A 57,671-nucleotide genomic window follows, 5' to 3' on the forward strand; every position below is an offset into this window, starting at 1 on the left:
ACAATATCTGCATCTTGCTCGATAGATCCAGATTCACGAATATCACTTAAAACAGGCCGCTTGTCTTGTCTTTGCTCAACGCCACGAGACAGTTGCGACAATGCAATAACGGGTACTTTTAATTCTTTCGCTAATTTTTTTAACTGACGGGAAATTTCAGAAACCTCTTGTTGGCGGCTTTCTTTCCCACTACCTTCAATCAATTGCAAGTAATCGATTAAAATCAATCCTAGTCCGCCTTTTTCTTGAGCTAAACGACGGCATTTCGCTCTAATTTCAGCAATTCGAATTCCTGGTGTATCATCAATATAAATACTCGCCTTCGATAGGCTCCCCATCGCTACAATTAGACTTTGCCATTCCTCTTCTGAAAGATTCCCTGTTCGTAAATGACTGGCATCAATACTGCCCTCGGCGCATAGCATCCGATTGACTAAAGATTCCGCTCCCATTTCTAGACTAAAAATGGCAACCGTCTCATCTGTCTTTGTTCCAATGTTTTGTGCGATATTTAACGCAAAGGCTGTTTTCCCTACAGCGGGACGTGCTGCCAAAATAATTAATTCTTCTGATTGCAGGCCGGCAGTCATCTGATCCAAAGCTTGATAACCTGTTGGAAGACCTGTAATTTCTTCATCATTTTGATACAACCGATCAATTTCTGCGATTGAACTATTTAACACGTCTGAAATCGCTAAAAAACCGTTGCTATTTCGTCTTTCAGATACTTCGAGAATACTACGTTCAGCCTGATCTAAAATGGCTCCTAGCTCTTCTCCTTCTTCATATCCTTGAGTTACAATATCTGTTGCTGTATGAATTAGTTTTCTTAAAATTGACTTTTGCTCAATAATTTTTGCATAATGTTCCATATTCGCAGCTGTTGGCACAGCAATCGCAAGTTCAGCTAGATAAGGCATTCCACCAACATCTTCCAGCTGATTTTTTGATTCTAAACTATTCATAACCGTAACAACATCAATAGCCTCATTGCGGTCATTTAATTCTAACATTGTTTGAAAAATAATTTGATGGCCACGACGATAAAAATCTTGTGCCTCTAAAAATTCCAATGCGCCTACGACTGTTTCGGGGTCAAGAAAAATAGCACCTAAAACGGCTTGCTCTGCCTCAATACTTTGTGGCGGCAATCGGTCTTGAAAAGCTTCATTCACCAATTTTTATCTTCCTTTCATAAGTAAATTTCTTTTACTTGGAGCGGCTTCTTAATTTGTTTCAGTCTTATTATTTTACCGCAAAAATCAACTTAATACAATGAATAGAAAAAAGGCCAAAACAGTCTTATAAAACTGCTTTGGCCTTTAAATTATTTAGTCTACGCTTCTTGTGAAACATTCACTGTCAGTGTTGCCACAACTTCTGGATGTATTTTAACATCTATTTTTGTTACGCCTAGATTGCGAATAGGAGTTGTTAAATCAATTTTACGTTTGTCTAATTTAATATCATATTGTTTTTTTACTGCATCTGCAATTTGTTTTGAGGTAATTGAACCAAATAAACGACTATCTTCTCCAGCTTTTGCTTTCATCTCAATTACATGTTTATCATCTTCTAATAAACCTTTTAATTGGTTCGCTTCTGCTAAAATTTCTGCGTTGTGTTTGTCTTCAGCTTTCTTTTGTCCTGCTAGTTCACTTAATGTTGATGAATTGGCTTCTTTTGCTAATCCATTTTTGATTAGGTAGTTTTGTGCATACCCATCTGCTACGTTTTTTGTTTCTCCTTTTTTGCCTTTACCTTTAACATCTTCTAAAAAAATGACTTTCATTTATTATTCCTCCTTATTTTGTCCATTAATAACTTGTTCTAATTGTTCTTTAGCTTCAGCTATCGTAACATCGCTAAGTTGCGTGGCAGCATTTGATAAGTGCCCGCCTCCACCAAGTGCTTCCATAATAATTTGAACGTTGATTTCCCCAAGACTTCTCGCACTGATTCCAACACGTCCATCTGCTCGCTTCGTAATCACAAAGGATGCATCTACATCTGCCATCGAAAGCATGGTATCTGCAGCTTGAGCAGCGACTACAGTGTCGTAGGTTTCATCCTCTTCACCAGTTGCAATTGCCAAATTGGATTTCACAAATTCAATTGATTGAATCAAATGACTTCTCAATAAATAGGTATCTACGTTTTCTTTCAGTAATCGTTGAATCATAACCGAATCTGCTCCACAAGAACGTAAATAACTCGCAGCGTCAAAGGTTCTTGAACCTGTTCGAAGAGAAAAACTTCTTGTGTCTACAATAATTCCAGCGAGCATAGCAGTTGCTTCAATTTTATTGATTGGATCTGATTCGTTTGATTGATATTCAAACAATTCAGTAATCAATTCAGCAGCTGACGATGCATATGGTTCAATATAAACCAATACTGGATTTTCTGGAAATTCTTCGCCACGACGATGGTGATCAATTACAACAATTTGGTTCGTTAGGGTTAACAATTCAGGTGCAATTGAAATAGATGGACGATGCATATCAACCATCACCAATAAACTTGTTGCTGTCATTTTTTCAGCAGCTTCTTTTGGAGTAATGATGTACTTACTAATATTTGCATCTTTTTTTACCTCATCCATTAATCTTGAGATATCGTTACTAAATTCATCTGGGTTTACAACAATCCACGCTTCTTTATGGTTCATTTCTGCAATACGGCGAATACCCAAACAAGAACCGATTGCATCCATATCTGGATATTTATGCCCCATCACAAAAATTTGATCTGACTGTTTCATTAATTCTTGTAATGCTTGGCTAATCATCCGAGAACGAACACGTGTTCGTTTTTCCATTGGGTTCGTTTTTCCACCATAAAAGCGAGCATCTTCCTCACTTGATTTTACAACTACTTGATCTCCACCACGACCCAATGCCAAATCTAAATTGCTTTGAGCTAGATTTGCTAAATTGCTTAAATCTTTATCTCCATATGCAAGACCTATGCTGAGGGTTAGTGGGAAGTTTTGTTTAGATGTACGTTCACGAACACGATCGATGATACTAAATTTTTCTTCTTCAATTTTTTGCAATGACTTCAAATACATCAACACAATAAATCGATCTTCAGAAACTCGTTTTAAATAAATGTGATGCTCTTTTGCCCAATTAGATAATTGTGTTGTTACAAAGTTATTTAAATTGGAAGTACTACGATCATTCATTGATTGAACAATTTCATCGTAGTTATCGATAAAGATATTTCCAATAACCAATTGTTCTTCTTCATACTGTTCTTTTATCTTATAATATTGCGTAATATCCATTAAATAAATAACTTTAATATCATCCTGAACAATAATTTGAAATTCTTTATCTCCCCATTTTACATTGCTTAAACCTTTTGTTTTATTATTTTTAATAACGTTGGCCAATTCCAAATCGATCTCATCAATTTTCTTGCCTAATACTTCTTTTTTTCCAAGATAAAGCTGTAAATAAGGATTTGTCCATTGAACTTCATACTTTTCATTATACAGCAAAATACCGATAGGCATTTTAATTAAAGCCTCTTGTTCTCCTCTTTTTATTCGATAAGATAAATCAGCAATATATTTATTTGTTTCTACTGTGATTTTTTTCATTGAATAATAAAGCAATAAAAGAACAATAATAAATAAAACAGATAATGCTAAACCAATATAAAACTTAGCAAAAAATGCTAAAATAACAATTAAAACCAATAATCCACTTAGAACAAATGTTGCAATTCTCAGCTTTTCATCTTTTAAAAAACTCGGGAGTTTTTCATGAGGCAACTTTTTTTCCATATCATACTCCTTCTTTTAGCAAGTGTATTCAATAGGGGATACTCTCTTATTTTACCATAATCTAGGGATTTATTCTAGCTAGCCTCTTATTATGTTTCACGTGAAACATAATTATTTTATAAAAAAAAAGCCGTGATCGAAATCACGGCTTTTTTTATTTATATACTATTCAGCTGTTACGAATGGTAATAATCCCATAATACGAGAACGTTTGATAGCAATTGTTAATTTACGTTGGTGTTTAGCACAAGTACCAGTAACACGACGAGGTAAAATTTTTCCTCTTTCAGAGATAAAACGTTTTAATAGTTCAGTATCTTTGTAATCGATATGGTCAATGTGGTTTGCTGTAAAATAACAAACTTTACGGCGCTTACGTCCGCCTCTGCGTTGTTGAGCCATTATTTAAATCCTCCTTTTCATTTTCCAAACTAATTTTATATTAGAATGGTAAATCATCATCTGAGATATCAATTTGTTGTCCACTTGTTGCAAATGGATCATCATTTCTCTCGAAATTTTGATATTGTTGTTTAGGAGCTGTTGATTGATTATTCGTGCTATTATTAGCTGAATTTTGTTGATAACCACCACTTTGGTATTGGTTGTTGCTACTACTTCCACCAGAATAACTAGTATTTTGATTAGTTGTAGGAGCACTACTATTTCCATCATGACTTTGACGTTGTTCACTAACAGATTTTGACTCTAATAATGAAAACGTATCAACAACAACTTCAGTAACGTATACACGTTGCCCTTGTTGATTATCATAAGAACGCGTTTGAATACGGCCTTCCACACCAACTAAAGAACCTTTTCGGGTAAAATTAGCTAGAGTTTCAGCAGTTTTTCTCCAAGCAACACAGTTGATAAAATCAGCTTCTCTTTCACCGCTTTGGTTCGTAAATTGTCTATTCACCGCAACTGTAAATGAGGCAACCGCTGCGCCATTTGAAGTATATCGCAAATCAGCATCTTTAGTTAATCTTCCAACTAAAACAACTCTATTAATCATCTTTTTAAGCTCCTTTCTTTCTTAAAATGTTTCATGTGAAACAATTCTAAGTTTAAACTTCTTCTCTAATTACCATATGACGAATAATGTCATCGCTAATCTTAGCTAGACGATCAAATTCATTGATAGCCGCTGCATCAGTTGCAGTTAACTTCACGATATGATAAATTCCCTCGCGGAAATCTTTAATTTCGTAAGCTAAACGGCGTTTCGCCCAGTCTTTAGATTCGATCACTTCAGCGCCATTATCTTTTAAGATAGTATCGAAGCGTTCAACAACAGCTGCTTTAGCTGCCTCTTCAATGTTCGGACGGATAATGTACATAATTTCGTATTTTGCTGTTTGACTCATCTGACTGTCACCTCCTTGTGGACTTTGGCTCTTTTTAAAGTAAAAAGAGCAAGGAGAGCATTCTATAAATAGATTACTCACGTCCAATAAGTGTACCATTTTAGAGAATGTGTGTCAATGTTTTTTATCTATCAAACTGAATTAAATACCTTATGTTTTTAATTTCTTCTACTCCTTTTTAGATTTAGATTAAGAGAATGGATTGAAAAATTTTTTCTTCATTAGCAACATTTCTACGAAATCAAGAGATATGTACGCCTATGAACATGCTTTTTCTGATGATGAAGTAACAATTTGGTTAGAATGGAATCTAGCTTCATACAAAAATAATAGTTTTGAATTATAGGCAGATAAAGGATACTAATGAAATAATTGGAGAGTGCGCGAACTAACGGTACAAACAATTGATAATAAAAGTTAGACTGAAATTGGTTATCGTTTACAAAAAACATTGGTATTATAGCTATACCACATTATTTATTTGTTGCTAATAAAACTGTTAAACAAACTGTAGGTAAACAGTTTAAGAACTTATAGTTATCTCTAATTTATATAGTTAAATGTCAATTTTTCCATTTCAATTTAAAAACACTACTTTCCTGAAAATAAAGAACGGTAGTGTTTTTTATTTTAGGGATTATGTAAAGAACCACCCAAAAGCGGTTCTTTTTCGTTATTTTAGTTAAACTTTTAAAACAAAGCTTATTAACAAGCAATTTATTTACATCTAATAAAGCAAATCATTTTTATCCCATACAGATGCCCAAAAAGTACCTTGAGCAGTACTAAATTGACGCCAGTAATAACCATATTGCCATGCACCTGCCCCAGTATCTGTAATTTTACCAGAGTTAAAAGTTAAGGCTTGGCCGAATCCTTTTGTAACTGATGATGGAATACCATTGTCATACCAATTAAAGCCTACAGGAACTAGCTCATTTATTCTCCATTGATAGAATCCATACATTTCTTTATAATCATTGGCTCTGTAAACTTTTAAAGCAGCACGTGTTGCTATTCTATTCGATTGATTTGGTTGTTCTGTGGTTAAATTTTCTAATGGGAAAGGGATATTTTCTGAATTTCCATCTTTAGTAACTATGTTAATAGCCTCCATGTTTGATTCAGCACTTGGTATGAAATTTATATAATTACTATCATACGCAGCTGCTTCAGCCTTAAAATCATTAAATAATAATCCAGTGATACTTAATAATGATAAACCAAAAGTTAAACCTAGTACTCTCCATATTTTTTCCATAATATCTACCTCTTCCTTTTTAAATTCCCATCATTTTATAATGGTATATTAATATTAATGCATTCTTTTTTCAATGTCAACAGATAACCTATGGTTTTTTTATGAATAATTAATTTTTCTAAAATAATGAAAACTTATTTTCTTGATTTTTATAAAATCATCACATACAACTCTATTAAAAACAATAAATATGATCCTACATTTGCTTTAGATTTTAATTTAACTAAAGAATTATTAGTTACTATAACTGAGCTATTTCACAATTCATTTCATAAAATCATCATAAAAACTTACAATAAAAATCAGGCTAATTATCTCCTGTAAAACACAGAAAACAACTAGCCTGATTAAAAAATAATTTATTTATAAATCGTTTGGTTAAGCTTCATCATTTTGAACAGGTTTTTCTTCTGTTGCGGTTTCCTCTTCAATTGGTTCTGCTTCCACTTTTGCCATTGTTGACACGATTGCGTCTTCCCCAACACGAATCAAACGAACACCTAATGTTGCACGACCTGTTTGTGACACTGAGTCTACTTCGAAACGGATAATGACACCTGTGTTTGTTATCAACATGATGTCTTCGTCTCCATTAACAGTTGTCAAGCCTGCTAATTTACCGTTTTTCTCGGTAATGTTAGCTGTCTTGATTCCTTTACCGCCACGACCTTTAATTGGATATTCGCTAGCTTTAGTACGTTTTCCGTAACCATTTTCAGTAATTACTAATACTTCTGAGTCAGCTTTTAAAACGTCCATTCCAACAACATAATCATCTTCACGTAAACGAATTCCACGAACACCACTTGCGCTTCGTCCCATATCACGAACTGTGTTTTCATCGAAACTAACCGCATAGCCTAAATGAGTTCCGATAATCACATTTTGTTCGCCATTGGTTACACAAACATTCATCAATTCATCGTCTTCACGTAAGACAATCGCTTTTAGTCCATTGCTGCGAATATTAGAAAAGGCACTTACAGATGTACGTTTTACAACACCTTTAAGAGTTGTAAAGAATAGATAGGTGTCCTCTTCTGATTTTCCTTTAACGTTGATAATCGCTTGGATTTTTTCGCCAGAATCAATTCCTAGTAAGTTGATTGCTGGAATTCCTTTCGCTGTACGGCCGTATTCAGGAATTTCATAGCCTTTGGCACGGTATACTTTTCCGTTATTGGTAAAGAATAATAACGTATCATGTGTTGAACAAGAAACAAGATTTTCGATGAAATCATCATCGTGCATCCCCATTCCTTGAACACCACGCCCACCACGACGTTGCGCTCTAAATTCATTGTTTGGCAAACGTTTGATGTAGCCATTATGAGTCAAAGTAATCACGATATCTTCTTCTTCAATCAGATCTTCATCTTCTAGACTAAGAACTTCTCCTACAAGCAATTCTGTACGACGAGGATCGCCATATTTTTCTTGAATTTCTAGTAGTTCTGTTTCAATAATCGTATGAATTCGTTGACTGCTTCCTAAAATATCTGCCAAATCTGTAATTAATTCAATTAAGTCATTGTATTCAGCTTCAATTTTTTCACGTTCCAAACCAGTTAAACGAACCATTCGCATATCTAAAATTGCTTGTGCTTGTTTATCAGATAAACCGAAACGCTCGATTAATTCTGTTTTAGCCACATCACCCGTTTTTGAACCGCGAATAATTTTAATGATTTCATCAATGTGATCTAACGCAATTCGTAAACCTTCGAGAATATGAGCTCTTGCTTCAGCTTTTTGTTTATCAAATTGAGTACGACGACGAATAACGATTTCTTGATGCTCTAAGTAGTGGGTTAAAATGGATTTTAAACTCAATACTTTTGGGACACCGTTAACAATCGCTAGCATATTAAAACCAAAAGAAGTTTGCATTGGTGTCAATTTGTATAGATTATTTAAGACAACACTTGCACTAACATCACGTCTAACGTCGATAACCACACGCATACCATCACGATCGGACTCATCGGTTAAATCGGTAATACCTTCAATTCGTTTTTCACGAGCCAATTCAGCAATACGTTCAACTAATTTAGCTTTGTTAACCATATAAGGCAATTCGTTCACTATAATGCGTTCCTTGCCATTTTTACGTATTTCGACATCAACCTTAGCACGAATCATAATCGAGCCTCTACCAGTCTCATATGCGCGTCTAATGCCAGATTTACCCATGACCAATCCACCAGTTGGGAAATCAGGTCCAGGTAACACTTCCATCAAATCGGCTGTTGTTGCATCTGGGTCGTTCATCAAAATATGCAACGCAGAAATAACTTCTGATAAATTATGTGGCGGAATATTCGTTGCCATCCCAACCGCAATCCCTGTTGCACCATTGACTAAAAGGTTAGGAAAACGTGCTGGTAGCACTTCTGGTTCACGTTCCGAGCCATCATAGTTATCTTGATAATCAACTGTATTTTTATTGATATCACGTAACATTTCAACAGCAATTTTAGACATTCTTGCTTCGGTATAACGCATCGCAGCGGCACCATCACCATCGACAGAACCAAAGTTTCCGTGTCCGTCAACTAAGGTACTACGATAACTAAAGGGTTGAGCCATCCGTACCATTGATTCATAAATCGCACTATCGCCATGTGGGTGATATTTCCCCATAACGTCTCCGACAATACGAGCTGATTTTTTATAGGCCTTATCAGGTGTTACTCCAAGTTCGTTCATCCCATATAAAATACGACGATGAACGGGTTTCATCCCATCTCTAACATCTGGCAACGCACGCGCTACGATTACACTCATTGCATAATCTAAAAACGAGGTACGCATTTCTTCTGTCAGATTTTTTTGTGCAATCTTCTCTTTAAATTCCTCAGCCATTCGTTAAAATCCTCCTTGTGAGAAAAATTGGCTGCTAACTAACAGCCAATATCTTTTTCTATCCCTAGATATCTAGGTTTTGAACGTAAACTGCATTGTCTTCAATAAATTTACGTCTTGGTTCAACACGGTCACCCATTAACATTTCAAAAACTTCATCTGCTTCAATTGCATCATCGACAGTTACTTGTAGCATCGATCTGCTTTCTGGATCCATTGTCGTTTCCCAAAGTTGTTCCGCATCCATTTCTCCAAGACCTTTATAACGTTGAATTACAGGTTTTGGTTGTGCTGGAATTTCTTTTAGGTAATTTTCCAACTCTAAGTCAGAATCTAAATAGACCACTTTTTTCCCTTGTCGAACTTGATACAAAGGTGGTTGTGCAATGTAAACATAACCTGCTTCAACGACTGGACGCATATAGCGATAGAACAAAGTTAATAGCAAGGTTCTGATATGCGCGCCATCGACATCGGCATCGGTCATGATGACAAGCTTGTGGTAACGTGCTTTGGAAATATCAAAATCGCCACCAAATCCTGTCCCCATTGCCGTAAATAACGAACGAATTTCTTCGTTTGCTAAAATTTTGTCTAGGGAAGCTTTTTCTACGTTTAAGATTTTCCCACGAATCGGTAAAATCGCTTGGAATAAGCGTGAACGACCTTGTTTAGCAGAACCGCCGGCTGAATCTCCTTCGACAATAAAGATTTCGCTGATTTTAGGATCTTTGCTTGAACAATCGGCTAATTTACCTGGTAAATTACTGATTTCTAAGCCACTCTTTTTACGGGTTACTTCACGGGCTCTTTTAGCAGCTAAACGAGCTTTTGAAGCTAAAATCCCTTTTTCAACAACGCGACGAGCTACTTGTGGGTTTTCCATCAAGAACTTATCGAAATGAGCAGAAAATAGACGATCCGTAATAGTACGCGCTTCTGAATTTCCTAACTTAGTTTTCGTTTGACCTTCAAATTGTGGATCTGGATGTTTGATTGAGACAACAGCTGTCAATCCTTCACGAACATCTTCACCCGTTAAGTTTTCTTCGTTTTCTTTCATCAATTTATTTTTACGTGCATAATCATTGATGACACGAGTTAAAGCTGTTTTAAATCCAGACTCGTGTGTACCGCCTTCGTAGGTGTGAATGTTGTTAGCAAAACTCAATAAACTTGTATGGTAGCCGTCTGTATATTGCATTGCAGCTTCCACAACAATTCCTTGTTGTTCGCCTTCAATGTAAATAGGTTCATCAAATAATACATTTTTATTGTGGTTTAAGTGTTCAACATAACTCTTGATTCCACCTTCATAATGGAATTCACGTAAAGTTTCATGCTCAACACGTTTATCTTCGATAGAAATTCTCAAGCCCTTGTTTAAGAATGCTAATTCACGAACACGAGTAGATAATTTTTCAAATTCAAAGGTAGTTGTTTCAGTAAAAATCGTTGGATCTGGAATAAAATGGACAGTTGTTCCATGGCGCTCTGTTTCACCAATTACTTTTAAATCATCGACCACTTTTCCTTGATGGAATTCTTGGTAATGGATTTGACCGTCTTTGTAAACTTTAACGTCAAGAACACTTGATAACGCATTTACAACAGAAGAACCTACCCCGTGAAGTCCGCCAGAAACCTTGTATCCGCCTCCGCCAAACTTACCACCTGCATGTAAGACTGTAAAAACTGTTTCAACGGCTGGACGACCTGTTTTTGCTTGAATCCCAATTGGAATTCCGCGTCCATCATCGATAACGGTGATACTGTCATCTTCTTCAATAATGACTTTGATTTCAGTTGCAAAACCAGCTAATGCCTCATCAATTGAGTTATCAACGATTTCCCAAACTAAATGGTGCAGACCTTGTCCACTAGTTGAACCAATATACATCCCAGGACGTTTTCTAACCGCTTCTAAACCTTCTAAAACTTGAATTTGGCTAGCATCATATTCTTGTGCTAATGCCTTCATATCTTTAATTTCTTCAGACACGTTTATTCACTCTCCATTTCTACATGACCATCTGTTACGTGAAAAACACGAGGTGCTTCTAACATATTTTTCTTGATTCCATCCAAACTAGTAGTGGTTAAAAAAGTTTGAACTTTATTTTCAATTGCTTTTAGTAAGTGTGTTTGACGTTCGTCATCTAATTCTGACAATACATCGTCTAATAAAAGCAAGGGATACTCATCTGTCATTTCTTTCATCAAATCAATTTCTGCCAGCTTAACGCTTAAGGCTGTTGTCCGTTGCTGACCTTGGGAACCATACGTCTGCACGTTTTGTTGATTGACTATAAATTTCAAATCATCGCGGTGAGGCCCAACTAATGTGCTGCCTTGATCTAATTCGCGTTTTTTTACTTTTTCAAAGGCCGCTAATAAATCCAAATAAAGCTGATCTTTATCCGCCTTGTCGGTGGCCGTGATGGTACATTGATACTCAATTTGTAGCTCTTCTTTTTGTCTGGATATTTCAGCATGGATTGGTTTTGCCCAGCTTTCTAATTTTTGAACAAACAAAAAGCGTTCTTGCAAAATAGCTGCACCATGAGTAGCCAGTTGCTCGGTTAGCACTTCAAGAAAGGTTAAATCCTTCGCTTTTTTTAGCATCAATTGTTTTAGGTAATTGTTTCGTTGTTTTAAGATATGCTGATAATTCACCAAATGATGTAAATAGATTGGGCTCATTTGTCCCATTTCCATGTCTAAAAATTTTCTACGAACAGAAGGCGATCCCTTTACCAGTGACAAATCCTCTGGAGCAAATAAAATAACGTTTAACTTCCCAATATAATCACTGAGTTTTTTTTGCTCTAAATGGTTAAATTTGGCTTTTTTTCCTTTGCTTGAAATCGTAATTTCTAACGGAAAAGAAGTATTTTTCTTTTGAATGCGCCCTGTTAAACGAGCAAAGTCTTCTTGCCAATGAATTAACTCTTTATCATTTGAAGTCCGATGACTTCTTGTCATTGCTAAAACATAGATGGCCTCCATCAAATTCGTTTTTCCCTGGGCATTTTCTCCAAGAAAAACATTGATTCCTTCTGAAAAGGACACATCAGCTGTTTCATAATTGCGATAATTAGCTAATTTAATTTCTTCTAAATGCATTACAGTTCTTCCTCGGTCGTCTCTTTTTCTGATTGTACAAAAAAGCTGCCGACTTCTGGAATTTCAACTACTGATCCTGGGTAAATTTTCTTTCCTCGACGATTTTCAATTTCATTATCCAATAAAACAGTGTGCTCAGCTAAATACCACTTTGCCATCCCACCACTGCTAATTACATCGATATGCTTTAAAAGTTTACCCAGTGTAATGAATTCACTATCAATTAAAACGGCTTGTTTCACTTGATTCACCTGCTTTTCAATAAAATAAGCGTGGATGGTCTGCCAATCCACGCAATTTTTTAATCTGTATAAGAACATTATACTCTTTTTTTAACGACTTTACAAATAAATTAGGGAATTTTCATAGGTTATTCGCATTTTGTTCGAAAAACTCAAAAAGACCTTAAACCATCAAAAAAAGCTTAAAACGAAAAATAAGGGGTATTTTAATTGATGATATGTAAAAAATCCCCATTTTCCAAATAAAAATTCAGAAAATGAAGATTTTTAATTATTTTTAAAATGTACGAACTGGAGTAATCAATTGGATAAAGTTCTGATTGTCTTCACTTGGAACCAAAATAAAGGGACGAACAGGTGATGTAAATTTAATTCGGATATCCGTTTGACCAAAAGTTCTTAAAGCATCTTTCATATAATCTGGATTGAACGATAAATCAATCGACTCACCTTCAACTGAAATATAAGCTAATTCTTCTTTTACATTCCCAACATCTGGCGAATTTCCAGAAATCTCAACTAATTCAGGTGAAATTGAAATTTTAACAACGTTATTTTTACCTTCGTGAGATAGCAATGACGCGCGTTCAATCGAACCTAATAATGAACTTGCGTTAAAAACAATTTCTGTTGCAGCTGATTCAGGAATCAAACGAGCTGTATCTGGGTAATACCCTTCTAATAAACGAGAATAGAAATACATATTTTCAGTTTTAAATAAAACTTGATTTTCTGTAATCATCATTTCAATATTTTCATGACGTTCATCTAAAGTTCTTGATAATTCAATCAAACTTTTCCCTGGAATGATAATGTTGTATTTTTGATCTGCTAATGCTGAGCTTACTTCAAGTGGAATAATTCGTTGACTTAAACGATGACTGTCGGTAGCAACTGCTAGCAATTTGCCATTTTCAATGACCATATTAACTCCCGTTAAAATAGGGCGACTTTCATGAGTTGAAATAGCAATAACCGTTTGTCCAATAATTTGTTTAAATAAATTAATTGGCAACGAAAATGTTTCTTGCGTATCGATGACTGGCAAATGAGGATAGTTGTTTGCATCTAATCCATTAACAGTAAAAGAAGCATTGGCAGAAGTAATTAACGTTTGGAAATGGTCAAGAACTTCAATTTGCATCATTTCGTCAGGAAGTTTTTTTACAATTTCACTAAAGAAGCGAGCTTGCAACACAATGCTACCTGCTTGATCGATGGTTAAATTATTTTTTTCATCCTCGACAGGAATAAAGGCTTCAATGGAAATATCTGAATCACTTCCGGTTAATGTTAATCCTTCTTCAGAAGCTTGAATTTTAATTCCAGTCAAAATTGGAATGGTTGTTCTTGATGAGATAGCTCTTTGTACATCAGCTAAACTTTTTAAAAATTCACTTCGTTTAATTGAAAATTTCATTTTAATTGTACCTCCAAAATTAGTTTAATTTATTTAATAAATAAGATAGTAATAGTAGTAGGGCCTGTTAATACTGTGGAAAAGAATAATGAGCCTTAGAGACACTAAGTTTTCCACATGTGTATAAGTTGTGGAAAAAAGCGAGACAACTTCAGAAGTTGTCCACAAAGTCTTTTTTACCGAATGAGTGAAAATTACTAAAAAAAATGATATATCAACTATAGAAAATTAGTTATTTCAAAATTTTTTATACCATTTATAAAAATTAGGATTTTAACTTATTCTTGATTTCTTCAATATCGCGGCGTAATTCTTCATCCTTCGTTAATGCATGCTCAATTTTTTCATAAGCATGAATCACGGTTGTGTGATCCTTGCCACCAAATTCGGCTCCAATTTTTGGAAGTGAATTGGAAGTGAGTTCTCTTGAAAGATACATTGCAATTTGTCTAGGGACAACGATTGACTTAACTCGTTTCTTCCCTTTTAAATCGCTTAAAGGAATTTGATAGTATTTGCAAACTGTGCTTTGAATTTCTAAAATCGATAAAGTTGCAGGTTTACCTGAAGGAATAATGCTCTTTAACGCGTCTGCAGCTAAACTAGTTGAAATATCGCGACTTTCAATTGCCGCATAGGCTTGAACGCGGACTAAAGCTCCCTCAAGCTCGCGAATATTCGAATCGATTTGACCAGCTATATAACTTAATGTATCTCCTGGTATTTCTAAACGTTCTGCATTAGCTTTTTTGCGTAAAATCGCGATTCGTGTTTCTAAATCAGGTGGCGTAATGTCAACTGACAATCCCCAGGCAAAGCGTGATACAAGACGTTCTTGTAATTTAGGAATTTCGTTTGGCAAACGATCACTTGTTAGAACGATCTGTTTACGTTCATCATAAAGTGCATTAAACGTATGGAAAAATTCTTCTTGTGTTCCTTCTTTATCTGCAAAAAACTGGATATCATCCACTAATAATAAATCAACACTGCGGTATTCATTTCTGAACTTCTCTTGTGATTTAGTTTGGATGGAATTGATAAAATCGTTGGCAAAGGTCTCGCTACTTACATACTTTACTTTTGCATCTGGATTGATTAATAACATTTGGTGACCAATCGCATGCATCAAATGGGTTTTGCCTAAACCGACGCCACCATAGAAAAATAAAGGATTATAAATAGTACCTGGTTCTTCAGCGACAACAAGGGCAGCTGCGTGGGCCATTTGATTGCCTTTTCCAATAACGAAAGTATCAAATGTATACTTATCATTTAATTGAGCATCTTTTCGCACGGGCGAATTTTTAGCAAAAGAGTCACTTTTTCTAAGCACAGTTGTTTCATTTGGATCTTGTTCATTCTTAATGATAAATAATGGTGAAATCTCACGGCTCGAATATTCATAAATATTTTCAACGATTCGAGTGGCTAAATTATTTTCCCAATATTCTTTGTGTAAGGATGAAGGAACTTCAATAATAATGTTTTGGTCAGTGATACGGATAGGATGTGCACTTTCAATCCATGTATCATAACTGACTTTGGAAAGTGATTCTTTAAACTTTTCCTTTAAGTAGCTCCATAGGTTCTGTAAGTCATCCACAAAATGAACCTCCTTTATAAATGTGTCTTTTTTATTTTAGCATTTTATTGGAAAGTTTTCCACAAGTAGTTAAAATCTGTTGAAAGTTTATTCATAAGGTGTTTAAAAGTTATCCACAAGTCGAAAGTGGACAGTGGATAACTTATTTTAATTTCCGATTTTATTTTAATTGTGGATAAAAAATTGTTTGTTAGTGTAGACATACCAATTGTTTCACGGGTTATCCACAAATTTAACAAGGAAGTTTAAAAAGACTATACACATGTTGTTGAATTGTGGATAACTTAAATCTATCTTTTAGGTAACTTAAACTTAAAAAAAGTTGTTCTATATGACTGTGGATAAAAAAACGTAATTGTGGATTCTTTTTTCGAGGGTAAAATTTTATTTCAGAGATAAAAAAAGCCTTTTTTAAATAAAATATCATCCTCCAAGAATCGAGAAATACAAAAAATGAACAACTTTACAACAAATATTCTAAAAATAGGTTTCTTATTACGCCTATTTATGCTATTATATTTGAGTGAGTTAATAAAAATAGGCATGTTGTACTTGACAAGGCTATTTTATCTTCGTTATAATATTCAAGACTGTCTTGTGATGATATAAAATTTAGAAGCAACTAAGAGATAGTTTTTACAGGAGGTGTATCACGAATGAAAAGAACTTACCAACCTAAAAAACGTAAACGTCAAAAAGTACACGGTTTCCGTAAACGTATGAGTACAAAAAACGGACGTAGAGTATTACAAAGTAGACGCCGTAAAGGAAGAAACGTATTGTCTGCATAGATCACTGAACGTCTCAGTGGTCTTTTTTCTTTAGTAAATTTTATAAAAAATCTAAAAAAAAGACCTAAAAATCTTTTTTTTTCAGAAAAATGCAAGAGATGAGAGGTTGTTTTATGAGAAAGACCTATCGTGTCAAAAAGGAAGCTGATTTCCAAAAAGTTTTTCATAAAGGCGTTTCTACAGCAAATCGCCAATTTGTGATTTATGTGTTAGAAAAAAAAGAGCAAGCTCATTTTAGAGTGGGGCTGTCTGTTGGAAAAAAAGTTGGAAATGCAGTGACTAGAAATGCAGTTAAGCGTAAAATCAGACAAAGTATTACAGAATTAAAGCCAAATTTAAAACAAGACAAAGACTTTATTGTAATTGCTCGGATTCCTGCTGCAAAAATGACAACAAAAGAAGTCAAAAAGAGCTTAACACATGTGCTAAAACTAGCTAAAATGTTAAACTAAAAAAATAACTATCTACTATAGAAGTGAGGGAATTGATGTGAGTAAACGTAAGCGATTACTTATATTGGTTAGTTCAGTGCTTTTAATGGCTGTCTTAACTGGGTGTGGGAAAACAGGTTCGATTGATGCAAATAGTACAGGATTTTGGGACCATTACATTGTTTGGAATTTCTCAAGAGCAATTACGGGATTATCAAATATATTCTTTGGAAGCTATGGTTTAGGAATTATTTCATTTACCATTCTGATTCGAATTATTTTATTACCATTAATGCATCACCAAATGAAAAGTACACGTAAAATGAGTGATATGCAACCGCGATTAAAAGCGTTGCAAAAACAATACGCGTCAAAAGACACTGAAACACAAAATAAATTAAGAGAAGAAACACAAAAATTGTACTCTGAAGCAGGCGTAAATCCAGCGATGGGTTGTTTGCCAATGTTGGTTCAAATGCCTGTTTTGATGGCATTATATCAAGCTATCAGTCGTACTGAAGTTTTAAAAGCCGGTCATTTCTTATGGATGAACTTAGGAGAACGTGACCCGTATTTTATTTTACCGGTCTTAGCAGCTGTGTTAACATTTGCTACAACAAAGCTTTCAACCATGAGTCAAGCCGAATCAAACTCAATGACAAGCGCAATGTTGTACACGATGCCAGCGTTGATTTTATTTATGGGGGTTACACTACCAAGTGCGTTATCTCTTTACTGGGTAGTCGGAAATGCTTTTTCAGTAGGTCAAACCTTACTATTGAATAATCCATTTAAAATTAAAAAAGAACGTGATGAAAAAGTACAAGCAGAACGTGATCGTCAAAAAGCCTTAGAAAAAGCAATAAAACCGAAAAAGAAAAAAAATAAGAAAAGATAATTAGTTTGTTTAATAGGGAATCGACAAAAGAAATGGAGGGAAAACAGATGGAACAGTATACGGCTAGTGGAGAAACCGTAGAAAAAGCAATTGAAACGGGATTGAATAAGTTAGGGATTACTCGGAATGATGCGAGCATTACTATTATTTCAGAAGGCAAAAAAGGTATTTTTGGTTTTGGGAAAAAAGCCGCTATTGTTGAAATTACATCAAAACTTGAACCAAAGAATCAAGTCGAGCAAGAAATTCTTTTAGAAGAAAAAGTATTTAATGAAGAAAATTCTCTGAAAGAAGTTCTATTAAATGAACGAAATGACGATGTTGCGATTGATATTTCTAAAAAATATCTAGTCGATATTTTGACACAAATTGGTGCAGATGCAACAGTCGAAGAAGAACGTGTTGACGATAAAATTATCTTCCATGTGAAAACAGAAAAGCCAGGCTTAGTCATTGGGAAACATGGTAAAGTTTTAAATGCGCTACAGGCGTTGACACAAGTTCTCGTGCATCGACATGCTAAGAGTAAGTTAACCGCAATCGTGAACGTTGGCGATTACCGTGAGCGCCGTGAAACGATTTTAAAACAACTAGCAGAACGCACGGCTGAAAAAGTATTACGTACGAACCAACCTGTTTTTCTTGAACCGATGCCAGCTTTTGAACGTAAGCAAATTCATTTTTATTTAAGCAAAGATGGTCAAGTTACTACGCATTCAGAAGGCAATGAACCTCATCGCTATTTAGTTGTTGAACCTGTTAAGAAACGATTTTAATCAAAAAAGCCGCGACAACCAAGAATTTCTTGGTTGTCGTGGCTTTTTAATTTAGTTGAATAAATCAGGATAAATTTCAGTTGCTAATTTTTCAATACCATCTAAACTTTGATAGCCGTAGCCAAATAGATAATTGTAATCAACACCGTAAACTTGTTTATTTTTGATGGCTTTCATGTTTGTAAGTTTAGGATTTGCATAAAAACCTGCTTTAATTTTAGCAATATCAGCGCCATCTTCCCAAATTGGGAAAATAAGAATATCAGGATCAGTTTTAAGCAAGGTTTCAATACTAACATCGCCCTTTTCATTTTTGTAAACATTGTCTAATTTAATCAATTTAAAAATGTCATTAAAGAAACTTTCGTCGTGAGCGGGATAAACGGCAATTTCAGTTGGGTCCATTGTATGAATATAAGCAAATGTTTGATTTTGATTGATTTTTTTCAATGACGTTGTGAGCGTTGTTTCTTTCGCTTTTATTTCAGCAGCAAAACTTTTTGCTTTGTCTTCAACATTGAAAATTTTTCCAAGGTTGTCAATATCTTGATAAATAGAGTCAAATGTACCACCCGTTACAGAGGATTCTAAAAGGTACGTTCGAATGCCGCTATCATTTAAAGAATCTACCGTTCCAACGCCCCATTCGTTGTTATCAAATAGACCTGCACGTCCATAAACAAAGTCTGGATTGGTTCCTAAGGTTACTTCTTTTCCTACATAATCTTTTGATAAGATGGGTAGCTTACTATAAGCTTTTTCGACAGCTTTATCAGGTTCTCCAAAATCAGCCCCAACACCGACAATTTTATCTTCTAAACCTAGATGCAATAAAAGTTCAGCAGCAGGTTTCGTATTGGCCATGATTTTGTGAGGTGCTTCTTGAAAGGTTTCTTCTTTTGGCTCCCATTTTGTCGAGCCTTCTGCTTTGGTGTAATTGTTGATTTTAACAGGGTAGCTCCCATTTGATTGTGTTCCACTTTGGGCATTATTTTCTTTAGCACCACAAGCTGAAACGAATAAACTTAGTGCAAAAATTGAACCGATTAAAAAGGTTTTTTTCATTATTTTTCCTCCTGTTTTATATGCTGTAATAGGAAAATCCCATTTTTTTAGTAATTGGATTGATAAACGTTTGGCATTTGACTTGATAAAGCTCTTCAATCAGCTCAGCTGTTAGGAGCTTTTCGGGTGTTCCTTTGGCGATGACTTCGCCATCCTTCATGGCATATAGATAATCACAGTAAGCAGCAGCCATTTCTAAGTCATGAAGTGCTGCAAGAACGCCAATTTTCATTTTTTTTACGCTGTTCAATATTTCTAATTGATAGCGAATATCTAAATGATTAGTGGGCTCGTCTAAAATAATAAAATGCGGTTGCTGGGCGATTGCTCTGGCTAGAATGACGCGCTGTTTTTCGCCACCAGATAAGGATAAAAAACTACGCTCTCGATAATTTAACAGATTGGTTTGCGACAAAGCTTCTTCTACGATTTGATAATCAGCTTTTGTATCAGACTCTAATAATTTTTTGTGGGGAGTACGTCCTAAAAGGACGATTTGTTCAACACTTAAATCAAAACTCATTTCGTTAAATTGACTCACTACAGCCAATTGCTTTGCGACGGTTTTATTAGAAGCTGTTAAAACGTCTAATTCATCTAAAAAGATGCCTCCTTTTTTAGGTTTGAGGCTTTTATAGAGACTTTTTAATAGAGTTGACTTACCGCAACCATTTGCCCCAATCACGCCGACAAATTGTTGATGCTCTACTTGAAGAGTAACGTCTTTGACGATGTCTTTTTTACCAATCTGAATGGATATGTCCTGAGCGACCAATTGTGTCATTGTATTTAACCTCCAAATTGATAATTTTTTTTGATAATAATATAGATAAAAAGAGGTGCGCCAATGACTGAAGTAATGATTCCGATTGGAATTTCCACATTTTTAATTAGAATTCTAGAAAGAATATCGGCCCAAATCATAAATAATGCTCCAATCAGTAAAACCATTGGCAAAAGATGTTTATGATTTGCGCCAAAGAGTCCTCTGGCTAAATGAGGTATAATGAGTCCTACAAAGCCAATCATTCCAGAATAGGCAACAACCGTCCCTGTTAGAAGAGAAGCTAAAGCTAGATAGATTTTTCGATATTTTCCAAGCTCGATTCCAAGTGTAATGGCAGCCTCGTCTCCAAGCAACATAGTATTTAAAATTCGATGTTGGAAGAGAAAGAAGAGACAGCTTAACAGTACTGGTACAGAAAGAATGGGTAATTTATCCCAACTAGCAGAAGCAAGACTGCCCATTGACCAAAAGGTGATGGTCTTAATGCCTTCAGCGTTGTTTGCAAAATAAACGATTAAACTGGAAAAAGCACTTAATAACGAACTAATGACCATGCCTGACAATAGTAATTTGATTGATGTGATACGTCCGCCAAAACTAGCTAATAATAAAACACCAAAAGAGGCAACAACTGCTCCAATAAAGGCGCCAAAGGCAACACCAATCTGTGCAAATAATGCGCCACTTCCGACTCCTAAAAGAATCACAAACGTTGCTCCTAAAGAAGCACCAGACGAAATCCCTAAAATATAAGGGTCTGCTAATGGGTTTTGAACAATAGCCTGCATAATCGTTCCGCTAACGGCTAAGCCCATTCCAACTAATAAAGCAAATAATGCTCGAGGCAATCGCAATTGCCAAATAATTGTAATGTAAGATTGATTGTCTAAATGATCTAATGATCCTACGGAGCCATTTGAGATTTTAGAGATAAAGATGTTCCAAGATTGGTCGAAAGGAATGTCAACTTGACCGATTGATGTAGAGTAGATAATAGAAAGAAAAATAGCTACAACCAAGGCAATCAGAATCAATAGATAGTTTTTATGCTTCATTATTTTTCACACTTTCTAAAGTAGTCACCCATTCGCTAAGAGGAGTACGTTTTGCTTTTATTTTTGTTGATGCTGTTTTTATTTTAGTTAAATGAAGAGTTGCAACAATTTGCCGGGTGGAATCAATTCGTAATTCTTCAGCGAATTTTGAGTCAAAAATATTAGGTGTGGTTCGCCAAGTTACGCCGATTGATTTATCCCAAGCGACAAGTTGGATATTTTGAATAAATGCAGCGGTAGCAGAAATGGCTTCCAATGAAGTCTTTTGATCAGCTTCTAATGGAACAGAAACAACGATGCTGACGGGCACTTCAGCAAAATAGTCATAGACTTTGCTTTTTGTTTTATCTAAGTCTGATTGATTGTAAGAATCCCACACCCCTAAACGTGTGTAACTTTCAAGGATTGCTGTTGAAAATAGTTGGCGTTCTGATTCTGTTGAAATAAGTAAAACTTCCCAAGGTTCTTTTTTTGAATGGAAAGGTGCAAAAGAAGCTATTTCTAAAATAGTATAAATTAGTTCTCGAGGGATAGAATCGGGTAAAATCTTTCGAATCGTCCTTCTACTTTGAATTAGTTGACTAATTGAATGTAGTTCATCTCGTTCCATAAGGTCACTCCATTTGAATGTAATTGATAATCGTTCTCAATTATCATAGTCGAATCCTTTTAAATAAGCAAGATAAATTGTGAGCAAATAAAGATAATACTATAAAAAAAGTCTATTTTGTGAAGGTTTAAAAATGTTATAAACTGAACAAACGGACACATTAGAAATTTTGTCCGTTTAAAAGAAAACGTTTTCGCGATATAGTAAGCATGTAGAAAACAAACGAAGGGTGCGGATAAATAATGAAAAAGATAATAAATGACGCGACAGCAGTAGTAGACGAAATGTTGGACGGGTTGACTTATGCACATGGAGATTTAGTTGAACGTATCAATGAAAGCGGAATCATCGTAGCGAAAAATCAAACGAAGGGACATGTTGGGTTAATTAGTGGAGGCGGAAGCGGACATGAACCAGCACATGCAGGTTTTGTCGGTCAAGGAATGTTATCAGCAGCAGTTTGTGGGGCAGTTTTTACATCCCCAACTCCTGATCAAATTTTAGAAGGAATCAAAGCAGCTGATCAAGGAGCCGGCGTCTTTTTAATCATTAAAAATTATTCTGGTGACGTGATGAATTTCGATATGGCAAAAGAGTTAGCTGAGATGGAAGATATTGAAGTTGATTTTATTATTGTAGATGACGACATTGCAGTGGAAGATAGTACCTATACGGCAGGAAAGCGTGGAGTTGCAGGGACTGTTTTAGTTCATAAAATTTTAGGCGCTGCAGCTGATCAAGGTGCAAGTTTATCAGAAATTAAAGCAATGGCTGATAAATTGGTTCCACAAATCAAAACCATTGGAGTAGCCTTAACAGGTGCAACTGTTCCTGAGGTAGGTAAGCCAGGCTTTGTTTTAGCAGATGATGAAATTGAATTTGGTGTGGGTATCCACGGTGAACCTGGTTACCGCAGAGAAAAAATCGCTCCTTCAAAAGAGTTAGCAAAAGAATTAGTAATGAAGTTAAAAGCAGCCTTCGATTGGAAAAAAGGCGATCATTTCGCACTATTAGTTAACGGCTTAGGCAGCACACCTTTAATGGAACAATATATTTTTACAAATGATGTTCGCCAATTACTAGATGAAGAAGGAATAGTGGTTGAATTTAAAAAAGTGGGCGATTTCATGACTGCAATCGATATGGCTGGTTTATCGTTAACATTAGTAAAATTAGAAGATTCTAAATGGCTAGAAAATTTAACTTATAAAACAAATACAATTGCTTGGTAGGAGGAAATAAAAATGAATGTAGAAACTGTAAAAACCTGGTTAGACTTATTTACAGATGAGGTTAATCAAAACAAAGAGTATTTAAGTGAATTGGATACCCCAATTGGTGACGGAGACCACGGTATGAATATGGCTCGTGGTACAACGGCCGTAAAAGAGGTTATTGCTGAAAAAAATCCAACAACGTTGGTAGATATTTTCAAATTAACGGGTATGACATTAGTTAGTAAAGTGGGTGGCGCATCAGGTCCGTTATATGGTTCAGCGTTCATCAGTATGGCAAAAGCTGCTGGAGAAACAGACGATTTAGGGGAGCTCTTGGCTGCTGGTTTAGCTGGAATTCAAAAACGTGGCAAGGCTGAAGTTGGCGAAAAAACAATGGTAGACGTTTGGCAACCTGTTGTTGAAGCAGTACAAAAAAACGAACTAACTTCTAAAGTTATTCAAGATGCTGTTGAAGGGACAAAAGAAATTAAAGCTACAAAAGGTCGCGCATCGTATCTTGGCGATCGTTCAATTGGGCATATTGATCCAGGAGCAATGTCAAGTGGATATTTATTTGAAGCAATGTTGAAAGCAGGTGTTTTTCAATGAGTAAACTAGGTGTTGTAGTCGTTTCACATGTTCCTCAAATTGCAGAAGGAGTCGTTCGCTTAATGCGAGAAGTGGCAAAGGATGTATCGATTACCTCTGCTGGCGGAACGGATGAGAATGAAGTTGGAACGAGCTTTGAAAAAATCCAAACAGCTTTTGACGCTAATGAAGCTGAAATTTTATTAGCTTTCTATGATTTAGGTAGTGCCAAAATGAATTTAGAAATGGTAATGGAAATGACAGACAAAGAAGTCCATCTATTTGATACAGCTTTTCTAGAAAGTAGCTACACGGCGGCAGCCTTGATTCAAGCCGATGCATCCTTAGAGATGATTAAAGAACAAATTGATCCGATGAAAATTAAATAAACACTGTAGACACTGCGTCTCAATTGAGGCGCATCCTAAATAAATGAAAACTATGGAGGTAAGAACAATGAGAAAAGCATTTATTTCACCAACAAAGTATGTACAAGGAGAGGACGAAATTCTTAATTTAGGCTATTTCGTTTCTACTTTCGGAAAATCAGCACTATTAATTGCCCATCAAGACGATATCAACCGTGTACAAGCACAATTAGACCAAACAACTGAAAAATTTAACATTGAAATCATTCCAAGCCATTTTAACGGCGAATGTTCAAGACAAGAAGTAGCTCGCTTACAAGAATTTGCTAAAGAACACAACTGTGATTGTGTGATTGGTTTAGGTGGCGGTAAAGCAATTGACACTGCAAAATGTGTTGCGGAAGGTGAAGCGTTGATTATTGTTCCAACAATTGCGGCAACAGATGCACCAACGAGTCATTCCGCAGTATTGTATACTCCAGAAGGCGAATTCGACGATTACGCATACTTCAAACAAAGCCCAAGCGTAGTCATGGTAGATACGAAAATTATTGCCAATGCCCCAACACGCTTTTTAGTAGCCGGAATGGGAGACGCACTTTCTACTTATTTTGAAGCACGTGCAACGTCAAACTCCTTCTCAAATGTAAATGCAGGTTTGCCATGTGGCGCACGAACAGGAGAATGCCCACCAGCTAAAGGAACAAATGCAGCTTTAATGATGGCAAAATTATGTTATGAAATGCTACTTGAAAATGGCTACAATGCAAAAATTGCTTGTGACAATAACCTTGTAACACCTGCTTTAGAAAATATTGTTGAAACAAACATTTTATTATCAGGCTTAGGCTTTGAAAGTGCTGGTTTAGCAGCGATTCATGCGATTCATGACGGATTGACTGCCTTAGAAGGAACGCATCATTATTTCCATGGTGAAAAAGTGGCCTTTAGCGCAATTGCGCAATTAGTATTAGAAAATGCACCAATTGAAGAACTACATGAAGTGTTAGATTTCTCATTATCAATTGGCTTACCTGTTTGCTTAGCAGATATCGGAGTTGAATCCATTACAATGGAAGAAGCTATTTCAGTTGCTGAAAAAGCATGTATTCCTGAAGAGTCTATCCATTCTATGCCATTCCCAATCACTGTCAATGATGTCGCATCAGCAATTATTGCAGCAGACAAAATTGGGAGCGACTACAAAAAAAATCACTAAAAACAAATTGAAATAGAATAAAATAAATTTGCTGGTAGTTGCAAGTACGCAACCGCCAACAAATTTATTTTTGTAAATAGAAAATGAACTTTTTAATCCTAAAAAATACAGAAAAAGCCTTCTATAAAAAGTACGATTTGTGATAAGATGGTCTAGAATAGTTTACTCGTTCAAAATAAAAGTTACAGCGAGAATAGAGGATTAAAATGAAAAAAATTGTTAATCGACCAGAAAAAATGGTTACACAAATGTTAAATGGAATCGTTTACGCTCATGATGAAAAGCTTGAACGGATAAAAGGAACAGGTGTAATTTATCGTAAAGCTATCTCTAAAGGTAAAGTTGCGGTTGTAAGCGGTGGAGGAAGTGGTCATGAACCCGCTCATACAGGATTTGTTGGAAAAGGTATGCTTGCAGCGGCTATTTGTGGTCCGATTTTTGTTCCACCAACACCGGAAGAAGTTTTTCAAGGAATTGCCATTTCGGATCAAGGTTTTGGTGTTTTACTAGTGATAAAAAACTTTGAAAAAGACGTTGAAAGTTTTTTGGAAGGACGCCGTTTAGCCCTAGATAAGGGACATCAAGTTGCCTATGTCATTGTGAATGATGATTGTTCATTAGAAGAAAATAGTTTTCAAAAAAGACGCCGTGGGGTTGCTGGAACAGTATTCGTGCATAAAATTTTAGCTGCAGCAGCAGAAAACGGTAGCACTCTAGATGAATTAGCAGAATTAGGGAAAAAGGTGGTTCGAGCTAGTAATACATTAGGGCTAGCTTTATCACCAGCTGTGGTATCAGAAGAACATCAAGCTCAATTTCATTTGGCAGAAGATGAATTGTCCTTTGGCGTTGGAATCCACGGAGAGCCGGGATATCGTATTGAAAAACTACATTCCTCTGAACGCTTAGCCATTGAACTGGTAAATAAATTAAAAAATCATTACCAATTAGCAAAAGGAGATCAGTTTGCGTTGATGGTTAATGGATTAGGCGGAACGCCTTTAATGGAGCTCTATATTTTTACGAATGATGTCCGACGTCTATTGGAATTAGAAGGAATTAAGGTTGTTTTCAAAAAAGTTGGAAATTATATGACCTCTTATGACATGAAAGGGTTGTCGTTAACCTTTTTGAAGATAGAGGAAGAGCATTGGTTAGATTGGTTGAATGAACCCGTTGAGGTTTATGGATGGTAAACAAAAAAACAGGTAAAAAAACTCGATTTTAGAGTTTTTTACCTGTTTTTTAATTTAGGTGATGAATGTCTTGCTCCATTGGAAGTGGGTATTTTTTTAATTTGCCATCAGTTAAATCTTCATTGAATAAGTTGACCTTATTAATACGACGATTATCATAAGAAGCAAAATAATAATTAGAAGAATCGGTAGACATTGAGCTTGTGTAGACCGTGTAGTCACTATTACCTTGCTCGTTTAAGACGATTCCTTTTGGAATATCAACTGAAGCTAAGATATGAAAGCTTGTTGTAACACCTTCAAGTTCAGTAGTAGCTTTCTTTGCATATTCTTTTAGATAGGCTACCCGAACAAAACGAGCAGGTGGAGTATAATCGCCTGGCATACCAACTGTACCACTTCCTTGACCAAATGGTTTGAATGTTTTACCATTCAATTCAACTGATTTTAATTGATTCGGATTGATGCCAATGTAGTTTCTAAGGTTGGTTTCATGCCACTGATAATTTGGACTGTTTGTCATGACCCCTATTGAATCTTTATGGAGAGTCAATTGATTTTGATCAGGCTCAATAATTAATGTTTTGCCACTTTTATCTGTAAAAATAAAATGTAACGGTGGGACGATAGGAAGAATGTCGTTGATTTCATTGATTAAATCAATTGAAGGAAGAATCATCTCAACTTCTTCAATATTTTTTGCCTGCCCTAGCATGTAGGAGATAAACTGAAGAGGATTAATACTCGTTTTTGTTGATTGTTTTTGATAGGTAGCAAATCCAGGATAATACAAGGTGGCTCCAGCTAAGCCGTGTTCATTTACGCCATCATAAAAGGCAGGAGAAGACGTGGTTAAATTAGCCATACCTAGAAAGCGGTGTTGAACCACTTGTTGTTCGTTTTGATTATAGTTTAGTTTGAAGCCTTTTGGTACAACGACAACGCCACTATCAACATAAGTTGCAAAATCCATCGTACGAGAGAGCAATTGTGTACCATTTAATGTTTTAAGTGTAAAGCTGCTGCATCCAATCATATCTATTCCTTCTTTCTATTTAGTGATTATTTATTTTTTTGCTCACTATACCGTTTTAATGTTGATAGAAAAGAATCCTCCACAATTAGTTGAATGTTTTCAGAAAGTTCTAGCGGAGGAATAGTGCAACCGTGCATCAACCAATCTTTAGCAGTTCCTACAAAGGCATGACTGTAAAAAGCATTAAAAAAAGCTAATGTCTCTTCAGGCAACTCAATGTTTTGTTGTGTCATCATATCGGTAATGATCTTAAGTAGTAAGTTTTGTGTATGGTCAAAAAAATACCGGTCGAAAGAGTTTTGTTCGGTAATGGCTAAGGCATTATTGTAAAAGGTTTTATTTTCAGCTAAGTATTCAAAAAGTCTCGTAATGACCTTTGTCCAATGCTCATAATCTAAATAATCCTCAATATTTTCACTAGCTTCTTGATTGTAAATCCAAGCAAGCAATTCATACTTATCTTGAAAATGATAATAGAAAGTCTGGCGTCTAATATCACAATGAGTCATAATATCCCGAATTGAAATTTTTTGAAAAGGTATGGTTTCCATCAATTCTTTCAATGAATGTGCAATTACTTTTTTGGTAATTAACGAATCGTGCATGGAATCCCCCGTCCCTTGTAATAGTTAACTTCATTATAACGCTTTCGAGAAAAAACTGCATCCAGAAGGTAGTCAAATTTAGCAAAATTTAAAAGTATTCAAAAAAAGAAAGAAAAACGCTTGCATAATAAAAAGAAAAGGGTTACAATTCAACTATAAAAATAACTTGTATATACAAGTTAAAAAGATTTTAAGGAGGAGAAAAGATGGCAGATTACAAAAAAGATGCCCAGTTGTTGTTAGAAGATATTGGCGGAAAAGAAAATATTTCAGCAGTCACTCATTGTGCAACTAGAATGCGTTTTGTATTAGTAGACCCCGCACTTGCAGATAAAGAGAAAATTGAAAAAATCGCAACCGTTAAAGGAACCTTTACTCAAGCTGGTCAATTCCAAGTAATAATTGGGAATGATGTTCCAACATTTTATAATGAATTTGTTAAATTATCCGGAAATGAAGGCGTTTCAAAAGATCAAGTTAAAAGTGCAGCTAAGCAAAATATGAACCTTATCCAACGAGCAATGGCGGTATTAGCTGAGGTATTTTCACCAATCATTCCAGCAATTATTGTAGGTGGTTTGATTTTAGGTTTTCGTAATGTGATTGGTGAAGTACCGATGGGCTTCTTAGATGGAAAAACAATTGTGGAGACTTCGGTCTTTTGGAATGGTGTGAATAGTTTCCTATGGTTGATTGGTGAAGCGATTTTCCATTTCCTACCAGTAGGAATTACGTGGAGCATTGCTAAAAAGATGGGAACCACTCAAATTCTTGGGATTGTATTAGGGATTACATTGGTTTCACCACAGCTATTAAATGCGTATGCAGTTGCAGAAACGGCTGCTAAAGATATTCCATTCTGGGACTTCGGTTTTGCTCAAGTGAATATGATTGGCTATCAAGCACAAGTTATTCCAGCAATGCTAGCTGGTTTTATGTTAGCGTATCTTGAAATATGGTTACGTAAATTTATTCCACAAGCAGTTTCGATGATTTTTGTTCCATTCTTTTCACTTGTTCCAACGGTACTAATGGCTCATCTTGTACTAGGTCCAATCGGTTGGAAAATTGGTAGCTTTGTTTCAATGATTGTAAACACTGGTTTAGCAAGTAGTTTTAACTGGTTGTTCGGTGCATTATTTGGTTTCTTGTATGCCCCACTTGTTATTACAGGCTTACATCATATGACGAATGCGATTGATTTGCAGTTGGTAGCTGATTTTGGCGGAACAAACCTTTGGCCAATGATTGCACTTTCAAATATTGCACAAGGTTCTGCTGTACTGGCAATTATTTTCTTACACCGTGGCAATAAAGAAGAAGAACAAATCTCGATTCCAGCAGCAATTTCATGTTATCTAGGTGTAACAGAACCCGCTATTTTTGGGATCAATTTAAAATACGTGTATCCGTTTATCGCAGCAATGATTGGTTCAGGTGTGGCCGGATTGATTTCGACATTGTTTAATGTAACGGCGTTGTCAATCGGCGTTGGTGGTTTACCGGGTATCTTATCTATTCAACCGCCGTATTATCTAATTTTTGCCATTTGTATGTTGATTGCAATCGTAGTACCATTTGGATTGACCGTTGCTTTTCGTAAGTATGGAGTTTTTAACAAATTAGATCCAATCGATGAAAAAACGGGTAAAATTGTAGCGTAGAAATAAACTGTTTTAGAAATGGAGTTTAGTATGAGTAATTTTCATGAAAAAGTAATTTATCAAATTTATCCAAAATCGTTTAAAGATTCAAATGGAGATGGCGTCGGAGATCTAAGAGGAGTGATTGAAAAAATTCCTTATTTATCTGATTTAGGAGTGGATATGATCTGGTTAAATCCATTCTTTTGCTCACCGCAAAATGACAATGGCTATGATATTTCAAATTATCTGGCGATTGATCCTTTATTTGGAACAATGGCTGATTTTGAAGAACTCGTTAGAGAAACGCAAAAATTAGGGATTGAAATTATGCTAGACATGGTTTTAAACCATACCTCGGTTGAACACGAGTGGTTCCAGAAGGCGTTAGCGGGAGATAAAAAGTATCAGGATTACTATTATATTCGTGAACCTAAAGCTGATGGAAGCTTGCCAACCAATTGGGAGTCAAAATTTGGCGGACCGAGCTGGACTCCTTTTGGTGAGACAGGAAAGTACTTCTTGAATTTATACGATCGAACACAGGCTGATTTAAATTGGCACAATCCGACAGTTCGTGAAGAACTGTTTGCTGTAGTGAATTTTTGGCTTGAAAAAGGCGTGAAAGGTTTCCGTTTTGACGTAATGAATGTGATTGGCAAACCGTTAGAACTAGTTGATGATTTGACAGGAAATGGCAAATCACTTTATACAGATCAGCCAATTGTTCATGAGTATTTAATGGAGCTAAATAAGGCCAGTTTTGGTAAAGAAGAGGATAGCGTAACTGTTGGTGAAATGTCTTCGACAACGATTGACAATTGTGTGATGTACTCAAATCCAGATAGAAATGAATTGTCGATGGCATTTAGCTTTCACCATTTAAAAGTAGATTATCTAGATGGTGAAAAGTGGTCATTAATGCCTTTTGATTTTATGGAATTGAAAACCATTTTGAATGATTGGCAAGAAGGAATGTCAGAGGGAAATGGCTGGAATGCATTGTTTTGGAACAATCACGATCAACCAAGAGCCTTGAGTCGTTTTGGTGATCCTATTCATTATCGTTTTGAAACAGCTACAATGTTAGCTCAAACCATTCACTTATTGCGTGGAACTCCTTATATTTACCAAGGGGAAGAAATCGGAATGTTGAATCCCGATTTTGCAGATATTAAGGACTATGTTGATATTGAAACCCATAATGCATACAAAGAATTACAGGAAAAAGGCTTATCTGAGGCAGAAATTATGGCTATTATCCAAGAGAAATCTAGAGATACGAGCCGTACGCCAATGCAATGGGACTCCACTGAAAATGCAGGATTTAGTACTGGAGAACCTTGGTTAAAAGTAGCAGATAATTATTCACTGATTAATGTGAAAAAAGAACGCGAAGAAGGCCAAATTTTCAATTATTATCAAAGCTTGATTCAATTGCGTAAAGAGATGAAGGTTATTTCAGAAGGAGCTTACCGAAGCTTGTTAATGGAGCATCCAAGTGTTTATGGCTATGTCCGAGAATTGGATTCTGAACAAGTTCTTGTATTGAATAATTTTTATGGCGAGTCAACTTCGGTAGATATCCCAATGGAATTTATCGATCAAGAGAGTCGTTACTTGATTGGAAATGGGAAGAAACGGAAGTTAACAAGTAAGATTCATTTGGAACCTTATGAAACGATTGCGTTTTATATAGAGAAACAACATAATAACTATTAAAAATAGCACCTATTCTTCAATATCTATAATGAGGGAGAACGGGTGCTATTTTTGATTAGGTAGTAATTTATTTTATCGCAAAAAAACTGGAAAAAATAAATAACTCGATAAACTAATTTTCATGTTAGAGTGAATTATATTATTTAGGAGGTTTACTTATGAAAAAATACTTTGCATTATTATTTTTCTGCGTCATATCTATTTTATTTACACCACAGGAAGTACAAGCACAAAACGAAAACAATTTAATTGAAGTTACGATTAATCACTATGTGAATCCATACCAAGATACCGATGTATTATTTAAAAAAGAAATAATTTATTTGAATGAAGGAAGTATTTTTGATCCCAAACAGTACTATTTAGATTTTAGTTATACTGAGTGGGATTCTAACTATTCTTATAATGATTTAGATAACGAATTGCCCTTTGAAGTACACAAAGAAGATTCACATTTAGAAATTAATTATTATTATCTTGCCGAAATTGAAAGTACAGATTTAATAGAAATTACAATGAACCACTATGTAGACCCGTATCAAGATTTTAATGTTTTATACAAAAAAGAAATATTGTATTTACCTAAAAATAGTATTTTTGATCCCAAACAGTATTATCTAGATTTTAGTTATACAGAATGGAATCCAGAATATTCTTATAATGATTTAAAAAATCAATCACCGTTTGAGCTTTACCAAGGAGACTCAGGATTAGAAATTAATTATTATTATCTTGCTGAAATTGAAATTAATAAACTAGTAAAGATTACAATAAATCATTTAGTAGATCCGTATCAAGACTTTGATAGATTATATAAAAAGGAAATATATTATCTTCCAGAAGGGAGTATTTTTGATCCTGCTAACTATTTTTTAGATTTTAGCTACACAGAATGGGATTCAGAGTATTCATATAACAATTTAGAAAATCAAAATGTGTTTAAGATAACTCAAAGCGATTCGGGTTTAGAAGTCAACTATTATTATCGTGCTGAAATTTGATAGTAGCTTTATTTTAAAAATAATGATAGTAAAAAAACTATTTCCTGGGAAATAGTTTTTTCTATTATTTTTATGAAGATTACATCGGGCTTCTCCGTCTCGCAAATTCAACAAAACGAAAACGATCCAGTCGATGTCGAGACTCTGTATGTTGGAATAGCGTTGTGTCTTCTAAATAAACATCGCTACGAACGACGACAACATGAGTATCTCCATTTAAGTCCATTAATTCGTGGTCTTTTTTTGTTGCCGGATCAACGGTAATTTCTTTTTGAGCAAAGCTGATTGTTAATCCCAAGGTATGTTCAATATAATCGTAAATCGAATTTTGAGCAGCCTCTGCTGGCAATTCTGGGATAATTGAAGTAAGCAAATAATCTTTGTCTAAAATTACCACTTCTTGATTAAATTTACGTTGACGTTCGACATAAATAATTTCTGTCTCTTGAGAGATTTTTAAGTGGTTCGCTAACTTTTTTGAGATTTTTTCGATACAATTTTTAGTCACAATGGTCTCACTTTTCAAATTTTGTGAATCATGGAGCTCTTTAAAGCTTGTTAAACCAGAAACCGGAAAATCAAAACGATTGACGTTTAAAACAATGGAGCCTTTGCCTTGTTTTTTTTGAATATAGCCATTTTCCAGTAGTAGTACTAGGGCTTTTCGAATGGTTTCTCGTGAGACATGATAGACTTTTGCTAAATCATTTTCGCTTGGAAGCAGGGTGCCTGCGTGGTACGTTTGATTTAGGATGGCTTTTTCTAAGTCTAAATAAATTTCGTAAAATTTATTCATAGTTAATCCTCGCATTCTTAGATAGTTTCAATTGTATTTGTTTAGTTATTTCTACATTTCTATTTTAGCACATGGCGACGAAAAGAGAGAATGAAAGTAGTATTTTTTATTGTTGAAAGGCGGTTTGACAAAGAAAATGAATAGGGGTATATTTTAGCAAGTAGGTATGTGAAGTATTTAATAAAGGATGGGGAACGAAACTGTTTGAATTAAGTAAGTTTAAAATCGGTTTGAGAACAATTAAAACAGGAATCAGTGTTTTTTTATGTATGCTGATTTTCACCATTTTTGATCGAGGAACACCAATAGTTGCCACGTTAACGGCTGTTTTTGCACTTAGAGAAGATATGGAAAATACACGAAAATTCGGTCGTCACCGGATTGTTGGAAATACATTTGGAGCAATTTTTGCGGTAATTGTTATTTTATTATATGAAGTGATTGGAAATGTTGTCATCGTTCAGCTTGTTTGTATCCCACTTTTGATGATGGTGATGATTACGTGCTGTTCAGCTACTGGACATCGTGAAGGTGTAGTAGGAGCTTGCGGAACTTTTTTAACGATCATCTTTATGATTCCTGAGAATGAGTCCTTTGGATATGCGATGGAACGTGTTTTGGATACTTTTATTGGCACTGGTATTGCATTAGGGGTCAATCATTGGATTCGACCACGTAAAATCAAAAAAAGTGATTGAAAAATTGCGGTTTTAGGATTGACAAATGATGGATTTAACGTTATATTCATAACAACTGACATCTAAAAAAAGATGTTTTTAACCTTATAATTTAATCATTTATTGAAATATTTATTAGCGATAAAAGTAGTCAAAGTGCTTTATCCATTCCTAGCTATTTATAGCCAAGGGGTGGAGTGGGCACTTTTTTGGTGCAAAAAAATAAGAAGGAGTGAGTCTGTTGTCATTAGAATTTGATACAATTGCAGCTGTTTCAACGCCACCAGGTGAAGGTGCGATTGGAATTGTTCGCCTATCAGGCGACGAAGCATTAGCAGTTGCAGATAAAGTTTATCAAGCTGGAAAAAAACAATTAGCGGAAGTGCCAAGTCATACGATTCATTATGGGCATATTATTGATCCGAAAAATAGTGGTGTCATTGATGAAGTGATGGTTTCTGTTATGCGTGAGCCAAAAACTTTTACTAGAGAAGATGTGGTTGAGATTAATTGTCACGGAGGCATTACGTCAGTCAATCAAGTGTTGCAACTTGTCTTGCAAAATGGCGCTCGTTTGGCAGAACCAGGCGAATTTACGAAACGTGCTTTTCTAAATGGTCGAATCGATTTGTCACAGGCAGAGGCCGTGATGGATTTGATACGTGCCAAAACGGATAAAGCGATGTATTTAGCTTTGCAACAGTTAGACGGCAATCTTTCGCAATTAATTCGCAACCTTCGTTCAGAAATTTTAGACACATTAGCGCAAGTAGAAGTGAATATTGATTATCCTGAATATGATGACGTAGAGACTCTGACTTCAAAACTCTTAGTTGAAAAAGCCTATCAAGTAAAGGCGAGCATCAATCAACTTTTACAAACAGCAAGCGAAGGGAAAATCCTTCGAGAGGGATTAGCAACGGCGATTATTGGTCGTCCAAATGTTGGGAAATCAAGCTTATTGAATTTCCTTTTACAAGAAGACAAGGCAATTGTGACTGAAATTGCTGGGACAACGCGAGATATTATCGAAGAATATGTGAATGTTCGAGGCGTGCCATTAAAACTAGTCGATACTGCCGGAATTCGTGAAACAGAAGACATTGTGGAGCGTATCGGTGTGGAGCGTAGCCGTCAAGCTTTAAGCGAAGCGGACTTAGTCTTACTGGTTTTCAATCAAAATGAACCTTTAACAAATGAAGATCGATTGTTGATTGAAGCGACAAATGACAATCATCGCATCGTCATTTTAAATAAAATGGATTTGCCAAACCAATTGGATTTAGCTGAATTGGAATCATTAGTGGATCCAGAAAATATTGTCAAAACATCTATTTTAACCAAATCTGGTATTGAAAGCTTAGAAAATAAAATTGCTGCGTTGTTCTTTGCAGGAGCAACTGGGGAACGAGATGCTACGTATGTATCAAATGTTCGTCATATTGCCTTACTTCATGACGCAGAAGCAGCATTGGACGAAGTTATCAACGGAATTGAATCTGGCATGCCAGTAGATTTAGTTCAAATTGATATGACTCGTTGTTGGGATTTATTAGGTGAAATTACAGGAGACAGCGTTCAAGATGAATTATTAACGCAGCTCTTTAGTCAATTCTGTTTAGGTAAATAGGAAGGGAATGAGAAAATGGAACGATATGAAGCAGGTACATTTGATGTTATCGTAGTTGGAGCAGGACATGCAGGATCAGAAGCGGCGCTAGCAAGCGCACGAATGGGTGCAAGCACACTACTTTTAACCATCAATTTAGATATGGTGGCATTTATGCCATGTAATCCATCCGTTGGAGGTCCAGCAAAAGGCGTTGTAGTTCGTGAAATCGATGCTTTAGGTGGCGAAATGGGACGCAACATTGATAAAACGTACATTCAAATGAGAATGTTAAATACAGGGAAAGGCCCTGCCGTGAGAGCTTTGCGGGCGCAAGCCGATAAATTTCTTTACGCCAATGAAATGAAATATACAATTGAAAAGACGGATAACTTGATTTTACGTCAAGGAATTGCCGAAGATCTAATTATTGAAAATGGAATTTGTGAAGGAATCGTTACAAATACAGGCGCTATTTACCGTAGTAAAGCTGTGGTATTAACTGCTGGAACTTCTTCAAGAGGACAAATTATTATTGGAGAGTTAAAATATTCTTCTGGTCCAAACAACTCACAACCTTCTATTAAGTTATCTGAAAGCCTATTAAGAAATGGCTTTGAATTGGCACGTTTTAAAACAGGAACACCGCCGCGGGTAAAAGGTTCAACCATTGATTACAGCGTAACGGAAGAACAACCGGGAGATGAAAAACCAAATCATTTCAGCTATAAGACACCCGACAGTCTTTATTTAAAAGATCAATTGTCTTGCTGGTTAACGTATAGCAATGAAAAAACTCACGAAATTATTCAAGCGAATCTACACCGTGCGCCAATGTTTACAGGAATCGTAGAAGGCGTAGGAGCAAGATATTGTCCATCCATTGAAGATAAAATCGTCCGTTTTAGTGACAAACCAAGACATCAACTATTTTTAGAACCAGAAGGTCGTAATACAGAGGAAGTCTATGTTCAAGGTTTATCTACCTCTTTACCAGAGGATGTTCAATTAGAAATGATCCGTTCAATCGAAGGATTAGAAAATGCAGAAATGATGCGAACAGGTTATGCAATTGAATATGATGTGGTCGTTCCTCATCAACTGCGCCCCTCTTTAGAAACGAAAACCGTTGAGAATCTCTTTACTGCAGGTCAAATGAATGGAACTTCAGGCTATGAAGAAGCAGCAGGTCAAGGATTGATGGCTGGGATTAATGCAGCCTTGAAAATCCAAGGAAAAGAACCCTTTATTATGAAGCGTAGTGACGGCTATATTGGTGTTATGATTGACGATTTGGTAACAAAAGGAACCAATGAACCATACCGTTTATTGACGTCTCGTGCGGAATATCGTTTACTTTTACGTCATGACAATGCGGATTTCCGTTTAACAGAAATCGGACACGAATTAGGTTTAGCAGATGAAGAACGTTACCAAGACTATTTGGTTAAAAAAGCAGCTGTCGAAGCTGAAATCAAACGTTTAAATTCGGTTCGTTTAAAACCGCATGCTGAACTTCAAGCATTTTTAGTTGAAAAAGGTTCTTCCCCATTAAAAGATGGAATTTTGGCAGCAGACTTCTTACGTCGCCCAGAAATCAGTTATCAAGAAGTTGTTCAATTTGCCCCAGCAGAAATCGCCGTAGCGAAAGAGGTTGCAGAGCAAGTTGAAATTCAAGTGAAATACGAAGGTTACATTCAAAAAGCCTTTGAAAAAGTGGCGAAAATGAAACGAATGGAATCAAAACGCATTCCAGAACGTATCGATTATGAAGCCATTAACGGTTTAGCAACAGAAGCCAAACAAAAACTAATCAAAATCCAACCAGAAACCATTGCCCAAGCAAGTCGAATCAGCGGAGTAAATCCAGCCGATATTTCGATTTTGATGGTTTATATTGAACAAGGGAAGATTGCGAAAGTAGAAGCGTAACTCATATCAAAAAAGAGAACCTCGTATCATACGAGGTTCTCTTTTTATCCTATACGATTTTTTTCTTCCTTAAAACCAACACAATTCCTCCGCCAAGCAAACCAGCACCAACAATAGCGCTAATCAATTGGACGTTCTCTCCTGTTTGAGGGAAGTCCTTTCCATCTTTTTTAGAGGAAGTCTTATCGGTTGTTACAGGTTTATCCTCATCTGTCTTTCCAGGTTTTTCTGGAGTTACGGGAGGCGTTCCTCCATTTTCATCAGGCTTTGGTGTCACGACATCCATTGCTAAAACGGTCTTTTCAAATGGAACCCTGTATCCATTTTGATCGGTTACCGTTACTACTAAAACTTGATCTTTTTTCACGTCTAACGAAGAGATATCAACAGTGAAATCACCATTTGCATCGGCAATCGCTGTTGCGGGATTTAAACTACGTGTTTGAACCGCCTCTTTTACTTGAACGTTTATCGTTGCATTTGGAAGAGTTTTACCTGTATGTTGCGTATCTTTTTCTTTAATATCGGTTAAAACAGTCGCTGCATGAATTGCTGCAAGGGCATTTTTTTCATTTTCAGCAGCAATGTCCGCTTGAGAACGATACGTTTTACGTCCATCAACGGCAGCTGAAATAGTTTTTCCAGCAGCTTCTTGCGCTTTGAAATAGTTAATAAAGGTATCTGTATCAGAATCAATTGCACCGATTAATTTAGCTCCAGTAAAAGTTTTAAAGCCATCCCCGCCACCAAATAAGAAATCGTTAATTACGACACGATATGTTTCATTAGGATCAAGAGGTTCGCCATTTTCTTTAACTATTTGATGCACTTTGTAAGGGACAGTAGGATCACCCGTTTCCGTATAGGTATAACGTAAGCCTGATAGCTGTAAGAAATACTTTCCATCTTCATCGTATTGTTCATTTAATACATTTTCAATTTGAGCACCGGTCATTTCCACGATTTGCAAAATATTGCCAAAGGGTTGAACATTTTGTGCGGCGCCCCATGTAATGGTTTTGTCATCTTGGACTAGTAAATCTGCTCGAATTCCACCGTTATTTGTCATGGCGAAATCAACATGATTGCCATCTAAATTTGCCACAATGCGTTGCGCATCAGTGACCAAATTGCCTACTGGCGATTCATTTGCAGCGTTGACTTCACGAGACATTGTGCCAGCTTCAGTCGCAGTCCCAACTTTTTCATTTGTAACTTGAGTAACCAAGTTATCCGCCTCTTCAATAATTTGGCTGACAGCAGAATCAGGAACTACCGGAGTACCGTTTACGTCATTTGTCAAGACAGGAGTCACAACAGCGTCAGGAGTTTTAACAAAATCTTTCGTCACAGGATCTAGTTCGCCAGTCATATTAACGAAGGCTTTTCCTTGTGAGGTACTTTGGACAATGCGTGTGTTGTTCGCCAATCCGTTTGTAAATTGGTGATTGTGTCCTGCGAAAAGAGCATCCACACTGTTTTCAGGATCAATGGCGTTGACCTTGTTAATTAATGTCGCAGCGTCGCCAACAGCCACATCATCGGTACTCGTTGCGGGTACATGAGCTAACACAACAATTGCGTTAACACCTTTATCTCTTAGCTCTTTTGAATATTTTGCAACGGTTTCAGCTTCATCTAAAAAATTATATTGTTCATAGTGCTTCTTCAACACTAAATTAGGGATTTCTGTAGTAACGATTCCGATAAAGCCAACTTCAACGGACTGTCCATTTTGGGAAATTAACTTCGTTGTATAAGGTTTCCAATCAAAAGGAATGGCGCCAGTTTCTTTATCCGTCATATTTGCAATCACAATATCCGTTTTTGTAGCTTCACGTTGATAATTTTGTGTAATCTGATTGAATTGACCCGGTAATGGAGCCGTTCCAGTTAAAATTCGATTGTATTCAGCCAAACCTTCATCAAATTCATGATTTCCTAATGTCCCAACTTGAAAATTCATGCGGTTTAAGACTTTGATGGTAGGCTCATCTTGTAATAAACCTGAATTTGCAGGGCTAGCTCCAACCATATCACCGGCTTGTACTCGAATCGTCGATCCTGTTGCATTTGTTTCTTTAAAGGTCTCTTCTGCTTGGTCTAAATAAGTCGCAAGCAAAGCAGCTTTTCCTGCATTTCTAAATGGTGTTCCATTAATATAGGCTGTTCCTGTCGTACTTAACGCACCGTGAAAATCATTAATGCCTAATAATTGAATTGGAAGAGTGGCGGTGGGGGCTTGTGTTACTGCGCCCGTGTCGGTTCCTCCTATTTCATCAGCAGAAACAATTGCTGAAAAACTCCCCAAACTTGTTACAACTAAACCTAACAATGCAACCTTACTAAAAAGAAGACTTGCTTTTTTCATTTCCAAATCCAACCCCTTAATTATTATGGTTCAACATGTAGAATTTTAACATTAAATAGATTTATCTACAATATAGTTCGTAAATAAAACGGTAACGATTTTATAATTGGGTTTAAATCATACGGAAAAAGTCCGATTAACGATTTTTCAAGAAAATAGAACTGATGTTTTAAGCCTTGGAATTCTCGTTTCATTTATAAATAAAAAAATACCACCGAACAAAACATTAAAAATCAAAAAAAACAGCAAATAATCATTGCACTTCTTGGGCATTTGTATTAAAGTTAAACAGATAGAGTTGTGAAACAAAGTTGTGTTTCACGTTATCAAAAAGGAGCGTGAATTCATGAATCCAGAAGAATTTAAGGAAGCCTTACAAGAAAAGGGAATTCCACTAACTGAAAAACAAATGAACCAATTTAAACAATATCTGGTCCTTCTCCAAGAATGGAATGAGAAGATCAATTTAACAGCGATTACTGAAGAAGAAGAAGTGTACTTAAAGCATTTCTATGATTCGATTCTAGCTGGCGTGTATGTGGATTTTAATAACGGGGTCCAAAGCTTATGTGATGTAGGTGCTGGTGCTGGGTTTCCAAGCATCCCCCTAAAAATTGTCTTCCCAAAATTATCGGTGACAATTGTTGATTCATTAAATAAACGTATTCAATTTTTAAATACATTAGCAACTGAATTAGAATTAGAAGATGTGCATTTCTATCATGATCGAGCAGAAACCTTTGGTCAAAATAAACAGTTCCGTGAATCCTTTGATTTTGTAACGGCTAGAGCCGTTGCAAGAATGAGTGTCTTGTCTGAATTATGCTTGCCATTAGTTAAAAAAGGCGGTTTGTTTATCGCTTTGAAAGCTAGTAACAGCCACGCAGAAATGCAAGAAGGCGAACGAGCACTGTCATTATTAGGCGGAAAAGTTCGAGAAGATATTATTTGTGAATTGCCAAGAGATGCTGGCGAACGCCACATTATTTTGATTGATAAAAAGAAAGAAACACCAAAGGCGTATCCAAGAAAACCAGGAACACCTAACCGAAAACCTCTTTAACGTAATAAAAGAGAATCGGTTTCATCATAAAATTTTGCAAGACTAAACTACTTTTTGTTACAATAGTATCAAAGGAACTACAAGGAGAGAATAAAATGGCATTGTCGGATTTATTTGGTTCAGGAAAAGCAAAAAAGAAAACTGAAAAACGTGATGAAGTTGTGCCGGAAGTAGCCCTAGAAACTATTGAAAGCGAAGAGGCGCAGCAACAACTTGTTCAAAAACTACCCGTTGCACGTATTGTTCCAAATCGTTTTCAACCAAGAAAGATTTTTAATGAAGAAAAGCTGCAAGAATTGTCCAGAACGATTCATATTCATGGCTTAATTCAACCCATCGTTGTACGAGAGTATGCACCGGGAGAATACGAGATTATTGCTGGGGAACGACGTTTTAGAGCGATGCAAATTTTAGAGTGGGAAGAAGTTCCTGCGATTATCCAAGAAATGACCGATCCAGAAACAGCATCAGTTGCTTTGATTGAAAATCTGCAACGTGAAGAGTTGACATCAATTGAAGAAGCAAAAGCCTACCAAGGTTTGATTGAATTAAATGAAATCACTCAAGAAGCTTTAGCCCAACGGATTGGAAAAAGTCAGTCATTTGTTGCTAATAAGCTACGCTTGCTAAAGCTCTCAACACCTGTTCAACAAGCACTTTTAACAAAAGAAATTTCAGAACGACATGGCCGTAGCTTACTTGCTTTAAACGAAGAAGAGCAAAAAGAAGTTGTTGCTACAATAATTTCAGAAAAATTAACGGTAAAAGAAACTGAATCCTTAGTTAAAAGTATAAAAGCTGACAAAGAAGAAAAAACACCCGCGAAGCCCAAAAAACGTAAAAAAGGCATTTCAAAAGACATTCGCTTGGCGTTAAATACAATAAAAAAATCAATTACTATGGTGAATGACACAGGAATTAAAATGAAGACAGAAGAAGAAGATTTAGAAGATGTCTATCGAATCACAATTGAAATTCCAAAAAAGAAAGATAAATAAAGAGCGATAAATGAACCATTTCATTTTGAAAAGATGCGCAGGAGAATAAAGGCATCTTTTCTTTTATTCTCCTATTTTTAATGGACAAAAATCGGGTCTCCTATTTAACGAGAGCCTAAAAACGGAGGAACAACAATGGCACGAATTATATCAGTTGCAAATCAAAAAGGTGGCGTTGGCAAAACGACGACTACTGTAAATTTAGGTGCATGTTTAGCTTATAACGGCAAAAAAATCTTATTGATTGATATAGATGCACAAGGAAATGCTACCAGTGGCTTAGGAGTCCGAAAAGCGGATGTTGAAAAAGATATCTATGACATCTTAGTCAACGAGACGCCCATCGAAGACGTTGTGATGCCGACATCAAGAGAAAATCTATGGATCGTGCCGGCAACCATTCAATTAGCAGGAGCAGAAATCGAACTGACGACTCAAATGGCAAGAGAATCACGATTGAAGCAAGCGATTCAAAAGGTTAAAGATCAATACGATTATATTTTAATTGATTGCCCACCTTCACTTGGTCATTTAACCATTAATGCATTTACAGCCAGCGATTCAATTCTGATCCCTGTTCAATGTGAATATTACGCATTAGAAGGATTAAGCCAACTTTTAAACACAGTCCGACTTGTCCAAAAACATTTTAATCCTGATTTGAAAATTGAAGGCGTGTTGTTAACGATGCTGGATGCTAGAACAAACCTAGGCTATGAAGTCGTTGATGAAGTGAAAAAATATTTCCGCGAGCGCGTGTATAAAACAATTGTGCCACGTAATATCCGTTTATCAGAAGCACCAAGTCATGGCTTATCGATCATTGATTACGATCCACGTTCAAGAGGAGCAGAGGTTTACCTAGAATTGGCAAAGGAAGTGTTAGCAAATGGCGAATAAAAATAGCAAAGGCTTAGGCCGCGGAATAGATGCGCTTTTTGGCGATTACACGGAGCTAGAAGAAATCGATGTGAACAGTGAAGTCGTAAAAGAGATTTCCTTAGAAGAAATCAGACCAAATCCTTACCAACCAAGAAAAATATTTGATGAAGAAGCATTGAATGAATTAGCCGATTCCATTCGTTCTTCAGGTGTATTTCAACCGATTATTTTAAGAGAATCAACAGTCAAAGGCTATGAAATCATTGCCGGCGAACGTCGTTTTAGAGCCTCTAAATTAGCAGGTAAAGCAACCATTCCAGCGATTATTCGTGTCTTTGATGAAGAGCGAATGATGGAAGTAGCGGTGTTGGAAAACTTACAAAGAGAAGACTTGACCTCTCTTGAAGAAGCAGAAGCTTATGATATGCTGATGAAAAAGTTAAAATTAACTCAAGAAGAAGTGGCAAAACGACTAGGCAAGAGTCGCCCTTATATTGCAAATTACTTACGCTTACTAGGTTTGCCTGATGGCGTCAAAAAAATGCTTCAAAATGAAGAAATCTCAATGGGACAAGCAAGAACATTACTAGGCTTAAAGGATAAAAAACAAATCAGCAAAATTGCCAATCGAGTTGTTCGAGATAATTTAACGGTTCGCCAGTTGGAGCAATTAGTGATTCAATTGAATCAACCAAAAGAAAAAGCTCAAGACAAGCCAAAAGCTGAAAAAAAACCTTATTACATCCGAGAAAGTGAAGAGCGCTTGATGGATAAATTCGGTACAGCTGTTCAAATCAGCGAAAAAGGTGAAAAAGGAAAAATCGAAATCGAATACCTTTCTGTTGACGATTTAACTAGAATTCTAGATATTTTAGAAATTCAATTTGAAGACGAATAGATCATTTTTAAGATAGAGTGGGTGGGGGAAAATGTATCAATTAAACGATATTGTCGAAATGAAAAAGCCACATCCATGTGGAACCAATCGGTGGCAAATTATTCGAATGGGCATGGATATTCGGATTAAGTGTGAAAAATGTGGACATATGGTTTTAATGCCACGAAGAGAATTTGAAAAGAAAATGAAAAAAATACTCGTTTCAGCAGAAACAATTAACTAAAGAAAAGGAATGTGTGACTAAAAATGGCATTAACAGCAGGAATTGTAGGCTTACCAAACGTAGGAAAATCAACACTATTTAACGCAATTACAAAAGCAGGAGCAGAAGCGGCAAACTATCCCTTCGCGACAATTGACCCTAATGTGGGCATGGTTGAAGTACCAGATAAACGCCTAGACCGTATTACGCAATTGATTACCCCTAAAAAGACGATTCCAACGACTTTTGAATTTACTGATATCGCAGGAATCGTAAAAGGCGCTAGTAAAGGTGAAGGATTAGGAAATAAATTCTTAAGTCATATTCGTCAAGTAGACGCGATTTGTCACGTTGTACGCTCGTTTGATGATGAAAATATCACTCACGTAGATGGCCGCGTAGACCCACTAGCAGATATTGAAACGATTAACTTAGAATTAGTCTTAGCAGACTTAGAGTCTGTTGAAAAACGGATTGCTCGTGTGGCAAAAGTTGCAAGAACAAAAGATAAGGACGCTGTTGCAGAATTAACAGTGCTAGAAAAAATCAAACCCGTTTTAGAAGCAGGCCAATCAGCAAGAAGCATTGAATTTTCAGAAGATGAATTGCCACTAGTAAAAAGCTTGTTCTTACTAACAACGAAACCTGTTTTATACGTAGCGAACGTTGGGGAAGAAGACGTTGCAGATCCATCAAATAACGAATACGTTAAACAAGTAAAAGAATTTGCTGCAAGTGAAAATTCAGATGTTATTGTTATCTGTGCTAGAGCAGAGGAAGAAATCGCTGAGTTAGAAGACGAAGAAAAAGCAGAATTCTTAGAAGAAATGGGTATTGCAGAATCTGGTTTAGACCAATTGATTCGTACCGCTTACCACTTATTAGGACTAGCCACTTACTTTACAGCAGGCGAAAAAGAAGTTCGTGCTTGGACCTTTAAACAAGGAATGACAGCACCGCAAACAGCGGGAATTATCCATTCTGATTTTGAACGAGGCTTTATCCGTGCTGAAACGTATTCATTTGAAGATTTAGACAAATACGAAAGCCTGCAAGCAATCAAAGAAGCAGGACGCTTACGTTCAGAAGGAAAAGGCTATATTGTACAAGATGGAGATGTTATGGAGTTTCTATTTAACGTCTAGTAGGTGAGGGAAGACTTGAAAGGGGCTATCGAAACAGTGGAACATGAAGAATTAGTAAACGTAAAAGCAGAAAATGAAGCATTACAAGCCAAATTAACAAAGCGTAATGAACAATATATGATGGGGTTAGACAAAGCCTTAACCGCAGCTAACTTGTCTGAGGAACGCAAAACAGAAATTTACAGCGAAATGCTGCCACATTTAGTAGAAGGTCAAAAAACAGGTCAAACCGCACGCCAAATTTATGGAACAGTGACGGAACAAACGTCAGCTTTACTAGATGGACCTAGAAAAGCGACTGCACCAGTTGGTCAATCAAAAGATTGGATGATTGCATTAGATGGTGGGTTAATGATGGTTGCGTTGCTTTCCTTAATTACAGGAGTTTCAAGCCTTTGGGGAAAAGCACAACAAGGAGCAGAGATGGGAATTATTACTTTGTTGATTAACTTTCTTGCGGGGGGGATCGTCATTTTACTAATCTCTAAAAATGCACCTAATCGTTATGCGAAAGAGAAGAAAAAAGGTGGATTTTTCCGTTATATCTTAATTATTGGGGTAGCCATGCTTGCGTGGATGTTCTTGATGACAGCTTCAATGGCATTCTTACCAGCGTCAATTAACATGAGTCTGCCACCAATTGGGTATCTTATTGTTGCAGCAGCAGCATTTGGTGCAAAATTATACTTTAAACGTAAATGGAATATCCAAGGTGGGTTCTTTTAACCGCTAGATTATTTTTAAAACCGCTAAGATCTCGTACTCACGGGATTGCTTAGCGGTTTTTTTGTTGGAGCTAACTACTAGTAATCTTAAGAAAATCTTAACTTATGAAGAAAAATTGAAACTGATACACTAGATAGGCAAGTAAAAAATTGGAGGTTAACGAACGATGTATCAGAACACAAGAGAAAAGCTTATTTTTACAGGATTAATGTGTGGAGTTATGGTGTTTTTAATGAGTGCATTTAACATCATTTTACAAGTAGGATTCAACTGGACGGCTGTTACAACTATTTTAAAAGGATTTATCCCTATTTTTATTATTGGGTTTTTATTAGATCTCTTCGTAATTGGAAAATTTGCTAAAGCAATGCAAAGTAAAATGGTGAAACCCGATGCACATATTATGAAGAAAGTTTTTGCAATGCAATTTTTTATGGTATTTGGTATGTGTATTTGCATGACGACTCTAACAACGTTTATGCATTTTGGTTTTACTGGTATAGAAGTGTATCAAATTTTGGCTATTACGCTTGTTCGTAATTTTGTTGTAGCTCTTATTTTGCAGGTTTTTATTGCAGGTCCAATTGTTCGAAACGTGGCACAACGAATTTATTAAGTAAAAAAACAACTTGAAACAGTTGGAAATAAGACAGAAAGAAACCTAAAAAGCGGAGTGTTTTCTCATCTTTCTTTCATAAAACCCTGTGATTTTACATTTTTTTCAATTGTAAGAGAATTCATAGCCATAAAGGCTTGACGAAGGCCGAATTCTCTGTTATTTTTGTAATTAAAATCTAATTCAAATTGAATCAAAAAATCGAAGGAGTGGTTGTTTAAGATGTCTAACTGGGAAACGAAATTTGCTAAAGAAGGCTATACATTTGATGATGTACTATTAGTTCCAGCAGAAAGCCATGTGTTACCAAATGATGTGGATATGAGTGTTCAACTTGCGAAGAATTTGAAGCTGAATATTCCGTTGATGAGTGCAAGTATGGATACTGTAACAGATTCAAAAATGGCGATTGCTATGGCGCGTCAAGGTGGTTTGGGAGTTATTCATAAAAATATGAGTATCCAAGAACAAGCAGATGAAGTTCGCAAAGTAAAACGTTCAGAAAGTGGCGTCATTATCGATCCGTTTTTCTTAACACCCGTTCATTTAGTATCTGATGCAGAAGAGTTGATGGGACGTTACCGCATTAGTGGTGTACCAATTGTCAATAATATGCAAGATCGAATTCTAGTAGGAATTTTAACCAACCGTGATTTACGCTTCGTAACAGATTACAGCATTAAAATTGAAGAAGTCATGACGAAAGATAAGCTTGTGACAGCTCCAGTTGGAACTTCATTAAAAGATGCTGAAAAAATCTTACAACAACATAAAATTGAAAAATTACCAATCGTTGATGAAAAAGGTCGTTTAAGTGGATTGATTACCATCAAGGATATTGAAAAAGTAATCGAGTTCCCTAATGCCGCTAAAGACGAGCATGGACGCTTGTTAGCAGCTGCAGCTGTTGGAGTGACAAGTGATACGTTTGAACGTGCAGAAGCGTTATTAGAAGCCGGTGCAGACGCAATTATTATAGATACTGCTCATGGACACAGTGCAGGGGTTATTCGTAAGATCAAAGAAATTCGTGAACAGTTCCCAGAAGCGACATTAGTTGCCGGAAATGTTGCAACAGGCGAAGCAACTCGTGCCTTATATGATGTTGGTGTCGATGTAGTAAAAGTTGGGATTGGACCTGGTTCAATTTGTACGACACGTGTCGTTGCAGGTGTTGGTGTACCTCAATTAACAGCTATTTATGATGCAGCAGAAGTTGCTCGTGAATACGGCCGTACGATTATTGCAGATGGCGGAATCAAATATTCAGGAGATATCGTTAAAGCTCTTGCAGCAGGCGGACACGTTGTTATGTTAGGAAGTATGCTAGCAGGAACAGACGAGTCACCAGGTGAATTTGAAATATTCCAAGGTCGTCGTTTTAAAACATACCGTGGAATGGGCAGCTTAGGCGCGATGGAAAAAGGATCAAGCGATCGTTATTTCCAAGGCGGTACAAACGAAGCTAACAAATTAGTTCCAGAAGGTATTGAAGGTCGCGTTGCCTATAAAGGAAGCGCAAGCGACATTATTTTCCAAATGATGGGCGGATTAAAAGCTGGAATGGGCTATGTAGGCGCAGCTGACCTTAAGTATTTAAGAGACGAAGCTCAATTTATTCGTATGAGTGGTGCTGGTTTACGTGAATCACATCCACATGACGTACAAATTACCAAAGAAGCACCGAACTATTCAGTGCAATAAATAATAATCAAAAAAATCTCTTTGAATTTAAAAGAGATTTTTTTTGCTTTTAATAAAACGTCCGTTACTTTATAATGAATGTAAGTTTTATAAGGAGGGGGAAACAAATTTGAAAAAAATACTTAGCTTTTTAGTTGTCTGTGTAAGTCTGTTCATCAGTATGCCGATAGTGGCTTCGGCTGTAGCTGGTGGAGGAGATGCTACATACTATGATGGGGGAAACAGTTATAATGGAAATTACACTAATTATTCAGATAATTCTTCAGATGGAGAATTATCTGCAGGCGCAGCCATACTCTTAATAATAGGATATGGGATTTCCTATTTATTCAAATCTAATCAAAAAAATAATGATGGAACGATTGAACATGCACTCAGCAAGCGCATTGAAGAGGCTTTTTGTTCGATTCAAAATGCGTGGACTAAAGATAAATTGGAGTTAGCGAGGAGTTACTATTCACAAGATTTATACCTTGACCATCAACGAATGTTGGTGAAAATGAGAAAAGAGAATCTTCGAAACTATGTATTAAATGTAAGAGTTAAAAAAATGCATCATTTTAAAATGATTGAAAAAGATCGGAAGTTTTCAGTTAAAATTGAAGCCAGTCTGATTGATTACACTGTAGATACAGTTACGGACAAATTAATTAGAGGTCGTCGCTATGAAAAAGGAATGATTTCTCAAACTTGGATATTTATTAAAGATATCAAAAATGAATGGGTTGTTGTTTCTATTCGATAAGGTTTGATTCGTTAGTTTAACCAATAATCAGTAGATATTTAACAAAAACTTTAGTACTTTCTGTTATGATAGAAGAAAGAATTAAAAATAAACCGCCATACAAGGAGAACTATTATGAAAATATTAGTCGTTGATGATGATAAAGAGATTGTTGAATTATTAAGTATCTATATAAAAAATGAAGGCTATGAAGTTGAAAAAGCGTATAATGGCAAAGAAGCAATGACAAAAATTATGACTACACCAGATATCGATTTAATGGTATTGGATGTGATGATGCCTAAAATGGATGGAATCGAAGTAGTTAAAGCATTACGTAAAGACTCGCAAATGCCTGTTTTAATGTTAAGTGCGAAAACAACGGATATGGATAAAATCCAAGGGTTGATTACTGGAGCAGATGACTACGTAGCAAAACCTTTTAATCCACTGGAAGTCATGGCACGTATCAAATCATTATTAAGAAGAAGCAATTATCAAGTGACACAAGACGAACCAGATGTTCTGGAAATCGGTCCGTTAATTATTCAAAAAGATTCACATGAAGTCACAACGATTCATGGAAAATCAATCCAATTAACCGCTTTAGAATTTGGAATCCTACATTTACTAGCTAGCCACCCAAATCGCGTTTTTAGTGCAGATGAAATTTTTGAACGCGTCTGGCAACAAGAAAGCTTAGTATCAGCTAAAACAGTCATGGTTCATGTGAGCCATTTGCGCGACAAAATCGAAGAAGCAACTGATGGCGAAAAAGTCGTACAAACTGTTTGGGGCGTAGGTTATAAAATCGAAGATCGATAAAATTTGTACTTGGCAACCAGTTCTATGATTGAGGAGATGAAACAAAAAGTTGAAGTTAACTAGAAAAGAAAAAAGCGAATTGATATTTGAAGGATTTATTACAGTAGGGTTGATTTACTTACTCTATTTAGCTGTTTTAATCATTTTTGAACGCTTTGTGTACACATCACCAGACCTAGTCAATAATATTTGGATTTTTAAAAATTCATTTACAATTGGAGAACGCCAAGTTCACTCATACAAATTGATTTTTGTTACTCTGTTAGTTATTGTGGCAATGATTGTTTTATTTTGGCGCTTAAAACGTCGTTACAAACAAATGCAATTACGTCATGTTATTAGCGAGTTGCATTACATTGCAGAAGGTCATTACGATCATCGCATTCCTTTTGAATTAAGTGGCGACATGAATAAAGTTATCGACAGTATCCATGTGTTAGTGGACAGTACCGTGAGTGCAATGGAAGAAGAGCGTAAGATTGAGCAATCGAAAGATGAGCTGATTACGAATGTCTCTCATGATATTCGCACACCTCTAACTTCTATTATTGGTTATTTGGGATTAATCGAGGATAAACAATATCAAAGTCAAGAAGAGCTACTAAAATACACACATACGGCATACATTAAAGCCAAACAAATGAAAATATTAGTTGAAGATTTATTCGAGTACACAAAAGTTCGTCAACATACAACACCGTTAAACCTTACACAGTTTGATATGGTAAAGCTATTAGAGCAACTAGCAGCTGATTTTGAATTAGATGCTAAGAAAAAGAACATGGTCATTGAAGTGATTCAACCAGATTCTGAAATTATGATGGAGGCAGACACAGAAAAAATTGTGCGCGTCTTTAATAATTTAATTTCCAATGCTTTAAAATATGGTGTTGGCGGTAAAAAAATCACGATTGAAGCGCAAAAAGTTGGTAAAGAAGTCATTATTTCAGTCAGCAACGATGGGCCGGAAATTCCAGAAGCTTCTTTAAATCAATTATTCGATCGTTTCTACCGCGTAGAAGAATCGCGTTCACAAGAAACGGGTGGAACAGGCTTAGGCTTAGCGATTGCACAAAGTATCGTCGCGTTACATGGGGGATACATTTATGCGAAATCAGATAAAGAATTAACACGTTTTGTACTGCACTTACCATTAAAGCAAGTACAAAACAGTGAAACAAAATAATGTTTCACGTGAATCATTTTAGTTTAAAAAGCTGAGAACAGAGGGATTAATCTTAGCTTTTTAATTTGTTTTAAAGAATAAAAAGAACCATTTTAATTTCAGAAAAAAACTTGTTTTTTAGTGATAATTTCGCTAACATAGAGAAGTCAATAAAAACGATATTGAGGAGAATTTATTACATGAAAAAATTAAATAAATACGGCGTGATTTTTGCTGTCGCGTTAATGATAGGAACTATTTTTCCATCTTTCTTGATGGGCGCTCAAACAGCATCAGCAGCTGAAGCACCAGAAATTAATGCAGCTGCTGCATTTGCAATTGAAGCGAAGACAGGAAAAGTATTAGTGAACAAAAATGGTGATGAAAAATTAGGAATTGCATCAATGACTAAAATGATTACAGAATACTTAGTTTTAGAAGCTATTAAAGATGGGAAATTAAAATGGGATCAAAAAATCACCATTGATGACTACAGCTACAAAACAAGTCAGAATTCTGAATTGTCAAATGTTCCATTACGTTTAGGTGAGCAATATACCGTAAAAGAATTATATGAAGCAATGGCGATTTACTCAGCTAACGCAGCAGCAATTAGTTTGGCACAGGCTGTTTCAGGAAGTGAGCCTCAATTTGTGGATGCGATGCGTGAAAAAGTTATTTCATGGGGAGCAAAAGCAGAAGATATTCATTTAGTAAATGCAACAGGTTTAACAAACTCTGATTTAAATGGCAATATCTATCCAGGAAGTTCTGAAACAGATGAAAATATGATGACAGCTCGTGATATGGCGCTGGTTGCTCAACATCTATTGAATGATTTTCCAGAAGTTCTTGAAACAGCGAAAATTCCAACCCTCGATTTCAGAAAAGGAACATCAGATGAAATTCATATGGAAAACTGGAACTGGATGCTGCCAGGCTTAATTTACGCTCGTGATAATGTTGACGGATTAAAAACCGGAACAACAGATATTGCCGGTGCATGTTTTACTGGAACTGCTGAAGAAAATGGCATGAGAATTATCACTGTCGTAATGAATGCAGGCGATGGCGAAACAAATAAAGGTGCTCGTTTTGAAGAAACAGCTAAAATGATGGATTACGCTTTTGATAATTTTGAAATGAAAGAATTAGTCAAAAAAGGTGACACAAATAAAGCCTTAAAAGCTATTAACGTAGCAAAAGGAAAAGAAGATAGCGTGAAATTAGTAATGGATACTAACGTAAACGCAATCGTTCAAAAAGATACAGAAGTTAAAAATTTAAAAGTAACCTATACTGAAAAAGAAGGCTTACTAAATAGCGATAAAGAATTAGTAGCTCCTATTAAAAAAGGAATGGAAGTTGGAACAGCTCAAGTAGCCCCAACTAACGATACTTTAGGCTATATCAACGGTGCGACAGGACAAGAAGTAAAAGTAGTAACAGCATCAGAAGTTGAAAAAGCTAATTTTTTTGTTTTAACAGGTCGTGAGATCAAATCTTTTTTCACTAATTTATTTTAACCATTAGAAGGAGCAACCAGTTAAAAGGTTGCTTTTTTTTTATTGGAAAAGTTTAGGTAGGATAATTTTTTGAAAATAGATTTTTAGATTGCATTTTTCTCGTTACTTAGGTATGATAAGAACACAGCAAGTAAATAAAGTCGAACGTCAGTAGCGTGACATAGTAAATCAAATAAATACAAGTAGAGAGTCAGTGGTTGGTGAAAACTGATGGTTTGTTTTTTTGAATCCCTCACGCGAAGTAAACAATGAACCCATTTGGCCCAAATTGTTTCGGAATCAGTCCGTTATCAAACTGTTATTGAGTGTAGATACATGTTGTAGTGTGTCTAAATTTGGGTGGTACCGCGAATTTTCGAGCCATTTCGTCCCATAAGTATATGTGGATGGAAGGGCTCTTTTTATTTTTATTAAAAACAGAAAGGAAGATGAACAATGTTAGATATTAAACGTTTAAGAAGTGACTTTACAACCGTAGAAGCAAAATTAGCAACTAGAGGTGTAAAAAAAGAATTATTAGAAAATTTTGTCGTATTAGACAATAAGCGTCGTGAATTAATTGTCGAAACTGAAAATTTAAAAAAATACCGTAATGAAGTATCAGGTGCGATTGCAACGTTAAAACGTAACAAGGAAAATGCAGATGATAAAATTACAGAAATGCGTGAAGTTGGCGATAAAATAAAAGGATTAGATGAAGAATTAGCAGCTATTGATGAAAGCATTAATGAAATTGCTGCAGGATTGCCGAATCTACCTAATGATTCTGTACCAATCGGTAAAGATGAAGAGGATAATGTAGAAGTACGTCGTTGGAGTGAACCTGCTACATTTGATTTTGAACCAAAAGCTCACTGGGATATTGCAGAAGAATTAGATATATTAGATTTTGAACGAGGAGCGAAGGTATCAGGAAGCCGTTTTGTATATTACAAAGGGTTAGGAGCAAGACTGGAACGTGCCTTGTATAATTTTATGCTAGATTTACACACTGGGGAACATGGTTATCAAGAAATGTTGACACCTTATTTAGCAAATAGCAGATCAATGTATGGAACTGGTCAATTTCCAAAGTTCAAAGAAGATGTTTTCCAAATTGAAAATGAAGATTTAACGATGATTTCAACAGCAGAAATCACTTTAACAAACTATTATCGTGATGAATTTATCCCAACAGAACAATTACCTGTTTATTTCACAGCCCTAAGCCCAGCATTTAGATCAGAAGCAGGTAGTGCAGGACGTGACACCCGTGGTTTGATTCGTTTACACCAATTTAATAAGGTTGAAATGGTGAAATTCAGTAAGCCTGAAACGTCATATGATGAATTAGAAAAAATGACTCATGATGCCGAAACAGTTTTACAAAAGTTGAATTTGCCATACCGAGTATTGGCTTTATGTACAGGAGACATGGGTTTTTCAGCTGCTAAAACGTATGATTTAGAGGTTTGGATCCCAGCGCAAGAAACTTTCCGTGAAATTAGCTCATGTTCAAACTGTGAAGATTTCCAAGCGCGCCGTGCGATGATTCGTTACCGCAATGACGAAGGAAAAACAGACTATGTTCATACGTTAAACGGATCAGGTTTAGCAGTAGGAAGAACATTTGCAGCAATTTTAGAAAACTACCAACAAGCAGATGGATCAGTCAAAATTCCAGAAGTATTAGTTCCTTATATGGGTGGCGTTACAGAAATCCGTAAACCAAAATAATTATTACCGAAGACTCTCTTTCCTTTTAAGGAGAGGGAGTTTTTTTAGGTCACTTATTTTTACCAAGGCGAATTAATTGTCACTTACTCTTAAGATGCTATACTTAAATTGTTATTTATATAGAAGAAAGGGGTAGTATAATGAGTAAAAAACAATTAGAAAAAGCAATATTTGCTGGAGGCTGTTTCTGGTGCATGATAAAACCTTTTGATACAGAGCCCGGTATTATCTCTGTGGTGGCAGGTTATACAGGAGGTCATACGATTGCACCGACTTATCGAGAAGTTTGTAGTGAAACCACAGGACATACAGAAGCTGTTGAAATTACCTTTGATCCGACAATTTTTAGCTATCAGCAATTAGTTGAAATTTATTGGAGACAAACCGATCCGACAGATGCCAGCGGTCAATTTGCAGATAGAGGTTCATCCTATCGACCTGTCATATTTTATTTAAATGAAGAACAACGAAAGGTTGCAGAAGCATCCAAACAAGATCTAGCTGAAAGTGGCCGTTTTAAAGCGCCAATAGTAACAACAATTGAACCTGCTAAACCATTCTATCCAGCTGAAGAATACCATCAAGACTATTACAAAAAAAATCCCTCTCATTATAATGGCTACCGACAAGGTTCAGGACGAGGCCCATTTCTTGAGGAAAACTGGAAATAAAGTAGTAAAGAAGATAATTTAATTATCTTCTTTTTATTTTTCCTTCTATATATAGTTCATTTCAAGATATTGAAAAATTGTGATAGACTAAAGAGTAGAAAATAGGAGTGTGATGAAATGACAAAATTGTATTTTGTTAGACATGGAAAAACAGAATGGAATCTAGACGGACGTTTCCAAGGAGGAACCGGAGATTCAGCTCTTTTAGAAGAATCATTAAAAGACGCGACTTTAACAGGAAAAGCCTTAAAAAATATAGAATTTAAACAAATCTATGTAAGTCCACAAAAGCGTGCAAAGGATACAGCCAAATTGATTTTAGCCGAAAGAGAAGAAGCGATCCCTTTAATAGAAGAAAAGGACTTGAGAGAGTTTGGTTTTGGCGAATGGGAAGGCAAGCATTTTTCATATGCTTTAGAAACTGAACCAGAAGAGTTCCATCATTTAAGAGAGCAGCCTGAAAAGTACAACCCAGCTAATTTTGGTGGCGAAACTTATCCAGCCTTAATTGAACGTAGCTTAAATGTAATTCATACTGCATTGAAAGAACATTCAGATGAAAATTTATTATTTGTTGCTCATGGAGTAACATTAACAGCAATCATCCAAAGCCTTTTAGGAGCAGAAATTAAAGATATCCGATCAAATGGTCTAATGAGTAATACAAGTATTTCTGTTTTAGAAGTTAAAAATACAACGACAACCTTGATAAAATGGGATGATACAGACCATTTAAGCTAAAATGTATATTTAAAAATAGAAATCAATTTTTATTCATAAATAAAGAAAGAAAATAACTGAGAGATAAGACGAACTATATCGTGAGTATGCTTACCTTTAGTTCGTTTTAACTTGCTAAATCATAACCTAATAAATAGAATAGATTAAATTGTTCATGTTTTTGAAATTCTTTTATTTTTTTAACAAAAAGTGTTGACGAACCTTGATATACCTGTTATATTTATACATGTCGCTAGGACGTAACAACAACTTAGCGAAAAAGAAAATAAAAAAAGTTGTTGACACAAACTTCTAAACGTGCTAATATATAGAAGTTGTCAAAACAACAATGAAACAACTTAGACCTTTGAAAACTGAACAAAGTAAGACGAACCAAATGTGTAGGGTCTCTTGACTAGGTCAAGAGAAACAAACAAAATAGTGAATAATTATTCGCTAGCAATCAAAAATGAGCATAAGACTTCGGTCTTAATCATAACTTTTATATGAGAGTTTGATCCTGGCTCAGGACGAACGCTGGCGGCATGCCTAATACATGCAAGTCGAACGCACGAAGTTGAAAAGCTTGCTTTTCGACCAAGTGAGTGGCGGACGGGTGAGTAACACGTGGGTAACCTGCCCATAAGAGGGGGATAACATTCGGAAACGGATGCTAATACCGCATATTTCAAGTGACCGCATGGTCGCTTGATGAAAGGTGGCTTCGGCTACCACTTATGGATGGACCCGCGGTGCATTAGTTAGTTGGTGAGGTAATGGCTCACCAAGACCATGATGCATAGCCGACCTGAGAGGGTGATCGGCCACACTGGGACTGAGACACGGCCCAGACTCCTACGGGAGGCAGCAGTAGGGAATCTTCCGCAATGGACGAAAGTCTGACGGAGCAATGCCGCGTGAGTGAAGAAGGTTTTCGGATCGTAAAACTCTGTTGTTAGAGAAGAACAAGGATGAGAGTAACTGCTCATCCCCTGACGGTATCTAACCAGAAAGCCACGGCTAACTACGTGCCAGCAGCCGCGGTAATACGTAGGTGGCAAGCGTTGTCCGGATTTATTGGGCGTAAAGCGAGCGCAGGCGGTTCTTTAAGTCTGATGTGAAAGCCCCCGGCTCAACCGGGGAGGGTCATTGGAAACTGGAGAACTTGAGTGCAGAAGAGGAGAGTGGAATTCCATGTGTAGCGGTGAAATGCGTAGATATATGGAGGAACACCAGTGGCGAAGGCGACTCTCTGGTCTGTAACTGACGCTGAGGCTCGAAAGCGTGGGGAGCAAACAGGATTAGATACCCTGGTAGTCCACGCTGTAAACGATGAGTGCTAAGTGTTGGAGGGTTTCCGCCCTTCAGTGCTGCAGCTAACGCATTAAGCACTCCGCCTGGGGAGTACGACCGCAAGGTTGAAACTCAAAGGAATTGACGGGGACCCGCACAAGCGGTGGAGCATGTGGTTTAATTCGAAGCAACGCGAAGAACCTTACCAGGTCTTGACATCCTTTGACCACTCGAGAGATCGAGCTTTCCCTTCGGGGACAAAGTGACAGGTGGTGCATGGTTGTCGTCAGCTCGTGTCGTGAGATGTTGGGTTAAGTCCCGCAACGAGCGCAACCCTTATTACTAGTTGCCAGCATTCAGTTGGGCACTCTAGTGAGACTGCCGGTGACAAACCGGAGGAAGGTGGGGATGACGTCAAATCATCATGCCCCTTATGACCTGGGCTACACACGTGCTACAATGGATGGTACAACGAGTCGCGAAGTCGTGAGGCCAAGCTAATCTCTTAAAGCCATTCTCAGTTCGGATTGTAGGCTGCAACTCGCCTACATGAAGCCGGAATCGCTAGTAATCGCGGATCAGAACGCCGCGGTGAATACGTTCCCGGGTCTTGTACACACCGCCCGTCACACCACGAGAGTTTGTAACACCCGAAGCCGGTGAGGTAACCTTTTAGGAGCCAGCCGTCTAAGGTGGGATAGATAATTGGGGTGAAGTC

52 protein-coding genes, 1 rRNA gene and 1 other annotated feature (2 of these 54 cut by a window edge) are annotated in these 57,671 nt (G+C 36.3%); of the genes, 32 read left to right on the forward strand and 21 right to left on the reverse strand.

The window, feature by feature from the left end; translation table 11 throughout:
• From dnaB to dnaA, 13 genes are all read right to left on the reverse strand, one after another.
• Positions 1-1,175: the 5' portion of a replicative DNA helicase gene (gene dnaB, locus BR52_RS11010; RefSeq protein WP_034573890.1), read on the reverse strand. The gene continues 208 nt to the left of window position 1, outside the view; the window shows 1,175 of its 1,383 coding nt (coding positions 1-1,175); it begins with the start codon at positions 1,173-1,175; its stop codon lies off the left edge, out of view.
• Positions 1,176-1,336: 161 nt separating this feature from the next.
• Positions 1,337-1,792: a 50S ribosomal protein L9 gene (gene rplI, locus BR52_RS11015; protein WP_034572684.1), complete on the reverse strand. Its 456-nt coding sequence runs from the start codon at positions 1,790-1,792 to the stop codon at positions 1,337-1,339.
• Positions 1,793-1,795: 3 nt separating this feature from the next.
• Entirely contained in the window at positions 1,796-3,796 is a 2,001-nt protein-coding gene (locus BR52_RS11020) for a DHH family phosphoesterase (protein ID WP_034572687.1), read from the reverse strand.
• Between the two features lie 165 nt (positions 3,797-3,961).
• Entirely contained in the window at positions 3,962-4,198 is a 237-nt protein-coding gene (rpsR, locus tag BR52_RS11025) for a 30S ribosomal protein S18 (protein WP_034572690.1), read from the reverse strand.
• 40 nt (positions 4,199-4,238) lie between these two features.
• Positions 4,239-4,814 (reverse strand): single-stranded DNA-binding protein, encoded by a 576-nt coding sequence (gene ssb, locus BR52_RS11030; protein ID WP_034572693.1) that lies wholly within the window; start codon positions 4,812-4,814, stop codon positions 4,239-4,241.
• A gap of 52 nt (positions 4,815-4,866) precedes the next feature.
• A complete protein-coding gene (rpsF, locus tag BR52_RS11035; protein ID WP_034572696.1) occupies positions 4,867-5,166 on the reverse strand; it encodes a 30S ribosomal protein S6 in 300 nt (99 codons plus the stop codon).
• 727 nt (positions 5,167-5,893) lie between these two features.
• Positions 5,894-6,427: a lytic exoenzyme target recognition domain-containing protein gene (locus tag BR52_RS11045; protein WP_034572699.1), complete on the reverse strand. Its 534-nt coding sequence runs from the start codon at positions 6,425-6,427 to the stop codon at positions 5,894-5,896.
• 378 nt (positions 6,428-6,805) lie between these two features.
• Complete coding sequence (gene gyrA, locus BR52_RS11050; protein WP_034572702.1) at positions 6,806-9,292, reverse strand: DNA gyrase subunit A; 2,487 nt, start codon at positions 9,290-9,292, stop codon at positions 6,806-6,808.
• Positions 9,293-9,356: 64 nt separating this feature from the next.
• Entirely contained in the window at positions 9,357-11,273 is a 1,917-nt protein-coding gene (gyrB, locus tag BR52_RS11055) for a DNA topoisomerase (ATP-hydrolyzing) subunit B (protein WP_115588690.1), read from the reverse strand.
• 23 nt (positions 11,274-11,296) lie between these two features.
• Positions 11,297-12,418 carry a DNA replication/repair protein RecF gene (gene recF / locus BR52_RS11060; RefSeq protein ID WP_034572707.1) on the reverse strand — a complete coding sequence of 374 codons (1,122 nt, stop codon included), beginning with the start codon at positions 12,416-12,418 and terminating at the stop codon, positions 11,297-11,299.
• Positions 12,418-12,660 (reverse strand): S4 domain-containing protein YaaA, encoded by a 243-nt coding sequence (gene yaaA / locus BR52_RS11065; protein ID WP_034573893.1) that lies wholly within the window; start codon positions 12,658-12,660, stop codon positions 12,418-12,420. Before yaaA ends, recF begins: the two co-directional genes overlap by 1 nt.
• 277 nt (positions 12,661-12,937) lie before the next feature.
• Entirely contained in the window at positions 12,938-14,080 is a 1,143-nt protein-coding gene (gene dnaN / locus BR52_RS11070) for a DNA polymerase III subunit beta (protein ID WP_034572710.1), read from the reverse strand.
• A gap of 265 nt (positions 14,081-14,345) precedes the next feature.
• Positions 14,346-15,686, reverse strand: coding sequence for a chromosomal replication initiator protein DnaA (gene dnaA, locus BR52_RS11075; protein WP_034572712.1), 1,341 nt, complete (start codon positions 15,684-15,686; stop codon positions 14,346-14,348).
• 656 nt (positions 15,687-16,342) lie between these two features.
• Between dnaA and rpmH the strand changes: the two genes are divergently transcribed.
• The 4 genes from rpmH to jag all read left to right on the forward strand — a co-directional run bounded on the left by rpmH (position 16,343) and on the right by jag (position 18,582).
• On the forward strand, positions 16,343-16,477 hold the full coding sequence (gene rpmH / locus BR52_RS11080; RefSeq protein ID WP_034572715.1) for a 50S ribosomal protein L34: 135 nt from the start codon (positions 16,343-16,345) through the stop codon (positions 16,475-16,477).
• A gap of 113 nt (positions 16,478-16,590) precedes the next feature.
• Positions 16,591-16,929, forward strand: a complete 339-nt coding sequence (rnpA, locus tag BR52_RS11085) for a ribonuclease P protein component (RefSeq protein WP_034572718.1) — start codon at positions 16,591-16,593, stop codon at positions 16,927-16,929.
• A 37-nt stretch (positions 16,930-16,966) separates the two neighbouring features.
• Positions 16,967-17,806, forward strand: coding sequence for a membrane protein insertase YidC (gene yidC / locus BR52_RS11090; protein ID WP_034572723.1), 840 nt, complete (start codon positions 16,967-16,969; stop codon positions 17,804-17,806).
• 47 nt (positions 17,807-17,853) lie between these two features.
• Positions 17,854-18,582, forward strand: a complete 729-nt coding sequence (gene jag, locus BR52_RS11095; protein ID WP_034572726.1) for an RNA-binding cell elongation regulator Jag/EloR — start codon at positions 17,854-17,856, stop codon at positions 18,580-18,582.
• Positions 18,583-18,633: 51 nt separating this feature from the next.
• Here the strand turns inward: jag and BR52_RS11100 are convergent, their stop codons facing one another.
• Genes BR52_RS11100 through BR52_RS11115 form a run of 4 tightly spaced genes read right to left on the reverse strand, consistent with a single transcriptional unit; the run spans position 18,634 to position 22,099 of the window.
• Positions 18,634-19,647 carry an ABC transporter substrate-binding protein gene (locus BR52_RS11100; protein ID WP_034572730.1) on the reverse strand — a complete coding sequence of 338 codons (1,014 nt, stop codon included), beginning with the start codon at positions 19,645-19,647 and terminating at the stop codon, positions 18,634-18,636.
• 16 nt (positions 19,648-19,663) lie between these two features.
• Positions 19,664-20,431, reverse strand: coding sequence for an ABC transporter ATP-binding protein (locus BR52_RS11105; protein ID WP_034572734.1), 768 nt, complete (start codon positions 20,429-20,431; stop codon positions 19,664-19,666).
• Positions 20,432-20,436: 5 nt separating this feature from the next.
• Positions 20,437-21,489, reverse strand: a complete 1,053-nt coding sequence (locus BR52_RS11110) for a FecCD family ABC transporter permease (RefSeq protein ID WP_034572737.1) — start codon at positions 21,487-21,489, stop codon at positions 20,437-20,439.
• Positions 21,479-22,099, reverse strand: a complete 621-nt coding sequence (locus BR52_RS11115; RefSeq protein ID WP_034572740.1) for a nitroreductase family protein — start codon at positions 22,097-22,099, stop codon at positions 21,479-21,481. Before BR52_RS11115 ends, BR52_RS11110 begins: the two co-directional genes overlap by 11 nt.
• 242 nt (positions 22,100-22,341) lie before the next feature.
• On the opposite strand from BR52_RS11115, the gene dhaK reads away from it, so the two are divergent.
• The 5 genes from dhaK to dhaQ all read left to right on the forward strand — a co-directional run bounded on the left by dhaK (position 22,342) and on the right by dhaQ (position 26,687).
• A complete protein-coding gene (gene dhaK / locus BR52_RS11120) occupies positions 22,342-23,331 on the forward strand; it encodes a dihydroxyacetone kinase subunit DhaK (RefSeq protein ID WP_034572743.1) in 990 nt (329 codons plus the stop codon).
• Between the two features lie 12 nt (positions 23,332-23,343).
• A complete protein-coding gene (gene dhaL, locus BR52_RS11125; RefSeq protein ID WP_034572746.1) occupies positions 23,344-23,925 on the forward strand; it encodes a dihydroxyacetone kinase subunit DhaL in 582 nt (193 codons plus the stop codon).
• Positions 23,922-24,293 carry a dihydroxyacetone kinase phosphoryl donor subunit DhaM gene (gene dhaM, locus BR52_RS11130; RefSeq protein WP_034572751.1) on the forward strand — a complete coding sequence of 124 codons (372 nt, stop codon included), beginning with the start codon at positions 23,922-23,924 and terminating at the stop codon, positions 24,291-24,293. The genes dhaL and dhaM overlap by 4 nt, the downstream gene beginning before the upstream one ends.
• A 67-nt stretch (positions 24,294-24,360) precedes the next feature.
• The gene (locus BR52_RS11135) at positions 24,361-25,491 is read left to right on the forward strand and encodes a glycerol dehydrogenase (protein WP_034572754.1); all 1,131 of its coding nucleotides are present in this window, start codon (positions 24,361-24,363) and stop codon (positions 25,489-25,491) included.
• 206 nt (positions 25,492-25,697) lie between these two features.
• Positions 25,698-26,687 (forward strand): DhaKLM operon coactivator DhaQ, encoded by a 990-nt coding sequence (dhaQ, locus tag BR52_RS11140; RefSeq protein ID WP_034572757.1) that lies wholly within the window; start codon positions 25,698-25,700, stop codon positions 26,685-26,687.
• A gap of 49 nt (positions 26,688-26,736) precedes the next feature.
• Here dhaQ and BR52_RS11145 read toward each other — a convergent pair whose 3' ends face one another.
• Both BR52_RS11145 and dhaS read right to left on the reverse strand, forming a co-directional pair.
• Positions 26,737-27,723: a choloylglycine hydrolase family protein gene (locus BR52_RS11145; protein WP_034572760.1), complete on the reverse strand. Its 987-nt coding sequence runs from the start codon at positions 27,721-27,723 to the stop codon at positions 26,737-26,739.
• 26 nt (positions 27,724-27,749) lie between these two features.
• Positions 27,750-28,328 carry a dihydroxyacetone kinase transcriptional activator DhaS gene (gene dhaS, locus BR52_RS11150; protein ID WP_034572763.1) on the reverse strand — a complete coding sequence of 193 codons (579 nt, stop codon included), beginning with the start codon at positions 28,326-28,328 and terminating at the stop codon, positions 27,750-27,752.
• 206 nt (positions 28,329-28,534) lie between these two features.
• Here dhaS and treP point away from each other — a divergent pair, with 206 nt between their 5' ends.
• From treP to BR52_RS11165, 3 genes are all read left to right on the forward strand, one after another.
• The gene (treP, locus tag BR52_RS11155) at positions 28,535-29,992 is read left to right on the forward strand and encodes a PTS system trehalose-specific EIIBC component (RefSeq protein ID WP_034572766.1); all 1,458 of its coding nucleotides are present in this window, start codon (positions 28,535-28,537) and stop codon (positions 29,990-29,992) included.
• Positions 29,993-30,022: 30 nt separating this feature from the next.
• Entirely contained in the window at positions 30,023-31,693 is a 1,671-nt protein-coding gene (gene treC / locus BR52_RS11160) for an alpha,alpha-phosphotrehalase (RefSeq protein WP_034572769.1), read from the forward strand.
• A gap of 158 nt (positions 31,694-31,851) precedes the next feature.
• A complete protein-coding gene (locus BR52_RS11165) occupies positions 31,852-32,694 on the forward strand; it encodes a hypothetical protein (RefSeq protein ID WP_034572772.1) in 843 nt (280 codons plus the stop codon).
• A gap of 79 nt (positions 32,695-32,773) precedes the next feature.
• Here BR52_RS11165 and treR read toward each other — a convergent pair whose 3' ends face one another.
• Positions 32,774-33,490: a trehalose operon repressor gene (gene treR / locus BR52_RS11170; protein ID WP_034572775.1), complete on the reverse strand. Its 717-nt coding sequence runs from the start codon at positions 33,488-33,490 to the stop codon at positions 32,774-32,776.
• Between the two features lie 230 nt (positions 33,491-33,720).
• Between treR and BR52_RS11175 the strand changes: the two genes are divergently transcribed.
• From BR52_RS11175 to mnmG, 3 genes are all read left to right on the forward strand, one after another.
• Complete coding sequence (locus BR52_RS11175) at positions 33,721-34,188, forward strand: FUSC family protein (RefSeq protein ID WP_236707159.1); 468 nt, start codon at positions 33,721-33,723, stop codon at positions 34,186-34,188.
• 220 nt (positions 34,189-34,408) lie between these two features.
• Complete coding sequence (gene mnmE, locus BR52_RS11180) at positions 34,409-35,797, forward strand: tRNA uridine-5-carboxymethylaminomethyl(34) synthesis GTPase MnmE (RefSeq protein WP_081890735.1); 1,389 nt, start codon at positions 34,409-34,411, stop codon at positions 35,795-35,797.
• 15 nt (positions 35,798-35,812) lie between these two features.
• Positions 35,813-37,708 (forward strand): tRNA uridine-5-carboxymethylaminomethyl(34) synthesis enzyme MnmG, encoded by a 1,896-nt coding sequence (gene mnmG / locus BR52_RS11185; RefSeq protein ID WP_034572784.1) that lies wholly within the window; start codon positions 35,813-35,815, stop codon positions 37,706-37,708.
• A gap of 49 nt (positions 37,709-37,757) precedes the next feature.
• On the opposite strand, the gene BR52_RS11190 is transcribed toward mnmG, so the two are convergent.
• On the reverse strand, positions 37,758-40,079 hold the full coding sequence (locus BR52_RS11190; RefSeq protein WP_034572787.1) for a bifunctional metallophosphatase/5'-nucleotidase: 2,322 nt from the start codon (positions 40,077-40,079) through the stop codon (positions 37,758-37,760).
• 346 nt (positions 40,080-40,425) lie between these two features.
• On the opposite strand from BR52_RS11190, the gene rsmG reads away from it, so the two are divergent.
• The 17 genes from rsmG to BR52_RS11275 all read left to right on the forward strand — a co-directional run.
• Positions 40,426-41,142 (forward strand): 16S rRNA (guanine(527)-N(7))-methyltransferase RsmG, encoded by a 717-nt coding sequence (rsmG, locus tag BR52_RS11195; RefSeq protein WP_034572789.1) that lies wholly within the window; start codon positions 40,426-40,428, stop codon positions 41,140-41,142.
• Positions 41,143-41,237: 95 nt separating this feature from the next.
• Entirely contained in the window at positions 41,238-42,140 is a 903-nt protein-coding gene (gene noc, locus BR52_RS11200; RefSeq protein WP_034572794.1) for a nucleoid occlusion protein, read from the forward strand.
• Between the two features lie 135 nt (positions 42,141-42,275).
• Positions 42,276-43,040: a ParA family protein gene (locus BR52_RS11205; RefSeq protein WP_034572797.1), complete on the forward strand. Its 765-nt coding sequence runs from the start codon at positions 42,276-42,278 to the stop codon at positions 43,038-43,040.
• Positions 43,030-43,920 carry a ParB/RepB/Spo0J family partition protein gene (locus BR52_RS11210; protein ID WP_034572800.1) on the forward strand — a complete coding sequence of 297 codons (891 nt, stop codon included), beginning with the start codon at positions 43,030-43,032 and terminating at the stop codon, positions 43,918-43,920. The genes BR52_RS11205 and BR52_RS11210 overlap by 11 nt, the downstream gene beginning before the upstream one ends.
• A 31-nt stretch (positions 43,921-43,951) precedes the next feature.
• Complete coding sequence (locus BR52_RS11215; protein WP_034572803.1) at positions 43,952-44,143, forward strand: DUF951 domain-containing protein; 192 nt, start codon at positions 43,952-43,954, stop codon at positions 44,141-44,143.
• Positions 44,144-44,166: 23 nt separating this feature from the next.
• A complete protein-coding gene (gene ychF, locus BR52_RS11220; RefSeq protein WP_034572806.1) occupies positions 44,167-45,267 on the forward strand; it encodes a redox-regulated ATPase YchF in 1,101 nt (366 codons plus the stop codon).
• Between the two features lie 15 nt (positions 45,268-45,282).
• Positions 45,283-45,993 (forward strand): DUF1129 domain-containing protein, encoded by a 711-nt coding sequence (locus BR52_RS11225; protein ID WP_236707158.1) that lies wholly within the window; start codon positions 45,283-45,285, stop codon positions 45,991-45,993.
• A gap of 166 nt (positions 45,994-46,159) precedes the next feature.
• Positions 46,160-46,609, forward strand: coding sequence for a DUF2798 domain-containing protein (locus BR52_RS11230; protein ID WP_034572810.1), 450 nt, complete (start codon positions 46,160-46,162; stop codon positions 46,607-46,609).
• A gap of 222 nt (positions 46,610-46,831) precedes the next feature.
• Positions 46,832-48,313, forward strand: coding sequence for an IMP dehydrogenase (guaB, locus tag BR52_RS11235; RefSeq protein ID WP_034572812.1), 1,482 nt, complete (start codon positions 46,832-46,834; stop codon positions 48,311-48,313).
• Positions 48,314-48,422: 109 nt separating this feature from the next.
• Entirely contained in the window at positions 48,423-49,058 is a 636-nt protein-coding gene (locus BR52_RS11240) for a TIM44-like domain-containing protein (RefSeq protein WP_034572815.1), read from the forward strand.
• A 114-nt stretch (positions 49,059-49,172) separates the two neighbouring features.
• Positions 49,173-49,862, forward strand: a complete 690-nt coding sequence (gene croR / locus BR52_RS11245) for a response regulator transcription factor CroR (RefSeq protein ID WP_034572819.1) — start codon at positions 49,173-49,175, stop codon at positions 49,860-49,862.
• Positions 49,863-49,911: 49 nt separating this feature from the next.
• On the forward strand, positions 49,912-51,048 hold the full coding sequence (locus BR52_RS11250) for a sensor histidine kinase (protein ID WP_034572821.1): 1,137 nt from the start codon (positions 49,912-49,914) through the stop codon (positions 51,046-51,048).
• Positions 51,049-51,227: 179 nt separating this feature from the next.
• A complete protein-coding gene (locus tag BR52_RS11255; RefSeq protein WP_034572824.1) occupies positions 51,228-52,553 on the forward strand; it encodes a serine hydrolase in 1,326 nt (441 codons plus the stop codon).
• 140 nt (positions 52,554-52,693) lie between these two features.
• Positions 52,694-52,929 (forward strand) — a binding site (T-box leader).
• A gap of 59 nt (positions 52,930-52,988) precedes the next feature.
• On the forward strand, positions 52,989-54,269 hold the full coding sequence (gene serS, locus BR52_RS11260) for a serine--tRNA ligase (RefSeq protein ID WP_034572827.1): 1,281 nt from the start codon (positions 52,989-52,991) through the stop codon (positions 54,267-54,269).
• Between the two features lie 140 nt (positions 54,270-54,409).
• A complete protein-coding gene (msrA, locus tag BR52_RS11265; RefSeq protein WP_034572830.1) occupies positions 54,410-54,940 on the forward strand; it encodes a peptide-methionine (S)-S-oxide reductase MsrA in 531 nt (176 codons plus the stop codon).
• Between the two features lie 117 nt (positions 54,941-55,057).
• Entirely contained in the window at positions 55,058-55,681 is a 624-nt protein-coding gene (locus tag BR52_RS11270; RefSeq protein ID WP_034572835.1) for a histidine phosphatase family protein, read from the forward strand.
• A 481-nt stretch (positions 55,682-56,162) separates the two neighbouring features.
• Positions 56,163-57,671, forward strand: a 16S ribosomal RNA gene (locus BR52_RS11275); it runs 46 nt beyond the window's last position.

It is taken from the genome of Carnobacterium divergens DSM 20623 (genome assembly GCF_000744255.1).
Taxonomy (GTDB): Bacteria; Bacillota; Bacilli; order Lactobacillales; family Carnobacteriaceae; genus Carnobacterium; species Carnobacterium divergens.

Coding starts and splice junctions, on each gene's coding strand:
- dhaS (WP_034572763.1), bottom strand. CDS start 28,328: ATGCACGATTCGTTAATTACCAAAAAAGTAATTGCACATTCATTGAAA.
- BR52_RS11020 (WP_034572687.1), bottom strand. CDS start 3,796: ATGGAAAAAAAGTTGCCTCATGAAAAACTCCCGAGTTTTTTAAAAGAT.
- BR52_RS11045 (WP_034572699.1), bottom strand. CDS start 6,427: ATGGAAAAAATATGGAGAGTACTAGGTTTAACTTTTGGTTTATCATTA.
- rpmH (WP_034572715.1), top strand. CDS start 16,343: ATGAAAAGAACTTACCAACCTAAAAAACGTAAACGTCAAAAAGTACAC.
- gyrB (WP_115588690.1), bottom strand. CDS start 11,273: ATGAAGGCATTAGCACAAGAATATGATGCTAGCCAAATTCAAGTTTTA.
- BR52_RS11210 (WP_034572800.1), top strand. CDS start 43,030: ATGGCGAATAAAAATAGCAAAGGCTTAGGCCGCGGAATAGATGCGCTT.
- BR52_RS11270 (WP_034572835.1), top strand. CDS start 55,058: ATGACAAAATTGTATTTTGTTAGACATGGAAAAACAGAATGGAATCTA.
- dhaQ (WP_034572757.1), top strand. CDS start 25,698: ATGAAAAAAATTGTTAATCGACCAGAAAAAATGGTTACACAAATGTTA.
- BR52_RS11165 (WP_034572772.1), top strand. CDS start 31,852: ATGAAAAAATACTTTGCATTATTATTTTTCTGCGTCATATCTATTTTA.
- rnpA (WP_034572718.1), top strand. CDS start 16,591: ATGAGAAAGACCTATCGTGTCAAAAAGGAAGCTGATTTCCAAAAAGTT.
- croR (WP_034572819.1), top strand. CDS start 49,173: ATGAAAATATTAGTCGTTGATGATGATAAAGAGATTGTTGAATTATTA.
- ychF (WP_034572806.1), top strand. CDS start 44,167: ATGGCATTAACAGCAGGAATTGTAGGCTTACCAAACGTAGGAAAATCA.
- BR52_RS11190 (WP_034572787.1), bottom strand. CDS start 40,079: ATGAAAAAAGCAAGTCTTCTTTTTAGTAAGGTTGCATTGTTAGGTTTA.
- treR (WP_034572775.1), bottom strand. CDS start 33,490: ATGAATAAATTTTACGAAATTTATTTAGACTTAGAAAAAGCCATCCTA.
- jag (WP_034572726.1), top strand. CDS start 17,854: ATGGAACAGTATACGGCTAGTGGAGAAACCGTAGAAAAAGCAATTGAA.
- ssb (WP_034572693.1), bottom strand. CDS start 4,814: ATGATTAATAGAGTTGTTTTAGTTGGAAGATTAACTAAAGATGCTGAT.
- BR52_RS11100 (WP_034572730.1), bottom strand. CDS start 19,647: ATGAAAAAAACCTTTTTAATCGGTTCAATTTTTGCACTAAGTTTATTC.
- BR52_RS11230 (WP_034572810.1), top strand. CDS start 46,160: ATGTATCAGAACACAAGAGAAAAGCTTATTTTTACAGGATTAATGTGT.
- gyrA (WP_034572702.1), bottom strand. CDS start 9,292: ATGGCTGAGGAATTTAAAGAGAAGATTGCACAAAAAAATCTGACAGAA.
- recF (WP_034572707.1), bottom strand. CDS start 12,418: ATGCATTTAGAAGAAATTAAATTAGCTAATTATCGCAATTATGAAACA.
- rplI (WP_034572684.1), bottom strand. CDS start 1,792: ATGAAAGTCATTTTTTTAGAAGATGTTAAAGGTAAAGGCAAAAAAGGA.
- BR52_RS11135 (WP_034572754.1), top strand. CDS start 24,361: ATGAGAAAAGCATTTATTTCACCAACAAAGTATGTACAAGGAGAGGAC.
- treP (WP_034572766.1), top strand. CDS start 28,535: ATGGCAGATTACAAAAAAGATGCCCAGTTGTTGTTAGAAGATATTGGC.
- msrA (WP_034572830.1), top strand. CDS start 54,410: ATGAGTAAAAAACAATTAGAAAAAGCAATATTTGCTGGAGGCTGTTTC.
- dhaL (WP_034572746.1), top strand. CDS start 23,344: ATGAATGTAGAAACTGTAAAAACCTGGTTAGACTTATTTACAGATGAG.
- BR52_RS11255 (WP_034572824.1), top strand. CDS start 51,228: ATGAAAAAATTAAATAAATACGGCGTGATTTTTGCTGTCGCGTTAATG.
- dhaK (WP_034572743.1), top strand. CDS start 22,342: ATGAAAAAGATAATAAATGACGCGACAGCAGTAGTAGACGAAATGTTG.
- guaB (WP_034572812.1), top strand. CDS start 46,832: ATGTCTAACTGGGAAACGAAATTTGCTAAAGAAGGCTATACATTTGAT.
- BR52_RS11205 (WP_034572797.1), top strand. CDS start 42,276: ATGGCACGAATTATATCAGTTGCAAATCAAAAAGGTGGCGTTGGCAAA.
- treC (WP_034572769.1), top strand. CDS start 30,023: ATGAGTAATTTTCATGAAAAAGTAATTTATCAAATTTATCCAAAATCG.
- rpsR (WP_034572690.1), bottom strand. CDS start 4,198: ATGGCTCAACAACGCAGAGGCGGACGTAAGCGCCGTAAAGTTTGTTAT.
- noc (WP_034572794.1), top strand. CDS start 41,238: ATGGCATTGTCGGATTTATTTGGTTCAGGAAAAGCAAAAAAGAAAACT.
- BR52_RS11215 (WP_034572803.1), top strand. CDS start 43,952: ATGTATCAATTAAACGATATTGTCGAAATGAAAAAGCCACATCCATGT.
- rsmG (WP_034572789.1), top strand. CDS start 40,426: ATGAATCCAGAAGAATTTAAGGAAGCCTTACAAGAAAAGGGAATTCCA.
- dhaM (WP_034572751.1), top strand. CDS start 23,922: ATGAGTAAACTAGGTGTTGTAGTCGTTTCACATGTTCCTCAAATTGCA.
- BR52_RS11110 (WP_034572737.1), bottom strand. CDS start 21,489: ATGAAGCATAAAAACTATCTATTGATTCTGATTGCCTTGGTTGTAGCT.
- serS (WP_034572827.1), top strand. CDS start 52,989: ATGTTAGATATTAAACGTTTAAGAAGTGACTTTACAACCGTAGAAGCA.
- rpsF (WP_034572696.1), bottom strand. CDS start 5,166: ATGAGTCAAACAGCAAAATACGAAATTATGTACATTATCCGTCCGAAC.
- BR52_RS11105 (WP_034572734.1), bottom strand. CDS start 20,431: ATGACACAATTGGTCGCTCAGGACATATCCATTCAGATTGGTAAAAAA.
- dnaN (WP_034572710.1), bottom strand. CDS start 14,080: ATGAAATTTTCAATTAAACGAAGTGAATTTTTAAAAAGTTTAGCTGAT.
- mnmG (WP_034572784.1), top strand. CDS start 35,813: ATGGAACGATATGAAGCAGGTACATTTGATGTTATCGTAGTTGGAGCA.
- BR52_RS11145 (WP_034572760.1), bottom strand. CDS start 27,723: ATGATTGGATGCAGCAGCTTTACACTTAAAACATTAAATGGTACACAA.
- BR52_RS11115 (WP_034572740.1), bottom strand. CDS start 22,099: ATGGAACGAGATGAACTACATTCAATTAGTCAACTAATTCAAAGTAGA.